The sequence below is a fragment of the Chromobacterium amazonense genome (genome assembly GCF_001855565.1).
GTDB classification, from domain to species: domain Bacteria; phylum Pseudomonadota; class Gammaproteobacteria; order Burkholderiales; family Chromobacteriaceae; genus Chromobacterium; species Chromobacterium amazonense.
Genome location: NZ_MKCR01000034.1, coordinates 1 through 54,455, shown reverse-complemented (window position 1 = coordinate 54,455; position 54,455 = coordinate 1). Strand labels below are relative to the sequence as shown.

The following is a 54,455-nucleotide window of genomic DNA, read 5'->3' as shown; positions in this document are numbered from 1 at the left end:
TGCTGTGGAAGTTGCCGGTAATCGATACCGTGGCGCTGGTTTGGGTCGAGGCGGCGGTATCGCTGAGCGTGATGCCACTGTCCACCGCCACCGTGTTGCCAGTACCGGAGCTGTAAGCGCTGCTGCCGCCGCTGGCGGTCAGCGTCGGCCCCGGAAAGTGAAAATTGATGGCGTTGATGCTGCCCACCCCCACCATGCCGGTAATAGTATGGCCCGATGCCGCCAGCACCCGGAAGGAGTCTATGCCTTGGAAGGCGCTATTGCCGGAAACGTTGAAAGTCACCAGCGTGCCGCCGCCCTGCAGCACATCGCCAACGTTCTGGCTCAGCACGGCGCCAGACACCGCCGAACCGTTCAGATAGCCGACCAACTTGACGCTGCCGCCGGTGGTGCCCGAGTCGTAGCCATTGAGCACCACGCCGATGGAGTTGAGGGTGAACAGGCTACTGTCGTTGGGCTTGACGCTCAGATAGGTGATGGGGATGGTGCCATCGGAATAGGCATCCACCGTTTCCGCGGTGCTGGGTTTCTCGACAATGATGGACTGGTTGCCGTTATTGGTCTGGCCCAGCTGCATGACGAAGTTCCAGCCATTCAGGTTGGTTGCCGTGTCCGTGCTGCCAGACGGGTTGTAGACCGCGCCATCCAGATTGTCGAAGGTGGTCGTGCCGCTGGTCGGCTGCGTCAGCAGACCGTGATAGCCCGGCAGGTCCAGCTCGGCCACGTCCAGGCGACCGGTGACGTACTCCAGCGTCCAGTCGCCGCCCAGGCTGGCGGCGCCGGTGGCGTTGGTGGAAGCGGCCGTCACCCGGCCGCTCTCCCGCGCGATGGCGTTGACCAAGGCCGCGCCGTCGCTGCCCTCGGCCACATCGCAGCCGTACAGCAGGATGTCGCCCCCCGGACGCAGTGCCTGGCCTATAACTGCCAATTCTGCCTGATGGCTGGCGACATTGGCGGTGGTCAGCTCCGTGGTGCCCAGCTGCAGATCGTTTTCCTGGCCGTGCGAGATGATGTGGATGGCGCCGTAGCCGCTGTGGGTTTGCGCCCACTGCGCGATCTGCGCCAAGCCGTCCTTGCTGCTGTCCAGAATCACCACCTGATAGCCGGACGGCAGTTGCGACACCAAGCTTTGCAGATTGGCGACATCGTTTTCGACGAACACCACCTGCGGCGCGTTGGCGGACGCGGTCCGCACGCCGCCGTCTTTTGGACCCGCAGCCGGGGCGGCATGGGATTCGGCCGCGGCGCTGGGCGCGGCCGGAGGCGGCGCGGCCTCGCCGTGTCGTTGCTGGGCGGAGGCATCCAGCACATTATGCATCTCTCCGACATGCTGAGCCGCATGGCCCAACGAAGCCGCCACCGCGCCGTCGAACATCATTCTGGGCTCCAAGGCCTGCAGCAACAGACGATTGGACGAACGCTCCGTGCCGCGAGACTGCGCTTGCGGTTTTGTCGATTTCCACCATGCCATGACCATTCTCCCGACAACACACCCGGAGCCGTTTACAAAGCCGCGCGCCACCTCATTCACGCCAGCGCCAACCGTTCAAGCACCAGTTGCGTCTGGCGGATAGGATTTGGCTGCCGAGTCTTTGTCCCGTAGCGACTCACACTGATCAGTATGTGTTCAATTATGATGAATAGACTATTTTCACTCGTTAAAAAATGTTATATGCGTAAAGGGGCTTTAGCTAAAATTACTTAGCCGACCTGAACATACCCAGCAAAAAATGCCAACTTGCAGCAGAAACACGCATCCCGTATCGTGCGCATACGTTTTCAAGGATGCCCGATGACCGCCACCCCGCTTTACTGCTCAGAACCCGTCCGCCTCGACGCCGCACGCCGCCTCGCCGCACGCTTCCAGCTGCCTTTGGTGAAAGCGCGTCCGACAGACGGCTATTGGCTGGAGCTGAACGGCGAGCGGCTGGCGTTGCTGACCACCGGCAAGCACGGCGCGGTGTATGCCGAATTCGTCGAGGGCGCGGCGCGCCATCGCCGCGAGCAGGGCGGCGGCCGCGGCCAGCCGGTAGCCAAGGCGGTGGGGCTGAAAGGAGCGAAGGATTTGCCCTATGTGGTGGATGCCACCGCCGGCCTGGGCCGCGACAGCTTCGTGCTGGCCAGCCTGGGCTGCCGGGTGACGATGGTGGAGCGCTCGCCGGTAGCGGCGGCGCTGCTGGCCGATGCGCTGGAGCGGGCCGAACGCGACGAGGCCACCCGCGACATCGCCGCGCGCATGGGCTTGGTGCACGCCAATTCGCGCGATTGGCTGAGCGGCCTGGCCGAGACCGAGCGTCCCGACGTGGTATTCGTCGATCCGATGTTCCCCGACACCGACAAGAAATCCGCCGCCGCCAAGAAGGACATGCAGGCCTTCCAGCGTGTCATTGGCGACGATATGGACAGCGCCGAGCTGTTGGCCGCCGCCATCGCCGCCGCCAAAGTGCGCGTGGTGGTCAAGCGGCCGCGGCTGGGCGCGCCGATAGCGGGCGTCAAACCGTCCGCCGTGCTGGACGGCAAATCCACCCGCTTCGACCTCTACGTGATCAAGGCCCTGGCCTCAGGCTGAATGCGCGGCGCGGCTGTCCGGCGGCGCCTGTTCGCGCGCGGTCATGCCGTAATCGCGCAGCACCGCCGCCACCCGCAGCCGGTAATCGGCGAACAGCCCTCCCCTTCCCGCCGCCTGCGCCATCCGGTGCGATTCCAGATTGCGCCAGGCGGCAAGCGCCGCCTCGTCGCGCCAGAACGACAAAGACAGCAGCGTATCTGGCCGCGCCAGGCTTTGAAAACGTTCGATGGAGAGGAAGCCATCCCTATGCTGGAGCGTTTCCGCCAGCCGCACGGCCCAATCCAGATAGCCATCCCGCCCGCCTTCGGCCAGCGTCACTTCAAAAATCACCGCGATCATCGCATCTCTCCTGCGCCGAAACGGCGTATCCGCGCATTGGGCAGATGGCGGTAGCGAATAGAACCGGCCAGAGCCGCCCAATCCGGCCGCGCCGACTCAAGCGCCGTCAGCGCGCCCTTTGCGATGGCGAGCGCCAGCCGCTCGCCGGGACAACCATGGCGGCTCCGGCCAAAATCCATCGCCTCGCCCGGCCCTGCCGGGTCCTGCGCCGCGGCGGCCAGCAACACCAGCACCACATCGCCGGGAAGCAAGCGCTGCCCTGCCAACTCGACCTCCTCGGCAACAAAGCGGCGGGTGTGATGCAGCACCGGATCAGCCCGCAGCCGACGGTTCCATTCCTTGTCATCGTTGCCATCCCACGGCGCGCCGCAGCGCCAGGCCATGCCGGCCGATATCAACCCCGCGCCGGCGTCGAAGCTCTGGAACAGCATGCCCGCCAGATTGGCGTGCAGGCTGGCCTCGCCGAGTTCGGCAAACGCCTGGCGCCACGCAGCCAGCCAGCCCGAGGCCGGCAAGCAAGCCAACTGCGCCAGCAGGTCACGGCAAGCCGCCTCGCCCCGCGCTCTCGCCTCCGCATCGGCATCCGCGGCCAGGGCGCGGGCGAGCGCCGCCACTTGCGCGGCCACCTGGCCACGCGCCGGTTCCGGCCAACCCAGCAAGGCCGCCAGCGTCGCCGCCGGCAGATAATCGGTCAGCGCATCCAAACGCTTGCCCGTCACCGCCCCCTCGGCCAAGAATGCCGCCGCCAATTGACGCGCGCAGGCCTGCACCGCGGAAAGCGGCATCGCGGCAAACGCCGCGCCGACGGCGGCGCGCAATGGCGGATGCCAAGGCGATTCGCTCATGCGCAGCCAGCGGCCTAAGGTATCGCCCATTCGCGAACCCGCCCATATGGCAGGCACCGGCTCGCCGGGCGGCCGCACCCGGCAGGCGGGACTGGCCAGCACGGCGGATGCCGCCGCGTGCGACGCGGCCAGCCATAGGCCCAGCCCTTCGTCGCGCGTCCAGCCCTGGCGCGCCAATTCGCGGTAGTAAGGATACGGATCGGCATGGCTGGCGGCGGCCAGCGCATGTTCCGGCCAGGCGCTCATGCCGCGTCTCCCAAGTATTGCCGCCGCGCCTGGTTGACGCAGCGCTCGCGCGAGCTGGCGGCCCGCTCATGCGGCGCGAACAGCGCGGCCGCCTCGTCCAGCACATCCACCGCCCGGCGCAACAAGGCCAGCTCGTCCGCCGGCAGGGCGGCGCGGGTCTGGCATACGGTCAGGCGGTCGATCAAGGCGACAGCCGCGCTCTTGGCGGCAATCTCCTCCACCCGGCCATGGCGGGTGCACACCCCATACGTGCCGGCCAGGAAATGCGCCCACTCCGCGTCCAGACAGCCATCTGCCGCATCGGCCAGCCCTTGCGCAGCCAGACGGGCCCACTCCGCCCGATAACGGCGCTCGAAACGCGCGCGTAGCGCCGCCACGTCGGCGCGCTGCGCCTCAATCAGCCATTCCGCCGTCGCCAGCGGATACCAAGCCAACTCGCCATCCAGCGCTTGCTCGCCGAAATAAGACGCCACCACGCCCGAACAGCGCAATGCATAGGATGGCAGCGGCGTTCTCCCTTCACGCTGTAACTGGGCCAATCGCTCCCGCGACAGGCCACTGCGATGCAGTAGCTGCGACTCACTCAAAAAATGGGCTTGCAAATAATTCAACAAGGCCTGCATGACGGAACTCCTTGGCTAGCGCTTTCGATGCCGCTATCGTAGCCAGCCATCCCATATGATGTTTCACGCTGGAGTGAACCATGAGCAACGGCGCCCACCTGCCCGACATCAGCCGCCTGGCCAGCCTGCTGTCCGATCCCGGCCGCGCCCGCATGCTGCTTCTATTGCTGGACGGCCGCAGCTATCCGGCCAGCGAGCTGGCCCGTCATGCCGGCCTCAGCGCGCAGAGCGCCAGCAACCATCTGGCCAAACTATTGCAAGGTGGAGCCGTGAAAGTGGAGCAGCATGGCCGCCACCGCTACTACCTGCTCGCCAATGCCGCCATCGCCCAGGCGCTGGAAGCCTTGAGCGCGGCAGCCCATGGCCATGATCTGCAGCGACCGCGCGCGGCCAGCCCGATTTCGCCGCAGCTCAGGCTGGCGCGCACCTGTTACGATCACTTGGCGGGCCGATTGGGCATCGCCATTGCCGACGCGATGCAAGCGGATGGGCTGTTGCTGCTGAATGAGGAAAGACAGTTCGAGGTCACGGCGTCGGGACGGCGCTGGTTCGCCGTTACCCTGGGGGTAACGGCGCCAAGCGGCGGCAAGCGGCCGCTGGCGCGCGCCTGCCTGGACTGGAGCGAGCGGCGGCCGCATCTGGCCGGCGCGTTTGGCGCTGCGCTGTGCCGGGAGTTTCAACAGCGCAATTGGGTGGAGCGGCGGCAGGACAGCCGCGCGCTGCGCGTCACGCCGGCCGGGCAAGCCTTTCTGCGCGAGCAGTGGGGCATCCGGCCGGAGGCGCTGACGGAATCGGACTAATAGAAAGACGTGGCGGAAAGCGTGCTCGGCTGCGGAAACACGCGGAAAGCGCGAAAAACGCAGTAGCAAACCAACAGCCGCCGTCCCTCCGCCCCAGGTAGCCGGCCTTCGTCCGTGTTTTTCGTGTATTTCGTGGCTAAATCGGTTTTTCAGGCGGTCAGTCGCTCGGCGAAGCCTTCCGGAATCGCCGGCCTGCCGCGCTCGTTGATGGCGGTGCCGATGATCAGCCCCTCCAGCGCTACCTTGCCATCGGCCTGACGAATCACTTGCTGACGGAAGCCGAAGCGGACCCGCGACACCGGCTCGAAAGCCACGGTGACGACGAAGGTGTCGCCGCTGGTCAGCGAGGCCTTGTAATCCATCTCCGATCGCACCACCACCAGATTGATCTTGTCGCGGGCCAGCGCGGCGAAGTCTATGCCCTTGGCCAGCAAAAACTCATGACGGGCATGCTCCAGGTAGTTGAAATACACGCCGTTGTTGACGATGCCCTGCATGTCGCACTCGTAATCGCGCACTTTGAATTCAACGGAAAAGACTGACATCAAGCGGTTCCCTGTTTCGAAACGGTGAAGCGTCCGCCCTCGCGGACCAGCCGCTTGGACGCCAACGATGGCAGGGAGTTTCGCAGAGCGGCGGCCGGGGAACCAGCGTAGCCATTCGGTTTCAGCGTTTGGGAAAGGCCGCCGGCGGCGCGGCTCGGCGCCATTCCACCTTGGGCGGCGCCTGCAGGGCGGTGCGGCCCAGCAACCAGGCCAGCCAATTTTCGTTGCCGGAGAAGATCATGACAGCCGCCTCCAGCCATGATGGCGCAGGCGCTGCTCCACCGCGGTGGCGGAGCGGCGGCAAGCCAGCACAGGAATGCCCAGCGCGGCCGCGCTGTCGCGATAATTGCGCATCACATTGTGGCCGAGGAAGTCGGTCAACAGGATCAGCAGATCCGGCCGGCCAGGCAGCGGCGCGCGCCGTTGATGCGCGACATTGCGTCCACAAATGTGGCGGGCGATGCGGATATCATAGCTCCGCAACACTTCCGGAATATTGCCCAGGCTATCCGCCCCTACCAGCAACGCTTCCATCTTGCCTCCTTGCCGCGCCACGCGGATTCAGGTGATGAAACGACTGTAAAACGCTTTTTAAATTTCCCCTAGCAATATTGAGTGAAAAGCTAATCACGTTTGAGCATATAGCGCCTCTCGGCGGCCCTTACGCTCGACAGCCCCGTAAAAACCGGCTACCCTGCCCGCCCCGCGCACGCGCGCCTAAGCTACTGATTTGTCTATACAAATGAATGCCGTTGTACTAGCCGTGGGCGCCATGCTCACCCTGACTCTGTTGCGTACCCACGTCGTCATCAGCCTGCTGCTGGGGGCGCTGATCGGCGGCCTGGCCGGCGGGCTGTCGCTGTCTTCCACCCTGGCCGCGTTCAATAACGGCATCACTGGCGGCGCCTCGGTGGCGCTGTCCTACGCCCTGCTGGGGGCCTTTGCCGTCGCCATCGCCAAGTCCGGCCTGCCGCATGCGATGGCTGATCTGGCCGTGAAAAAACTGGAGAACCACAGCGCGCACGGCAAGTTGAAGTGGACGCTGATCACGCTGCTCGGCTGCGTCAGCGTCGCCAGCCAGAATCTGGTGCCCATCCACATCGCCTTCATCCCGATGCTGATCCCGCCGCTGCTGTACGTGATGGCGCGGCTGCAACTGGACCGCCGGCTGGTGGCCTGCGTGCTCACCTTCGGCCTGGTGACGCCTTACATGGTGTTCCCGGTGGGCTTCGGCGACATCTATCTGAAGCAAATCCTGCTGGGCAACGCCATCAAAGCCGGCATGGACACCTCGGGCATCAACGTGATGCACGCGATGGCGATACCGGCGCTGGGCATGGTGGCCGGCCTGCTGTCGGCGGTGTTCGTCAGCTACCGCAAGCCGCGCCGCTATTCGCTGGGCAAGATCGAAAACGCCGAGCGCACCCACGCCCGCGTCAGCCGCAAATCGCTGGCCACCGCCTGCGCCGCCATCGTCGCGGCCTTCTCGGTGCAGCTGTATACCGGCTCGATGATCATGGGCGCGCTGTCCGGCTTCCTGCTTTTCCTGGCGACGGGGGTAGTCAAATGGAAAGACGCCGACGGCGTGTTCAACGAAGGCATGAAGATGATGGCGATGGTGGGCTTCACCATGATCACCGCCCAGGGTTTCGCCGAGGTGCTGCGCGCCAGCGGCGAGATCGCGCCGCTGGTCAAGGCCGGCGCCGCGCTGTTCGAGGGCCAGCGCTCGCTGGCGGCCCTGGCGATGCTGGCCATCGGCATGACGGTGACGCTGGGCATCGGCTCCTCGTTCTCCACCGTGCCCATCCTCACCGCCATCTACGTGCCGCTGTGCGCGCATCTGGGCTTCTCGCCGATGGCCACCGTGGCCATCATCGGCACCGCTGGCGCCTTGGGCGACGCCGGCTCTCCGGCCTCGGACTCCACCATGGGGCCAACCTCCGGCTTGAGCCTGGACGGCCAGCACGACCACATCCGCGACACGGTGATCCCCACCTTCCTGCATTTCAACCTGCCGCTGATGGCGGCAGGCTGGATAGCTGCCATGGTGTTGTAGAATGGCGGGCATGAACACCGAAAACGAAAACCGCGTCGAGGCGCTGGAAGTGCGCCTCGCCTTCCAGGACGAGCTCTTGGACGCGCTCAACGCCACCGTCGCCCGCCAGCAGAAGGAAATCGACCTGCTGCAGCAGCAGATCCGCCTGCTGTACCAGCAGTTCAGGAACGCGCAGCCGGACGACGCGCCCGGCGGCTCGCTGCGCGACGAAATCCCGCCGCATTACTGAGCGCGCGGCGCCGCAAGTCAACCGCGCCTGCGAGAAGGCGTGAGGAATGCATCAGCCATATGCGCCCGCACCGGCAACGGTTCGGGCGTTTTCATACCTGAAGCCTATGCAGCATCAATGCTAAGCAAATTCGATTTATTGATTAAAAACATATTATGCAATTTAATTTTATAGAATAAAAAACCACAAAAGGCTGCAGACAGATAGATCAGTAGCCTCCCGGCCATCGCTATCGCTAAGCTCAGTCCATCCACCGCCATCGGCGGCCTCCAACCCCACAGCCGGGAGACACTTCATGACGCTGGTCCGCCGTCTCTGCCGCCTCGCCCAACCCTGTTGATCTCTTCCCCCATCACAGGAGTTGCACATCATGGCGCACAACACTATCGCAGTGAACGTTCCGGCCAAACAGGAAATCGAAGCCGTCAACGGCGTGATCAAGCAGCTGAAGGAGTATCAGTCCAAGAATTGGGCCATCGGCCTGAATGGCGACAATCTGGCGCCGGATAATTTCCTGGCCTTCTTCACCGAACGCCAGCTGCCGTTCAGCTACTATGTCCGCGCCCAAGGCGTCAGCGTCGGCGAGCCGGCGGCCTATCAGATCAACATCGACACGCTGAACCACTACATCGCGCTGATCCGCAGCGCCGAGGGGCTGGCCGTGCATGGCGTGATCGAGCAGTTGAACCGCTACAAGGCCAACAACTGGGCGATTGGCTTGAACGGCACCACGCTGCAGCCGGATGATTTCCTGCCCTTCTTCGACACTCGCGCCGTGCCTTTCGCTTACTACGTGCGCAGCGGCAGCGTCGAACTGGGCGCCCCGACCGCCTACGAGGCCAACATCAAGGCGCTGCAGCAATATCTGAGCAGCCTGTAGCCTCGCCGTTACCGCCAGACCGGCAGCACGCCGGTCCGGCGGTTTTCCATTTCACTCCTCCCGCCTGCGCCGCCGCGACACCGAAGCCTCGATATTCTTGCGCCCGATCAGCGCGGCCGGCTCTGGCATCGTCGGCTTCTTTTCTTCCGCCAGCCACTTGTACATCACCAGGCAGTCCACCAAGCCTTGCGTCGCATGGCGATAGGCGCGCGGCAGCCGGCCGACGATGTCGAATCCCATTTTCTGCCACAGCGCCACCGCCGGCGCATTGCAGGCCACCACGCTATTGAACTGCAGGGCCAGAAAGCCGCGCGCCCGCGCGCGCTGCTGCGAATGCTCGCACATGGCGCGGGCCACGCCCTTGCCGCGCGCGGCCGGCGACACCATATAGCCGCAATTGCCGACATGCCCGCCCGGGCCGGCGGCATTGGGTTTCAGAAAATAGCTGCCCAGGATCTCCCCCTGCTCCTCCGCCAACCAAGTCTCCAGCGGCGTTTCGCACCACAGCCGGCGGGCGCTGGCTTGGTCCATCTCGGGATCGAAGGCATAGGTTTCGCGCGCGGCCACGATGTCGCGGAATATCGGCCAGAACGCCGCGAAATCCTGCGGCGCCATCGGTCTGATCTGCATCTTGTCTCCCGTCTTCATGTCATGCCACGTTTTGCGCGCGGGGATGCGGCGCGGGCTGCGTCATCTTGCCCGACAACAGGCTGGCGCCGGCGATCAAGGCGCCGCCGAGCCACTCCTGCAGCGTCATCGCTTCGCCGGCCAGCAGATAGGCCGATATCGCGGCGAACACCAGCTCCATCAGCATCAGCGTCATCGCCTGCGTCGCCGGCAGGATTGACACGCCGTTTTGCGAAATCACGCTGGTGCACAGCAACACCACCCCCAAAATGGCCAGCACCAGCCAGCTCTGCGGCGGGATGGTCAACATGCTGGCCAGCTCGCCGCTCTGGAACAGGCTGGCCGCGCCAAAAAACGCCACGCCGAACCAGATGGTCGCCGACTTCACCGGGATTGGAATGGTGTGCAGCCTGCGGCTGATCACGTTGCCGAAGGCGAAAGCCATGCCGCCTGACAGGGCCAGCCATTCATAGCCCTGCGTCAACGGCAAAGCGCCGGACAACAAGCCAGGCCGATAGAGGAAGACAAAGCACCCCAGCAGGGACAGCGCCACCACCAGCCAGCCGCTGCGGGTCAGCTTCTCATGCAGCAATAATCGCGAAAACAGCGCAGTCCACAGCGGCGACAGGTAAAACAACAGCAGCACGCGCATCACCTGCCCCTCGGCCACCGCCAGGGTGTAGCTGAAGTTGCACCAGCCAAATACCAGCATCAGCAACAATAGGGGCGGCTCGAAACGAAACTGCCGCCGGTACAGCTTGAAGAACAAGGTCACGCCCAGGGCAATGGTGATCAGATACGTTCCCAAGGAGGCCATAGGCACGCTGACGCCCTGTTGGCTGAGGCTGCGGAACGGGTACCACATCAGCGCCCATACCAGCGCAGTGGTGAGGATGCCGGAAGTGGCGAGAAATTTTTGTTTTACAGGTGTCATCGCTGTTCTTAAGATGGTCGATTGCCGTGCCGATTTTTTTGATGGAGAGACGCCTTGAACCCCCGCCTGGCCCAATTGCATCCGTACCCGTTCCAAAGGCTGGCCGCGCTGCTGGCTGGCGCCGAGCCGCCATCCGAGCTGCCGCACATCAGCCTGGCGATGGGCGAGCCCAAACACCCGGCGCCGCAGTTGGTGAAGGACGCGCTGTGCGCCAACTTGGCCGGCTTGTCCGGCTATCCGGCCACTCAGGGCACCCCGGCCTTGCGCCAGGCCTGCGCCGACTGGGCCGAGCGCCGCTATGGCGTGGCGCTGGACCCGGCGCGCCAGGTGCTGCCGGTCAACGGCAGCCGCGAGGCATTGTTCGCGCTGACGCAGTGTTTGATCGACGCCAGCGGCGGCGACAAACCGGTAGTGATCTCTCCCAATCCTTTTTACCAGATTTACGAGGGCGCGGCACTGCTGGCCGGCGCCGAACCGTACTACCTGAACTCCGAGGCGGCGCGTCGCTTCCAGCCTGACTGGGACAGCGTGCCGGACAACGTCTGGCGCCGCGCTCAGTTGGTGATCGTCTGCAGCCCGGGCAACCCCACCGGCGCGGTGATGGGCCTGGCGGACTGGGACAAGCTGTTCGCGCTGTCCGACCGCTACGGTTTCGTGATCGCCAGCGACGAGTGCTATTCGGAAATTTACTTCGACCAGCCGCCGCTGGGCGGCCTATCCGCCGCGCACGCGCTGGGCCGCGGCCTGGACAGGCTGGTGATGCTGACCAGCCTGTCCAAGCGCTCCAATGTGCCCGGCATGCGCTCCGGCTTCGTCGCCGGCGATGCCGCCATACTGGAGAAATTCCTGCTGTACCGCACCTACCACGGCAGCGCGATGAGCCTGACGGTGCAAGCGGCCAGCATCGCCGCCTGGAACGACGAGGCGCACGTCGAGTCCAACCGGGCGGCCTATGCCGCCAAATTCGCCGCCGTGCTGCCGCTGTTGGCGCCTGTGCTGGACGTCGCCATGCCGGATGCCGGCTTCTATCTGTGGGCCAAGGTGCCGGACGGCGACGATGTCGGCTTCGCCCGCGCGCTGTTCGAGCAACAGCACGTGACGGTGCTGCCCGGCAGCTACCTGGCCCGCGACGCCCACGGCGGCAATCCCGGCCGCGGCTATATCCGCATCGCGCTGGTGGCGGAACCGGCGGAATGCCTGGCCGCGGCGCGCAGAATGGCCGCGTTCTGCCGCAGCCGCCAGCCGGCCAGCTCGGCCTGAGCTTTCGAACCACCCCGACCAGATTGAATGATTTAGATGACGACTTCGATTCACATTGCCAAAGGACTGAACCAGATGCATCCGATCCAAAGCCTGATCGAGCAGGCATTCGAGAAACGCGCCGAAATCACCCCCGCCACCGTATCGCCGGAACTGAAGGCCGCCATCGAGCAGGTCATCGCCGAACTGGACAACGGCCATCTGCGCGTCGCGGAGAAACACGGCGACGATTGGGTGGTGAACCAGTGGGTGAAGAAAGCCGTGCTGCTGTCCTTCCGCATCCGCGACAACGCCGTGCTGGACGACGGCGTCAACCGCTACTTCGACAAGGTGGACACCAAGTTCGCCGAGTGGAGCCAGGCCCGCTTCCAGGAAGCCGGCTTCCGCGTGGTGCCGGGCGCCGTGGCGCGCAAGGGCAGCTTCATCGCCAAGAACACCGTGCTGATGCCGTCCTACGTCAATATCGGCGCTTATGTGGATGAAGGCACCATGGTGGACACCTGGGCCACCGTCGGCTCCTGCGCCCAGATCGGCAAGAACGTGCACCTGTCCGGCGGCGTCGGCATCGGCGGCGTGCTGGAGCCGCTGCAGGCCAACCCGACCATCATCGAGGACAACTGCTTCATCGGCGCGCGCTCGGAAATCGTCGAAGGCGTGATCGTCGGCGAAGGTTCGGTCATCTCGATGGGCGTCTACATCGGCCAGTCCACCAAAATCTACGACCGCGAAACCGGCGAAGTAATGTACGGCCGCGTGCCGCCGGGCTCGGTGGTGGTATCGGGCAACCTGCCTTCCAAGGACGGCAGCCACAGCCTGTACTGCGCCGTCATCGTCAAGAAAGTGGATGCGCAGACCCGCAGCAAAACCAGCATCAACGAGCTACTGCGCGGCGTGTAAACCACTGGACGGGCTGGCCCTGCCGGCCCGTCATCTCCCCTCGGCTGCGGCCGCCCGCCGGGCACGCGCCGGCCCGCGCTGTCAATCAAACCATGTCAATATGGTTGATGCTGCGTCAATTTTGCACTTGGTAACATAGCTATATTTGGCGCTAAGCCGCCAACGCTATAAAATCCGGCTATTCGCGTACGGAATAGCACGCTCCCATAAAATCGGCCCGCCCGGCGATTGCCGTGTACTTCCCTTCGCGTCGCAGCTCCGTTCCGCCACCGCGGCGCCAACGGCGGAATTTCGCCGTCCAGCCGGGGTCATACAGCGGACTCTCCTTGCAAGCTGTTTGGAAATTTCGTGTCCTCAGACTATTTCATTGAATTCAGGAACGTCAGCTTCGCCTACGGCGACCGGCCCATCCTGAAAAATCTCACTCTCGGCGTGCCGCGCGGCAAGCTGGTCGCCGTCATGGGCGGCAGCGGAAGCGGCAAGACCACGCTGCTGCGATTGATCTCCGGCCAGATCCGGCCGCAATCCGGCCAGGTGCTGATCGACGGCGCGGACATCGCGCGGATGAGCAAGGCCGAGCTGTACCAGCACCGCCGCCGCATGGGCATGCTGTTCCAGTTCGGCGCCCTGTTCACCGACCTCAACGTGGCGGAGAACGTCGCCTTCCCGCTGCGCGAGCACACCAAGCTGCCGGAAAGCATGATCCGCGACCTCGTCACCCTGAAGCTGGAGGCGGTGGGCCTGCGCGGCACCCAGCAGCTGATGCCGGCCGAGCTGTCCGGCGGCATGGCGCGCCGCGTGGCGCTGGCGCGCGCCATCGCGCTCGATCCGCAGCTGATGTTGTACGACGAGCCGTTCACCGGCCTGGACCCGATCTCGCTGGGCGTGATCGCGCTCTTGATCAAGAAACTCAACGACGCGCTCGGCACCACCGCCGTGATGGTGACGCACGACGTGCACAAATCGCTGGAAATCGTCGACCACGTGCTGTTCGTCGCCGGCGGCCAGGTCATCGCCCAGGGTTCGCCGGACGAAGTGCGCAATTCCGATTCGCCGTGGGTGCGCCAATTCGTCAACGGCGAGGCCGACGGCCCGGTGCATTACAGCTATCCGGCCGCCACCGCCCTGGCGGCCGACCTGGGCCTGCAAGGAGGCGCGCATGCTTGATTGGATGACTTCGCCGCTGCGCCGTCTCGGCCACCTCACCATCAACGGGGTGTGGCGGCTCGGCTTCATCAGCCGTTTCCTGCTGGCCATCCTGGCCAACAGCGGACAGAGCCTGCTGCGGCTGCAACTGACCATACGCGAGATCTACTTCGCCGGCGTGATGTCGCTGATCATCATCGTGGTGTCGGGTCTGTTCGTCGGCATGGTGTTGGGCCTGCAGGGCTACACCACGCTGGTCAAGTTCGGCTCCGCCGACGCGCTGGGCGCCATGGTGGCGCTGGCGCTGCTGCGCGAGCTGGGCCCGGTGCTGGCCGCGCTGTTGTTCGCCAGCCGCGCCGGCAGCGCGATGACGGCCGAAATCGGCCTGATGAAAACCACCGAGCAGCTGGACGCGATGAGCGTGATGGCGGTGGACCCGATCGCCCGCGTCGTGGCGCCGCGCTTCTGGGCCGGCGTGATCTCCATGCCCATCCTGGCCGCGCTGTTCAACGTCGTCGGCGTGTTCGGCGGCTATCTGGTGGGCGTGGTGATGATAGGCCTGGACGCCGGCACCTTCTGGTCGCAGATGCAGGGCAATGTGGACCTGCACTACGACGTGATCAACGGCCTGATCAAGAGCCTGTGCTTCGGCGTCGCCGTCACGCTGATCGCCGTGTTCGAAGGCTACGACGCCAATCCGACCGCCGCCGGGGTGTCGGCCGCCACCACCCGCACCGTGGTCACCTCGGCGCTGGTGATCCTGGCGCTGGACTTCGTGCTGACCGCCTTCATGTTCTAGGAAAAAAACGAATGAAACGCTCTACCATTGATCTATGGGTCGGCATCTTTGTCGCATTGGGCATTGCCGCCGTCACCTTCCTGTCGCTGAAAGTGGCTAATCTGACACCGCAAAGCGCCGCGCAGACCTATGTGGTGTACGCCGACTTCGACAACGTCGGCGGCCTGAAGGCGAAGGCGCCGGTCAAGGAAGCCGGCGTGGTGGTGGGCCGCGTAAGCGATATCCGGCTCGACCCCAAGACTTACCGCGCCCGCGTGGCGATGAACATCGACAAGCAGTATCTGCTCAGCGACGACGTCAGCGCCTCCATCCTGACCTCCGGCCTGCTTGGCGAGCAGTACATCGGCCTGCAGCAGGGAGGATCGGAAAACAATCTGGCGCCGGGCGGCACCATCACCATCACCTCCTCGGCCATGGTGCTGGAACAGCTGATCGGCAAATTCATGACCGGCTTTACCGGCAAGGACAACAGCAGCCAGTCGAAATAAACGTCCGGCCTTGGCCGGCCCTCACGCGGCGCCGACGCCATGATGGCTGCCGGCGCCGCAAGATTCGCGAAAATGGAATATTGAAAATGAAAAAACTGTTTACCCTGTTCTGTCTCATGCTCGGTCTGTCGTCCGCCTCCGTGCTGGCGGCTTCCGACAATCCGGTTGAAATCATCAAGGACGGCTCGCGCCAAGTGCTGGACATCCTGAAACAGGACAACGGCAAGAACACCAAGCAAGTGCGCCAGCAAGCCGAAACCGTCGCCGTGCCGCTGTTCGACTTCCCGCGCATGACCGCGCTGGCCGTCGGCCTGGGCTGGCGCCAGGCCACCCCTGAGCAGCGCGAGCAGCTGACCCAGCAGTTCCAGACCCTGCTGGTCCGCACCTACTCCTCCACCATGACCCGCTTCAAGACCGCGCAGGTCAACGTCCAGCCCAATCCGATCGTCAGCGCCAACGGCAAGGATGCCACCGTCAAGTCCAGCGTGACCCTGCCGGGCAACGCCAACCCGGTAGCCGTGGACTACGTGATGTACAAAGGCGACAAGGGCTGGAAGATCTACAACGTCAGCGTGGAAGGCGCCAGCCTGGTCACCGTGTACCGCAACAGCTTCAATGAGGAAATCCGCAAGACCGGCGTGGACGGCCTGATCAAGCTGCTGCAGGACAAGAACGCCGCGCCGGTTGCCGCCGCGCCCGCCGCCAAGAGCAAAGGCTGATGCTGAACCATACCGCACCTGGCGCGGCCAGCCTGTCCGGCCGCATCGACATGGCCAGCAGCGGCGCCGTGCTGGCGCCGCTGGCCAGCCTGGCGGCGCAAGGTCCGTTGCGGCTGGACCTATCCGGGATCGAAGCCGCCGACTCCGCCGCGCTGGCGCTGCTGCTGGAGGCGCATCGCGCCGCCGCCGCCGCCGGCCATAGGCTGACCTTGATCGGTGTGCCGGCCGGCCTATCCTCACTGGCCAGCCTGTACAATCTTGAACCGCTACTATCCTCCGGAGAGTGACATGCGTCGCGCACGCACCCTTGCCGTCGCCGCCACCTTGTTGCTGGCCGGCTGCGCCAGTAATCCCAGCGCCGCCTACGATCCCTATGAGCCGTACAACCGCGCGATGTTCACGGTCAACGACAAAGCGGACCAGTGGGTGATCAAGCCGGTGGCCCAAGGCTATCAGGCCGTAGTGCCCTCGCCGCTCCGCACTGGCGTCAGCAATTTCTTCGACAACCTGAAGGACGTCTACAGTTTCGCCTTCAACGTATTGCGCGCCGAACCGGAAAAAGCCGCCAACGACTTCATGCGCGTGGCGATCAATACCGGCTTCGGCTTGTTCGGCCTGCTCGACATCGCCACGCCAGCCGGCCTGAAGAACAACAAGACCACCTTTGGCGACACCTTGGCCGCCTGGGGCTGGAAAAACAGCAACTACTTCGTGCTGCCGTTCTTCGGCCCGTCCACCGTGCGCGACAGCGCCGGCCTGACCACCTCGCTGGCCGGCCCGGGTCCGGAAAAGCTGATCTATCACAACACCAACGAAGCCATCGCCTTCTATAGCGTGTATGGCGTCAGCACCCGCGCCAAGTATCTGGGCGTGGACAATCTGCTGGACACCGCCGCGGTGGACCGCTACAGCTACACCCGCGACGTCTACATGCAGCTGCGCGCCAAGCAGCTGGGACAGCCTGACCCGACCCAGCCGACGGACAACCTGAATCTGGACGAGCTGATGGACAGCCCAGGCGGCAAGCGCGACAGCTCCGCTCCGGCGGCTCACGCCGTCGACGCTTCGGCGCCGGCTAGTTCTGTCAAAGCGGTGGCCTCGGCCGCCCAATAAGAGTGGCTAACAAATATCAGTTTCACGGCTGAGGCAAGGCGCGCCGACGCAGGCAGTACTTGAGTACGACAAGCCGGCGCAACGCAGCATCAGGATTTTTGTTAGCAGCTCTAAGGCCCGACCGCCCCATACAAGCGCGCCGCCCCCAGGACGGCGCGCTGTTTTTTGCCGCTCATGCCCCCGCGCAAACACGCGGACCAGCAGCCCTTGCGCCAGTAAGGTTACAATACCCCGGCCGCCACGCGCCTTTCGCGCGCGGGCGGCTGTTTTTCATTCTTTATTTGTCAGGAAACACCATGAGCCAATTGCCCGCCTGTCCGCAATGCGGATCGGAATTCACTTATCAGGACAGCGCCTTGTTCGTCTGCCCGGAATGCGCCCATGAGTGGTCCGGCGAGACCGCCGCCGCCTCGGAAGAAGCCCGCGTGGTGCGCGACGCCGTCGGCAACGTGCTGCAGGATGGCGACAGCGTCACCGTGATCAAGGATTTGAAGGTCAAGGGCTCGTCGCTGGTGGTAAAGGTCGGCACCAAGGTCAAGAATATCCGCCTGGTGGACGGCGACCACGACATCGACTGCAAGATCGACGGCATCGGCGCGATGGGACTGAAGTCAGAGTTCGTCAAGAAGGCCTGAGCCGCCTCCAGGCCGGTGCGCCTGAAACGAGAAAACGCCGTGCTCCCAAAGGAGACGGCGTTTTTTCGTCTACGCAAGCGTAATGCGTTAGCTGACGCGTTCGATCAGCGCGCCGACGGCGCCCAGCTTCTTCTCGATGTACTCGTAGCCGCGGTCCAGGTGGTAGATGCGGTCGACGATGGTTTCGCCCTCGGCCACCAGGCCGGCGATCACCAGGCTGGCGGAGGCGCGCAGATCGGTAGCCATCACGGTGGCGCCGGACAGCTTTTCCACGCCCTTGACGATGGCGGTGTTGCCTTCCACTTCGATGTTGGCGCCCATGCGGTTCAGTTCCGGCACGTGCATGAAGCGGTTTTCGAAGATGGTTTCGGTCACCACGCCGGCGCCCTCGGCCACGCAATTCAGCGTCATCAGCTGCGCCTGCATGTCGGTCGGGAACGCCGGGTACGGCAAGGTGCGGAAGTTGACGGCCTTGGGGCGCTGCTTCATGTCCAGCGAAATCCAGTCGTCGCCGCACTCGATCAGCGCGCCGGTTTCGCGCAGCTTGTCCAGCACCGCTTCCATGCTCTTGGGCGCGGCGTTCTTCAGCACCACGTGGCCGCGGGTCATCGCGCCGGCCACCAGGAAGGTGCCGGCCTCGATGCGGTCCGGCATCACCGCGTATTCGGCGCCATGCAGTTTTTCCACGCCTTCGATCACCAGCTGGTCGGTGCCGATGCCGCTGATCTTGGCGCCCATCGCCACCAGGCAGTTGGCCAAGTCGGTCACTTCCGGCTCGCGCGCGGCGTTTTCCAGGATGGTGGTGCCTTCGGCCAGGGTGGCGGCCATCAGCAGGTTCTCGGTGCCGCCCACGGTCACCATGTCCATCACGATGCGGGCGCCGCGCAAACGCTTGGCGCGCGCCTTGACGTAGCCGTGCTCGATCGACACTTCGGCGCCCATCGCCACCAGGCCCTTGATGTGCTGATCGACCGGGCGGCTGCCGATGGCGCAACCGCCGGGCAGGGACACGGTGGCTTCGCCGAAGCGCGCCAGGGTCGGTCCCAGCACCAGGATGGAGGCGCGCATGGTTTTCACCAGATCGTACGGCGCCACCAGGCTGTCCAGTTGCGAGGCGGTGATTTCCACTTCGTGCACGTTGTCGGTCATCACCCGCACGCCCATGCCTTGCAGCAGCTTCTGGGTGGTGGCGATGTCGCGCAGCATGGGCACGTTGGTGAAACGCATGGTGTCGGCGGTCAACAGGCCGGCGCACAGGATGGGCAGCGCGGCGTTCTTGGCGCCGGAAACGCGGATCTCGCCGTTCAGCGGGCCGTTGCCGATGATTTTCAGTTTGTCCATTTTTCTAAAACCTCATAAACCACGCACGAGCCAGCAAACAGAAAAGATTCGGCCACGAACCCCACGAAACGGCACGAACAAAGCGAAAAACTCATCGCTTGCCCTGTACGCACTAGCGGTGATCTGACCATCTATCTTTACGGGTTCTCCGTGGATTTCGTGGCGAAATAAATCAATCAGCCCTGCAGCTTGGCCCATTCGTCCGGCGTGGCGGCCTTGACGATGGACAGCGCGTGGATTTCATTGCTGGCCAGGCGGCTGGCGATCACTTCCTTCACTAGGCGGTGGCGGTCGATCAGGCGCTTGCCCTCGAACGCGGCGGCCACCACGGTGGCGTAGAAGTGGTGGCCGTCGCCCTCCACTTTAAGATAGGTGCATTCGAGGCCAGCCTCGATGTATTGCTTGACTTGCTCTGGGGTCATTTGATGGTCCGGTGCGAATTGCGAATAGGGTTCAGTGGCGCAGCTTGTAGCCGGCCTGGATCAGGCGCAGCGCCAGCGCGGCCAGCAGCGCGAAGCAGCCCGCCACCACGCCGGCCGACAGCCAGGGGCTAACGTCGGCCTGGCCGAAGAAGCCGTAGCGGAAGCCGTCGATCATGTAGAACACCGGGTTGGCGTGCGACACGGCGTACCAGAACGGCGGCAGGCTGTGAATGGAGTAGAACACGCCGGACAGAAAGGTCAGCGGCATGATCAGGAAGTTCTGGAAGGCGGCCAGCTGGTCGAATTTTTCCGCCCAGATGCCGGCGATCACGCCCAGCGCGCCCAGCACGCCGCATCCCAGCATGGCGAACAACAACGCCCACAACGGCTGCGCCGGCAAGGGCAGGCCGAACCAGGCGGTCACCAGCAGCACGCCGGCGCCGACGGCCAGGCCGCGCACCACGGACGCCAGCAGGTAGGCGAGGAAGAATTCGGCCGCAGTCAGCGGCGGCAGCAGCAGGAACACGATGTTGCCGGTGATCTTGGACTGGATCAGGCTGGAGGAGCTGTTGGCGAAGGCGTTCTGCGCCATCGACATCATGGCCAGGCCGGGAATCAGGAAGGCGGTGTAGCTGACGCCGGGATAGGCTTCGACATGGCTGGACATCACATGGGCGAAGATCAGCTGGTACATCAGCGCGGTCAGCACCGGCGCGGCGACGGTCTGGAACGCCACTTTCCAGAAGCGCACCAGCTCCTTCTTGAACAGGGTGAGGAAGCCTATCATGCCGCGCCTCCATTCATCATCTTGACGAACACGCTTTCCAGATCGGTTTCCACCACGTTCAGCTCGCGCACCTCCACGCCGGCAAGGCGCAGCTCGGCCAGCACGCTTTCCAGCTCGGACAGATCGGCCAGTTGCAGCACCACGCGGCCCTCTTCCTCGCGCAGCTTGCGCGCGGCCAGGCTTGCCGGCAGCGCGCCGGACAGCTTGACCGCCACTTCGCGGCGCGCGCTGTGGGCCAGCAGCTTGTCCTTGTTTTCCAGCGCGATCAGCCTGCCCTTCTTCAGCATGGCGATGCGGCCGCACAAGGCCTCGGCCTCCTCCAGATAATGCGTCGTCAGCACGATGGTATGGCCGGCCTGGTTCAGCTCCTGCACGAACACCCACAGGCTCTGCCGCAGCTCGACATCGACGCCGGCGGTCGGCTCGTCCAGCACCATCACCGGCGGACGGTGCACCAGCGCCTGCGCCACCATCACCCGCCGCTTCATGCCGCCGGACAGCGCGCGCATATTGCTGTCAGCCTTGTCGGACAGACCCAGCTTGAACAGCAGCTCGTCGATCCAGTCGTCGTTGCGGGCCAGGCCGAAATAGCCGGACTGGAAGCGCAGCGTTTCGCGCACCGACAGGAAGGGATCGAACACCAGCTCCTGCGGCACCACGCCCAGCGCGCGTCGCGCCTGCTTGAAGTCGCGCGCCACATCGTGGCCCATCACGCGGATGCTGCCGCTGTCCGGGCGCGCCAAGCCCGCCAACGCCGAGATCAGCGTGGTCTTGCCGGCGCCGTTGGGGCCGAGCAGCGCGAAGAACTCTCCGGGCTGGACGGTGAAGCTCACCTTATCCAGCGCCTGCAGCTGGCCGTAGCGCTTGCTGACGGCCTCGATTTCGATAGCGTGGGGCATGAAAACCATGACGCCACCAAGGCGACGGCCAAGGAGCCGGGTCCGCGCTAGTGGCTTGAGAAAAAAGCGCAATTATAGCGCCGGCGCGCGCTCAAGTGGTAAGTTGTTCCATCACTTCGGGCTTGAAAATGCCGCGGTACAAATATTGCAACAAACGGCTGGCCGCCACCGTGGCGTCCGGCCCCGGTTGCTCGATCACCAGGCGGTTCATCAGGCCGTCGTGCAGCGACTGCAGCACCGTAGCCGCTTCTTCCGGCTCGACGCAGCCATAGGTCTGCCCCTGCGCCTTCGCCGCCTGCACCACTTGGCGCAGCAAACCCCTGGCCTCATGCATATGGGCCACGCATTCTTCGTGGATGGGCTCCAGTTCGCCCACATGCTCGCTGCGCAGAAACAGGATCAGCAGGATGCGCCGCACCTGCGGATTCTGTTCGATCACGGCCAATAGCCGGTGGCTGTGCTCCCACAGCGCCCGCGCCGGATCGCTGCCGGCGCTGAGCAGCAACTGCTCGCGCATATCGTCGAACGACGGGGTCACCCGGGCCAGCATGGCCCGATACAGATCCAGTTTGTTCTGAAAATGCCAATACACCGCGCCGCGCGTCAGCCCGGCGGCTGCGGCGATATCCGCCAGCGTGGTGCGCGATACGCCGCGCTCGCTGAACAACCGCTCCGCGGCGTCCAGCAGCTGCTGCCGCGTTTGCTCCGCCTCTTCGCGTGTCTTTCGTGCCATATCTGGATACTTTGCTAGAACTAGTACTATTTAATGAATTTTAACGCTCGATGCCTGTCGATATCGCGAGTCTTTACATACCGGGACACTTCTTCATTTTACATACAGACTCGCATGTATGTAAAATGGCCGATCTTGGGACAGGCTTCCCCGTTCCCGGGTCCCAATACAATGTATTAATGTAACTACTATCCGCTTCTGGATTTCTGAAGGATTCGAAACCATGCAAGGAATGACGCTTCTTCCGCGCGCAGCGCAAGGCCTGCTGCTGGGCGTGCTGGCTGCCAGCCTGGCGGCCTGCGGCCAAAAACCGGAGGCCAATGGCCCCGGCGCCATGCCTCCGGTGCCGGTGGCCGTGATCAAGGTGCAACCGGCCAATGTGCCGGTTTCGTATGAGTTTGTCGGCCAGGCCGCCGGCTCACGCGAAGTGGAAGTGCGCGCCCGCGTCGGCGGCATCCTGCAGAAGCGTTCCTACACCGAGGGCAAGCCGGTGAAAGCGGGCGACTTGCTGTTCCAGATCGATCCGGAACCGTTCAAGGCGGCGCTGGACCAGGCCAAGGGCAATCTGCAAGTGCAACAGGCCCAGTTGCTGCGCGCCAAGCAGGACTACGAGCGCATTCTGCCGCTGTTCAAGGAAAACGCCGTCAGCCAGAAAGACCGCGACGACGCCGTGGCCGCCTACAACGCCGCCAAGGCTTCGGTCGCCGCCGCGCAGGCGCAGGTGGAACAGGCGCAGATCAATCTGGGCTACACCCGCGTCACCGCCCCGATTTCCGGCATCACCAGCCAGGAAGCGCGCTCCGAGGGCAGCCTGGTGGCCACCACGGCCGACGCCAGCCTGCTGACCAAGGTATCGCAGCTGGACCCGATCTACGTCAACTTCAGCATGTCGGACAGCGACATGCTGAACCTGCGCAAGATGCAGCACGCCGGCAAGCTGAAGCTGGCCAACGGCGGCGGCTTCGAAGTGTTGCTGAAGCTGGCCGACGGCAGCATGTACGGCAAGACCGGGCATCTGAACTTCACCGACAGCCTGGTCGACACCAATACCGGCACCATCCGTTCGCGCGCCACCTTCGCCAACCCGCAGGGCAGCATCCTGCCGGGCCAGTTCGTGCGCGTGCAGCTGAACGGCGCGGTGCGCACCCAGGCCATCACCGTGCCGCAGCGCGCGGTGCTGACCACCCAGCAGGGCAAGATGGTGTGGGTCGTAGGCGACGACGGCAAGGTCGCGCCCCGTCCCATCGTGACTTCGCAGGAAGTGGGCCTGAACGTGCTGGTTGAGCAGGGCCTGAAGTCCGGCGATCAAGTCGTGGTGGACAACATCATCAAGCTGCGCCCCGGCGCCGCCGTCAAGCCGCATCCGTACCAGGCCGACGCCAGCGCGCCCGCCGCCGCGGCCAAGCAGTAATCGCAAGGAGAACCTGACTCATGTTTTCCGCTTTTTTCATCCGGCGACCGATCTTCGCCAGCGTGATCTCCATCGTGATCATGCTGGCGGGCCTGGCCGCCATCAAGGCGCTGCCGATCGAGCAGTACCCTGAAATCGTGCCGCCGGTGGTCAGCGTGACCGCCAGCTATCCGGGCGCCTCCGCCGAAGTGATCGCCAACACCGTGGCCGCGCCGCTGGAGCAGGCGATCAACGGCGTGGACGACATGCTGTACGTGCAGTCCAGCAGCGCCAGCAACGGTTCGCTGACGCTGTCGGTGTCGTTCAAGATCGGCACCAATCCGGACCAGGCGACCATCAACGTCAACAACCGCGTGCAATCGGTGCTGTCGCAGCTGCCGGAGGAAGTGCGGCGCCAGGGCGTCAACGTGCGCAAGAAGTCCACCGCCATTCTGCAGGTGATTTCGCTGTTCTCGCCGAACAATAGCCGCGACACGCTGTTCATCAGCAACTACGCGCTGTTGAACATCATCGACGAGCTCAAGCGCATCCCCGGCGTGGGCGACGTGGTCAACTTCGCCGGCCAGGACTACTCGATGCGGATCTGGCTGAAGCCGGACAAGCTGGCGCAGTTGAAGCTGACGCCTAGCGACATCGCGTCCACCATCCGCGAGCAGAACTCGCAGTTCGCCGCCGGCAAGCTGGGCGCCGAGCCGACGCCGCAGAAGCTGGACTTCACCTATACCGTGACCACCAAGGGCCGCCTGTCCGAGCCGGAAGAGTTCGAGAACATCATCGTGCGCGCCAATCCGGACGGCTCGTCGGTGAAGCTGAAAGACGTGGCCCGCGTGGAGCTGGGCGCGCTGTCCTATGACTTCCACGGCAAGCACAACGGCAAGGCCACCATCCCGATCGGCATCTTCCTGGCACCGGGCGCCAACCAGCTGGCCACCGCGCAAGCCGTGGAAACCGAGATGAAGCGCCTGTCGGCCAACTTCCCGGACGGCATGTCCTACGGCATCCCGTACGACACCACCAAGTTCGTGGAAGTGTCGATCAAGGAGGTGTACAACACGCTGGCCGAGGCCATGGTGCTGGTCTTCCTGGTGGTGTTCCTGTTCCTGCAGAACTGGCGCGCCACGCTGATTCCCTGCCTGGCCGTGCCGGTATCCATCATCGGCACCTTCGCCGGCATGTATCTGTTCGGCTTCACCATCAACACGCTGACGCTGTTCGGCCTGGTGCTGGCCATCGGCATCGTGGTGGACGACGCCATCGTGGTGCTGGAAAACGTCGAGCGCCTGATGACGCAGGAAGGCCTGTCGCCGCGCGAAGCCAGCTTCAAGGCGATGCAGGAAGTGTCCGGCGCGCTGGTGGCCATCGTGCTGGTGCTGTGCTCGGTATTCATCCCAGTGGCCTTCCTCGGCGGCATCGCCGGCCAGATGTACAAGCAGTTCGCCATGACCATCGCGGTGTCGGTGGTGATTTCCGGCATCGTGGCGCTGACGCTGACTCCGGCCCTGTGCGCGCTGATCCTGAAGTCCGAACACCAGCACACCAACCGTTTCTTCGAATGGTTCAACCGCTGGTTCGACAGCCTGACCAGCCGCTACGCCGGCGGCGTGGCCTTCATCAACAAGCGCGCGGTGCTGGCCATCCTGGTGTTCGGCGGCCTGATCGCGCTGTCCGCCGGCCTGTTCCGCATCATTCCGTCCAGCCTGGCGCCGGACGAGGACCAAGGCTATGTGCTGGCCGCCGCCTTCCTGCCGGACGGCGCGTCCCTGCAGCGCACGGCCGCCACCATGGACAAGCTGGACGCCATGATGGAAAGCAATCCGGCGGTGAAGGACCGCATGAGCTTCGCCGGCTTCGACATCTTGTCCGGCTCCAACAAGACCAACTCCGGCGTGTCCTTCATCACGCTCAAGCCGTGGGATGAGCGCAAGTCGCCGCAACTGTCGTCGATGGCGGTGGTGAAAGACATCTTCGGCAAGGGCATGATAGGCGTCACCGACGGCATGGTGCTGGCATTCAATCCGCCGCCGATCTCCGGCATGTCCAACACCGGCGGCTTTGAAGCCTATGTGCAGGACCGCGCCGGCGGCAACTCGGTGGAACTGGGCGAAATCACCAAGAAACTGGTGGCCGCCGCCGCCAAGCGGCCGGAGCTGAAGGGCGTGCAAACCACCTTCTCCGCCAACGTGCCGCAGGTCTTCGTCCAGCTGGACCGCAACAAGGCCAAAGCGCTGGGCGTGCCGATCAACAGCGTATTCGACACCATGCAGAGCACCTTCGGCGCGCTGTATGTGAACGACTTCAACAAGTTCGGCCGCACCTTCCGCGTGCAGCTGCAGTCGGAAGCGCCGTTCCGCACCAAGGTGGACGACCTGCGCAATGTCTACGTGCGCTCGCAGACTGGCCAGATGATCCCGCTGACCGCGCTGGTGAACATCCGGCAGACCACCGGCCCGGAAATCCTGGAACGCTTCAACGTGTTCCCGGCCTCCAAGGTGGTGGGCGGCCCGGCCCCAGGCTATAGCTCGGGCCAGGCGCTGGCGGCGCTGGAAGACGTCGCCAAGGAAACGCTGCCGGAGGGCTACACCCTGGCCTGGACCGGCTCGGCCTTCCAGGAGAAGTCCACCAGCGGCTCATCCGCCCTGGTGTTCGGCTTCGGCATGATCATGGTGTTCCTGATCCTGGCGGCGCAGTATGAACGCTGGAGCCTGCCGATCTCGGTGCTGATGGCCGTGCCGTTCGCCGTGTTCGGCGCGCTGATGGCCAACTGGCTGCGCGGCCTGGCCAACGATGTGTACTTCCAGGTGGCGCTGGTGACGCTGATCGGCTTGTCGGCCAAGAACGCGATCCTGATCGTCGAGTTCGCGGTGCAGAAGATGGAAGAAGGCTTAAGCGCGATGGACGCGGCGCTGGAGGCAGCCCGCCTGCGCTTCCGCCCCATCGTGATGACTTCGCTGGCCTTCGTGCTGGGTTGCGTGCCGCTGGCGATTTCCAGCGGCGCCGGCTCCGCCAGCCGCCACTCCATCGGCACCGGCGTGATCGGCGGCATGCTGTCCGCCACCTTCATCGCCACCTTCTTCATACCGCTGTTCTTCATCCTGATCATGAAGCTCGGCAAGCAGAAAACGCCTCAGGCCAAGGCCGAGGCAGGAGGAAACGCAGATGCTTAAGCGCGCCCTGATTCCCGTCGCCGTCGCGCTGGCGCTGTCGGCCTGCGCGGTCGGCCCCGACTACAGCCGGCCCAAGATCGACCTGCCGGCCACGCAAACCGGCGCCGACGCCCCGGCGGTCAGCACCGACTGGTGGAAACAATTCGACGACCCGGTGCTGAACCAGCTGATCGACGAAGCGGTGAAGAGCAACGCCGACCTGCAACTGGCTGCCGCCCGCGCCGAGCAGGCGGCAGCCCAGGCCGGGATCGCCCGCGCGGCGATGCTGCCCTCGCTGAGCGCCAACGCCGGCTACCAGAGCGGCCGCAGCTCCACCGAAACCGCCACGCGCGGCGCGCCGCTGGTCAACGACGTCCGCAACGCCAACCTGACGGCGGCGTGGGAAATCGACCTGTGGGGCAAGCTGCGACGAAGCAATGAAGCGGCCCGCGCCAGCTACGCGGCCAGCCGCTACGACCGCGACGCCGCCCAGCTGGCGCTGACCGCCCAAGTAGCCCAAACCTACTTCCAGCTGCGGGCGCTGGACGCCCAGCTGGACATCGCCAAGCGCACGCTGCAAAGCCGCGAGGAATCGCTGCGCCTGCAGACCAAGCGCTTCCAGGGCGGCCTGATCTCCGAGCTGGAACAGCGCCAGGCCGAAGCCGAAGCCGCCTCGGCCCGCGCCTCGGTGCCGCAAATCGCCCGTTCGCTGGAACAGACGGAAACCGCGCTGGGCGTGCTGCTGGGCCACAGCCCGAAACAACTGGTGGCCGGCAATGTGTCGCGCGGCAAGGACATCAACAGCCTGGCCAGCCCGCCGGACGTGCCGGCCAATCTGCCGTCCAGCCTGCTGGAGCGCCGACCGGACGTGGCCTCCAGCGAGCAGCAGCTGATCGCCGCGAACGCCCGCATCGGCGTGGCCAAGGCCGCTTACTTTCCCAGCATCAGCCTGACCGGCGCGCTGGGTTCGCAAAGCCTGTCGCTGGACAGCCTGTTCACCAGCGCCACCCGCACCTGGAGCTTCGCCGGCAACGCCGCCGCGCCCATCTTCAACTTCGGCGCCACCGGCTACAACGTGGACGCCGCCACCGCCGGCCAGAAGCAAGCCCTGGCGCAATACCAGAAGGCCGTGCAATCGGCATTCAAGGACGCGCTGGACGCCCTGGCCGCCAACAGCAGCGCCCGCGAAGTGCTGCAGGCGCAAACCACCCAACTCAGCGCGCTGAACCGCACGCTGAAACTGGCCGGCCTGCGCTACGACAACGGCTACGCCAGCTATCTGGACGTGCTGGACGCGCAGCGCAACAGCTTCCAGTCCGAGCTGAACCTGGTCAACGCCAAGCTGGACAAGCTGAACACCACCATAGCCGTGTATAAGGCGCTGGGTGGGGGGTGGGAGGCCGTCAAACAATAAGTCTTTCCTGCCCATAAAAAAGGCCTGCCCACCATCGGGCAGGCCTTTTTGCATTTTAACTCCGCACCAGTATCAAGCTTCAGTAAGAAATTGGTGCCTGGTGCACGTACCCTAGATGGTTACCAGACAAGGCAGCCGGCATAGCCACCTGGAAGACTGAATTATCCTCAGCATAAATATGTGCGATCGAATAACCACCACCATAATTGATAAGAGCGGCACAGTGCACCCAACCATCGGCAGGCATGACAATCGGATTATTTGCCGGGCCACCATTTTTATGGCTTACACTACTAAGGGTAATAGACCCTTTCATACAGCGTAGCCACAACATAAAGGTGATGTTCCCCTCCGTTTGCGCACTATACGCTGCTGCCGCACATCTTCTCACACCATTCATTGTGTTTGGGCTGTAAACTAGCGGTCCGCAACCAAGCTCCGCGATATAAAACTCCGCGCCATAACGATAATTCGTGCGCGTTGGGAAAGCCGCCAATAAATCTTTTACTTGCGCACTTAGCTCACCAGCATTACCACCATTATTTGTATTATCATGAATAAATTTCCCTACATTGGCAATCGTGACTTTCTGTGCATATGATGGGCTAGTCAACGGCAATATTGCAGATTGATTGCTGAAAGCTACCGTAATCGGATTATCGTAAACTGCATCTACCGGAATGAAGCGCCCACTGTCCCGTAAAAAATTTTTCCTAGGCATGCTGTCCACCGTAATGCCATCTGCAATGCCATAGCCAGCCAACGTAGTAGCCTTGTCCGCTTTACCATCTGGATTGAAATTACCGCTATGCCATATATTTTTCCAATCGGTCCAACTCCGACTATCGGTCTGATTACGCCAGCGTAAATTCCCCGCATAAAAAGCTTCCAGCTGGAAAGGCCCGACTGATCCCCCAGCACCCATAGTCATAACCAAGCTAGAATATCCAGGATGCATCACACTCCGAAAGCCAGGTTGAGTAGCCGCATCAATCTGAGATTGATCAACATCACCTCTCGCCACCATGCTCTGTGCGATCGGTGCCGCATCGGTAATTCCATACCCTGCCAACGTACTAGCCTTATCGGCCTTACCAGACAACAGCTTAGTCATTGATGCAGCGTAGTTAGCATCATTGCCCAAAGCTGTAGCCAATTCCTGCAAGGTATTCAACGCCCCCGGCGCGCCGGCCACTACGCCATCAATGGCAGTTTTCAGATCTGTCTTGCTTGCACCATCGGTAATGCCGTATCCCGCCAGCGTTGTCGCTTTATCCGCCTTGCCATCTGGGTTGAAATTGCCGCTATGCCAGTGGCGGTTAAAACTGCTCCATGCGCCATTCTCCAACCTGGCCTCATAGATTTCTCCGCCCCACTGCCGGTAAGTCAGCGATCCCCATTTGTCGCTCAGGAAATTGACATTGAACACCCCATTAGCGCCATTGCCAGGCGCGCCAGTCACGCCTTTGCCGCCATCCGCTTGAGCGTGATAGAAGCCATTGGGGCGTAAGTCGGTAAGCGCGCCAGCATTGATGTTCCTCGCCTGCCCGCCTATGCCGGCATTTGCCAAGTCCGTTTTGTCGGCCTTGCCGGCCAGCTTGCCATCCACCGTCGCCGAGTACTTGGGATCGTTATTGATCGATGCCGCCAGTTCCTGCAGCGTATTTAGGTTGGCCGGCGCATTGCTTACCAGCCCGTTGACCGCGCTCTGCAGATCGCTCTTGCTGGCGCCATCGGCAATGCCATACCCCGCCAGCGTGGTCGGCTTGCCGGACGCGATCTTGCTCCAGTCCAGCGCCGGCACGTCATCCGGGACGATAGCGCGGGCAGCGGTGACGCGGCCTTTGGCGTCCACCGTCATCTGGCCGTAGCTGCCGGCCGTCACCCCGCTATTGCTCAGGGTCATCGCCGCGCTGGCATTGCCGCTGGCGTCGAAAGTCACGTTCCAGCTGCCGTCTCCGGTCATGGCGATGTTGCGCGGGGTTTTCAGGCGATCGGCGTACTCGGCCGTCAGCGCGCCGGAAACCAGATCATCGACCTGCTTTTTCAGGAACACGGTGCGGTTGGCCAGCTGCTTGGCTTGCAGATTGTCGATGCCGTCCGGCCCGCCCAGCACCGGATCGGAAGTTTCCAGTTGGTAGATGCCCGCCTCCCAGGCGGGTTTTTCTTGCAGATTGGCCATTAGGCGCTCCCTCGGTTGAATTGACAATTACGGCGGATGGAGCCGTTGTGGCGGTTAGCCACGGCTTGGTATTCCAGGCTGGCCAGCACGCTGCGGGCCGGCGCGTACAGCGCCAGCATGCGGCGCAGCTGGGCGGCCTGGTCGTTGGTGATGGGCTTGCCGAGCAGGACCCGATACTGGTTCCAGGTGCGGGGATCGCCGTGCACGTAGTAGCCGTTGCGGCGGATGGCGCCATTGCGGCGCTGGCCGGCCAGGCCTTCGATCAACACGGCTTCGCCCAGGCCCAGGCGGCGGATCACTTCGCGGATGGCCCAGGGCGTGCCCTTGTGGCGGTGCAGCTCATTGGCGCTGTGCAACAGCGCGCGCTTGGCGTCGTCGGACTCAGCCAGCTGCCAACCCTCTTCGCCGCCGATGTGGAATTGATCGGCCAGCAAGGGCAACAAATCCGGCTGCACGGTATCGATCAGATTGACCAGGAAGGGCGTCAGATCGATGTCGGTCAGCCGTTCGGTCAGCTCGGCCAGCGGGCCGAAGCGCGCGTCCCGCGCCAGGATGGAGGGAACGGCGTCAGTCATCGCTCGCGCCCCCTGGCTGGGGATATCCGCCCGCCGACGACCGGCGCGGGCGAAGGCCGGGTTGCAGATGCATGGAGACCTCCTTGTGTTTGAACGGGGATGAGAGGTGGGACGGAGCGCCTGCGCGGTCCGCGAATGGGAAGGGAGGAATGGTGGCGGAACGGCTGCCGAATAGAAGTCAGCGGGCGTGCATAGCCACGCGCAGCACGGCCAGCGAACGGAAGCGAAAGCTCAGGCTGGTGGGTTCGGGTTGGACGGGTACTTGGGAATGAAATTGATGCTGGAATTGGGAGGACGGGGAAGACAGGGACTGGCCGAGCGCGTCAGGCGCAGAAGCATGGGAGGGAGACATGGAGGAACCACTCCAAGAGAGAATTCAGAAAAGCTACGTAAGAGGAAGAGAGTAGGAAAATGCGTGAGAAAAACCAGATAGGAATAATAAAATGAAGTATGCAACCTTCTGACTCATTGCTAAGAGCATGAAGGCCAAGACGAGTTTGGAGGGGAAAACAGGTGAAAATAAAACTGGAGGGATTTTAGATGTAGATTGCCTAGGAACCAGAATAACACCTAGGCAATCCAGGTTGTAGAAGTCTACTTACTAGGGAATTGGCTCAGCAATTCTGCCACAGCTGCATCCAAGGCCTCTAATGCTGCCTGATGGTTCGTCGCCTGTCGAATAACAGCTTTGCAAGAGTGCCTGATCGAACGAATAGTCTGTAATGCTGCATCGCACTGTGCAGCTCTCTCCAATATTTCATTAGCGGCAGACTCCCCATCCAAGCCAGTTGCACTAGCCCAGCAAAGCACAGTAGGTGGAACATCCCCCTGATAATTAACCGCTCTATATTCTAACGCCTCTTTCTCTGCCAACTGATATTCAGCCAACTTTAATGGATCATCAATATAACGCGCACGTGCCTGATTCGCAGCCTTATCAATCATTTCACAAGCTGTCTGAATCGCTGCTATCAATGGCAGTTCTAAAAAATCGTAATTTATATATTGAATGCCATTATACATAGAATTTACACTGTTCATATCATCTCCAATTACAGAATTTCTACATTAGTCAGGATTCTGATCTGCTCAACTGACTTACTTCCCGCAGCGATATTATAAACATATCGCCCTTGAAGTTTCCCCTCTACCTCTGCGGAAGAAATTGTAAAAGAAACCACTCCAGGACCACCTAACAGCCATCCTTTGAAGCTATCAGGAATGGTGAATTTACAATCAGCAAAGGAAACTGCAAGAATAGGAGAGGAAGACCAACCAGATGTCTTGATGAAGCTTGTATAATGAGTATTAGTCTTACCAGAATCTTCTTTTTCGCCAGACGGCAAAACAATCTCTACCCCTTCCAAAATCATTTGACTACCATAATCTAGAAAAAAACCAGACAAGTATCTTTTTGGCTGATCAGCAAGAACAGCATCATAATAAGAAACTTTTATCTTTTTCTTCCTAGGCATCCCATAAATTTGAATACACTTGCCAGTTATAACTACCAGATCCGCTAGATCACAATCGCTCTTCAGAAATATTACTGCCACTCCACCTACAGGTGTTGCATCAACAGCCTTCTTAATATTCGCAAATGGAAGTTTTTCTGTTCCTGGATTACTATCCGATCCATTCACCTGATCCACATACCACCTTTTCCTCAGTTCAGGCACAGCCACTACAGCTGCGGATACCGCCTTATCAATTTCGTTCTTCTTCCCACTGAATACAGAAATCAATCCATTAGCTGCCGTCACCAACTCGGCAATCTTTCCTTCCAAACTCATAGTCATCCCCTGAGGTTAGGTACATCAAAACGGTGCTTTATCCTGGCGATGCCGGCGAAACTCCATCCATATTCGGCTCGCCATTTTTATGTATTGGTATTCAGCCTGCCTGCAGCGCCAGCTTGCGCTGCAAGATGGCCTGGGTCTGCTCCTGGCTGCGCAGCCAGTCGTCACGGGCCACTCCGCGCCTGGATTCGTCGATCTGCGCGGCGGCGACAGCCGCCATCCATTCCTGCCACTCCAGGCGCGCGGCCTGTTGCTGGGCCTCCATCCGGGACAGCTGCTGTTGCAGCAGATCCAACTGGCGGTTGAACACTTGCTGTTGCCGGTCCTGCGCTTGCAGCTGATCGTCCCGCGCCACGCCGCGGCCGGCTTCGTCGATCTGCGCGCTGGCCAAGGCCGCCAGCTCGCCCGCCAAGCTCAGATTCAGACCCGCCCCGGTGGACTGCACGGTCACGCAGTCGGCCGGCACGCCGGACAGCGCCAGGTCGTAGGCCAGCAGCAGCTGCATGCCGGCCTGCTTGTAAGCCAGGGCCTGGGTGCGATGGGACCAGATGGCCAGCGGCTGGCCGCCTTCCAGAATGAAGGCCACCTCGCGTATCCAGAACTCCTTGTCGTCGTCGGCCAGCGCGGTCAGGTGCAGCTGGCGCGGGCCTTCGCTCCTGCCGTCGGCGATCGGGTAGCGGGCGCGCTCGCGCTTGAGCATGGTCTGGCCGGCGCTGGGCGCGTAGCCGGCGTCGCCAAGGGCGACGTGGGTGATCCGCAGCTGGACGCCGTCCTGGCTGGCCAGTTGGATGGCCTTTAGGCCGCTATCCAGAATGATGGGGATCAGCGGGGTGCTGCTCATCGGTTTACCTCCATATTGGCGCGCACCACGGCCAGCGGCTGGATGGCCCCGGCCAGGCGCAGCGTTGCGAAAAGCGGTTTAGCCGGCGGCGGCTCGCAGGCGGCTTCCACCCGCCGCAGCGCCCGGCCCTGCAAAGCGCTGGCCAGTCGCAACGGTTGGTCGAACGCGGCGCCCAGACGGAAGCGGTAAGCGCTGCGCGCCGGCTTCGTCAGATCCACCATGCGCCGCAGGCGGCGGTACAGCTCGGCGTTCAGCACCGGTTCGCCCGGCATCAGGTTGTCGTTGACCCAGGCAGTGAGGTCGAAGGTGTGGGCCTGGGCGGTGGGCTTCTTCTGCCACCACTCGGTCAGTTCCACCTGCACTCCCAGCACCCGGAATACTTCACTCATCGCCCAGCGCGTGCCCTTGTAACGGTGCAGCTCAATGGCGCGCTTGATCAGCTCGCGGCGCTGCCGCGGGTTGCGGGCCAGCAGCCACCCTTCGTCGTTGCCAAGGTGAAACTGCTGCGCCAGCTGCGGCAACAGCTCCTCTTTGACGCTGTCCACCAGGTACACCAGCAGCTCGGCGGCGTCGAAGCGGCCCTGCATGGCCGGATCGGCGTCGGCGCGCGGCATGCCCAGACGACGGGTCAGCTCGGCCAGCGCGGCAAAGCGCGCGTCGCCGGCCAGCACGTTGGAGACCAGGGCGGCGTCAGCCATTGGCCTGCTCCTTCTGATCCACGCTGATGCCGTCCGCGCCGTTGACGCAGTGCGCCCAGCCGTGAGCCGGCACCTGCTGGATGGCCGTCGGCTGCCGCAGGTCCACCTGGTAAACGCCCGGCACCGACAGCACGGCGATCAGCTGCGACGGCACGATGTCCTGCCCCAGCTGGGCCTGTTGTTGCTTTTGATACGCCAGCAGCGCGTCCTTGGCCCGTTGCTTGGTCTGCTGCGCGTCCACGCCCGGATACAGCTTGAGCATGGCCACCACCTGGTAGGAGAACTCCACCGGCTTCAACACGCTTACCTTGTCGGTCAAGGGGCGCACGCGGTCCGCGCTGCAGGTATCGTTCACCGCCTTCAAGATGGCGTCGCTGGGCAGGCCATCCGCCACCAGCGGATACAGCCGCACCTCGCCCGGCGGCACCTGATCGGCCGGCGGCACGCCAGCCGATTGCGAGCTGGCGCTGACCACCGCGACATCGACGATGCTTTGATTGGCGCGCAGGGCGTGGTGGCGATAGGCGGCGGCGCTGCCGGCCACGCTGAACGATTCCGGCGCCAGCCGGATGCGCTGCCGCAGCCGCTCGTCGTCCTCGGCGTCGGCGCCGCCGGCGCTGACGTCCACATTGGCCACCGTCACTTTCACGCCCAGGTCATCCACCAGCTGGCTGATCTCACCCGGCTGATAGCCGTTGCCGGCCTGGCCCGGCAGCTGCGCCACCACGTCCAGCACCACGCTGGACGCCTCCGGCGCCACCACCTGCTGCGCCACGGTCTGGAAGCGGAAGTCGCTACGGCCCGCCACCTGCGTTTGCGCCGGAATGATCACCTGCTGTTTGCGATCCGGCATGAAGCTGAACTGCACTTTGCAGCGCGCCGGCTGCGCCGGCAGCCGGGCCACCCCCACCAGCTCGCCCAGATAATCCAGCATCGGCGCGCGAGCGAAGGCCACCAGGTTTTGCCGGCCGGCATCGTTGAAAGCGGCGCGGGTCACGCTCTCGCGGTAGGCGATCAGGTCGATCAGCAGCCGTTCCACCTGGCCCGGATACACGGTCTTGCCGGACTTGTTCTGGTAGGCGGTGATCAGTTCGCTGACGATCTGCTGCGGATCGTCGTCGATAAACTTGGGAAGATCGGTCGTGCTCTGGGTCATGGTTGTTATCCTTGGTAGGGGCCGGCCGTCACAGCCGCAGTTCGGTCTCGCGGATCACGCCGTCGGCCAGCTTCCACTGCGCGGTCAGATGGGCGCTGCCGTCGGTATCGATGCTGAACAGCACCCGCTGCAGCTGGATGCGCGGCTCGCCGTACAGCGGATGGCTGATCGCCGCCACCGCCTCGCGCACCACATGCGGCCGGGCGCGGTCGGCCGGGTAGTCCAGGTAGCGGAACAGGTCGCTGCCAAACTCCGGCCGCAGCGGATCGCTGCCCTTGGGCGTGCCCAGGATGATGCGCAGCGCCTGATGGATGTCGTCCAGGTTCTCCACAATGTCCGGCGCGTCGGCGGCGAGCGTCTGGCCGCGGGGCTGAAGCGCCGGCTGCCAGTGCAGGGATGAGATGTCGGTTAGCTGTGTCATGGCGTCATGGTGCCAAACCGCCGCGGCGGAGGCTTTTAAAGGGCGTTAGAAAAGGAATTGAAGCCGCGCGGCTGCACGGTGACGGTTTCGCGGCATAGCTGGCCGGCGGCCCAGCGCAAGGGGATCTGGCCACTCAGCGCGGTCTGGCGAAATGGATAGACCGTCGCCCGTTCCATCGCCCCCGCCGCCGTCGCCGGATGGCAGGCACTCCGCTGGCTCAGCTGCCGCTCGCGGTAGGGATAGACCGTGGCCAGCTCGCCGCCCGCGGCGGTGGAGGCCAGCACCGGCAGCGGCTCGTGGCGGGAGAAGCGCAGGCTCAGGCCCTCCAGCTGCGAGCGGGCGTTGCCGTACTGCCCCAGCATGCGCCGCAGCGCGTGGTAGGTCGGCTCGGCCAACCCGTTGGCAGACAGATCGAGGTCGATGCGGAAGCGGTATGGCTCGCCCTGGTACTCGAACCATTCGCTGATCCTGCCGTTCACGCCCAGCGTGGCCAGCACCTGGCGCAAGGCCCAGCGCGTGCCCTTGCTGCGATGCAAGGCGATGGCCTGCTTGATCAGCTCGCGCCGTTGCGACTCGGTTCGCACCAGCAACCAGCCCTCGTCGCCGGCCACGTGCAGCTGCTCAGCCAGCGCCGGCAGCCACTCGGCCTGCACGCTGTCTATCAGGTAAACCAGAAACGGCGGCAGCGCGATCTGCTGGAAGCGCCGGCTCAGCTCGGCCAGCGGCGACAGCCGGCCGTCGCCCGCCAGGATGTTGGGGGTGGTGTCGGTCATGGGAGGACTCTGCAAGCGCCGGCCTGGCCATAAAGCGGCGGCTCACGCCGGCGAGGGAGGAAAGGCGCGATGCGCGCCCTGTGGATCAGCGAGAGAACAGCTTCAGCGGTGAGCGCCACAGGCTGGTTTTGGCCGCAGCTTCAGCGGGGATGGCGCCAGCAGGAGCGCCCGCCGCCAGCGCCTGCAAAGCGGCCAGCGCGCTGTCTGCCGCGGTCTGGACTGCATCCAGACTCGTCGCGTTGCGCACCGCCTCCTTGGCTTTCAGCCGGATGGCGCGGATGGCCGCCAGAGCCTGTTCCGCCGCCATGGCCTTGGCCAGGATGCCATCGGCCGCGTCCTTGCCGCTTAAGCCCTTAGCGTCGGCCCAGGCCTGCACACTGGCCGGCACGTTGCCCTTGTAGCCGGCGTCCTGGTACGCCTGGGCCTCCGCGGCGGCGCGTTGGTACTCCAGGGCGCGCAGCTCGTTGCCGGCGTAAGTCTGGCTGGCGGCGTCGGCGGAGGCGTCCAGGCTGAACAGCAGCCGCTGCTGCAATTCGTCCAAGCTTTCTTTGGGCTGCGGCGCGTTGCCCTGGGCCAGCCAGGCTTCGTACTCATCCCAGAAGCGGTGCCCGCGCGGAATGTGCGCGCCGTCGGCGATGCGGACAATCACGTCCGCTTGATCGGTCAATCGATACATGGTCGTGTTCTCCGTTTACAGTTCGGCGTCGGCGGTCCAGCGTGCTTGCAAAATGGCATCATCAGCCTGTGGAGGTACGTACGCAATGTTTCCCCAAGTAAAACCATCGGTCCAATTATCCCCAGGCGCATAGTTGTAGGCACAACCAACCGTCAAGCCGGGCCCAGAGGCTATATTGGGCCAGAGAGATGCGTTGTAGGTTTGTGCTTCTCCAGCCTTGCTTGTGAAAGGGTTGAAGAATGTGATGGCCGGTTTTGCCCTTTTGGTCTGATGGAAAGTCACCCACCCCATATTGTCATTTACTCCGACATACCGAGCCACCGCACTTCCAGTCTCGAAATAACGTTGACACAGTGCCAGCTCCTCTCCCGGCGAGCGGCGCTCATACTGCGTCGCGACCGGCCCTTCCTCCAACTGCACCTGGGCGATGTCGAACACGCCGGTTTGCGCGGTGGCAATGGCATTCAACTCAGGAAGCGCATCGCTATACGAAAGACCGATAAACACGCTCAGGCAATCATCGCCTTGGCTACCGATGGCACGCCCCTGCAAACTGGGCGAGGTGAATGTGAAACTGAAACGTTGCCAGGCACTGCTCAGATTTGCCGCGGCGCTATTCAACGCCCGGTTTTTGAGCGCCTCGACATAAGGCGCGCTGAACCACTGCTCGACATAAGCCAGGATGGAGCAAGGCTTATCGGCCCTAGCCCAGAAGCTCAGCGTCAGCTGCTTGCCGGAAAAGCGACGCAAATTCTCTACGCGCTGGTTGATCTGGCAGTACTCCCGGACCTTGGATGAGGGGGCCTTGGTCAAGGCTAAACGCAGGAAAGAAGTCGCTCCGCCAAGCGCCTCGGTATCCGCTACGCTGGCATCCATCTTTGCCATCGTCACCCCAGACAAGCCACTACCCAGATCCATCAGCCAGCGATCTGCGGAACCGTATCCGGTTGTCGTCTGGCTCACCCCGCGCTGCCAAACGTCAAACCCACCGTTGATCAACACATTGCGCCGATACGCCTGCACCGGAAAAGTCTGCGCCGGGTCGAAGGCCACCAGTTGCGAGCCGCCCAGCACCTCGCCGCGCGGCCCCACCGTTACCCGGTTGTAGCTGCCGGCCGACACGCCGGTGCGGCCGGACACTCGCTCGAACGCCAGCGCCGTCGCTCCCAATACCACCGGCGCGCCGGCGTCCAACAGCTGCCAAATCGCCCCGCCGTTGACCGTCCCCTGCTCCACCGCGACGAACAAGCCCGGCGTCACTTCCAGGCTGATGTTGGCGTCGGCGGCGCGCGCCCAGCTGCCCGCGCCGGCCAGGTAGATGCCGTTGTCGGCGCCGGCGGCCTGGTTCTTGACCAGCACCCGGTCGCCCAGCTGCAGCGCCACGCCGTCCACGGTTTGCAGGCCGGCCAGCGCGATGGCGGCCGTGGTGGCGGCGCGCACGGATGGCTTGCCGTCCAGCTTGGCCAGTTCCTCGGCGATGCGCTGGTCTACCGTGGCGCGGGTGGCGAGGACCACGCTGGGGTCCACCTGCAGCGTCACCGCCGCGGCGTTGGATACCTCCATGATCAGCCGCACGTACAGCTGCTTGTTGGCGCCGTCGGCCAGCACCGGCTTGTAGCTTTCCGGAAATTTGCCGACGGCGATCAGCGCGCCGGCGGCGTCGAACACGCCCACTTCGCGGATGGTGAAGCCGCCCACCTCGTCCGGGATCACCAGCTCGGCGATGATCCAGTTGGGATTCTGCGCATCGGTGGACAGATTGTTCAGCGGCGCGCGCCACACTTCATGCTTCAACGCGGCTTGCGCTTCGCTGGGGGTGTAGTAGCCGCCGTTGTCGCCGTCGCCCACCGCCATATGGGTAAGCTTGAGCGGCGCGCCGCCGGTGGAGGCTGCCGCCAGCTTGTTCTTGCCGACGGCGGTGAGGAGAGTGAAAAAGTCGTTGCTCATAGGGTTTCCATTGAGAAGGAAAGGAATCAATGCCGCTCCGGCTTACAGCGGCGGGCTGGTCGGGCCGTGCGCGCCCATGTGGTTGTGACCCACCAGGCTCTTGCCGCTGGCGATCACATCGCCGCTGACGCTGACGCTGCCGCTCACCGTGGCCCCGCCGCCGCCGGACACCGCCATGCCGCCCTGGCCGGTGATCGCGCCCTTCACGGTCAGCGTGCCGCTGATCTCGGTGGCCGGCGCGTTGATGCTGACCTTGCCGCCGGCCTGCAGCGTGATGGTGTTGCCGCCCTTGATCAGCACGGCGTCGCCAGCGTCGCCGGTCAGCGTGTTCTGGGTCTTCAGCGTGATGTCGGCCTGGGTTTGCACCAGCACATGCTTCACCGCCCCGCTGACCGTCAGCTGGCTGTCCTTGCGGTCATACTCCAGCACCGCGCCGTCGCTGAAGCGGCGCTGCCATTTGTCGGCGCTTTTCACCGGCACCGCGTCCTGCTCGGAATAGATGGCCCCCAGCACCACGCCGTCCTCGCCGCGCGCGTCCAGCAGCACCGCCACCTGCTCGCCGATATCCGGCAGCCAGTAGTCCTTGTCTTTCAGGCTCTTGCGGCTCAACACCGGCAGCCAGACGGTCAGCAGCTGGCCCAGTTCCGGCAGCCGCACCCGCACCCGATGAGTGTCCGGGTCTTGCTCCGCCACGCTGCCGAACTTCAATGTCGCCAGCGCGTCGGGCAACGATACGTCGTTCATGCCGCCCCCTTGTCAGCGGGTGCCGCCCGCTTCAGTTCCAGTTCACACAAATAGCCCTCCTGCCGCGACAGCCGGTGACGAGCTTGCTCGATCAAATAGCGGCCGGACAGCTTGCCGAAGCCAGCCAGGTCCACATTGCGGCCGGCGGCCAGCTGCGGCGCGCCGTCCACGGTGATGAACATGGAGGTGCGCGCCAGCTGGCGCTTCTCCATCTCCGCCTTGGCCTGCAGCTCGGCCTGCAGCTTGCCGCCGGACTTGCGCGTCAGCTTCACCACATCGGCGCTGCTGGCCTTGCCTCCGGGCGCGGGCGCGTCCGCCGCGGCCCGCGCCGTCTGCAGCGCGCGCTTGTTCGGATCGTGGTAGCTCACCTCCACCGCGCTGGGCACTTGCGACAACTGATCGCGCGCGCGCCAGCTGATCAGGTCGGCCGGGGTGAAGCGCTTCACGCTGGCGGAATCGATCAGGTCGCCGCGCTTCCAGAACACCAGCTTGCGGTTGTTGTCGATCACCTTGCAGATGTAACCGTAGTGGCTGGCCATCCGCTGCAGGAAAGCCAGATCGGTTTCGTGGTATTGGGTGAGCTGGTCGATGTCCACGCCGTCGATCTTGCCCTGCAGCGTCATGCCGTTGCGGCGGGCGATGCGCTGCGCCAGGTCCTGCAGCGTGAGCTTGTCGTAGGCCTGGCCCTGGCGAGTGCGCAGCGGATGCTGCACCCCGGTGGCCAGCGCGCGGATGCGGACCACGGACGGCGGCGCGCTGTATTCCACCTCGTCGATGTCGAAACTGCCCAGCGCCGCCAGCGCCGCGCCGCGGTAGCCCAGCTTGAAATCCAGCGTGGCCCCCTTGTCCGGATACCAGCCGTTCAGCCAGCGGCCATCGCTGTCTTCCAGCTCCACTTCCAGCTCGTCCGATTCGCCGCTCAGGTGGTCGATGTAGCTGATGTTCAGCGCGTAGCGGGCGATGTCGGCGGTGATGGACTGGCCGTTGTAAGCCAGCTCGAATACCGGCGTCGCTACGTCCTGTATGCGGCTGTCCATCATGGCCGCCTCCAGGGCGGCAGCTGGTCGACGGCGGCGCTGTCTTGCGCCTCCAGCAGCGGGATGGCCAGTTGCAGGCCGGCCGGCAGCGTCTCGCTGATCGGCGCCTGCGGGTTGGCGGCGATCAGCATCACCATCTGCCCCACGTCGCCGTAGTACTGCCAGGCGATGTGGTCCCAGCGATCGCCTTCCTTGCAGGTATGCTTGAGAAACATGATTCACTCCAGAATGCTGCGCACCGCCGCCCGCGCGGCCAGCTTCGCCAGCGCCAGATCGCGGTCCGGCCAGTTGTTGTCGATGTCGCGTATGGTGTCGGCCGCCTGTCCCAACTTGTCGGCGACGTTGTCCAAGGTGCAGCCCTCCAGCGAGCGCGCCATGGCGGCGACTTGCTGGCCCATCTTTTGAAATTGCGGAACCAGCGGCTTGATGGTGTCAGCCAGATGGGAAAACGGCTGGATGAAGGTTTTCAGTCGGCCCACGCCCTGCGACAAGCCGGGCAGCGCCGTCTGCACGTCGCTCAGCACGCCGGGCACCCGTCCCAACGCGGACAAAGGATCGCGCCGCGCCAGGTCTTTCAGTTCGCGCACGTCGTTCACCACGGTCCGCACCTGGCCGGCCACGGTCTTGACCTGCGACACCGCCTGCGCCAACCCTTGCAGATTGGGCTTGAAACCGGCGCTGGCCAGCGTCTGCGACAGCTTGGCCTGGGGCAAGCCGCTGACCGTGCCCAGCAGGCCGGGCCGCGGCGCCGGGGCCAGCTGGCCGCCGAATTCGCGCAAGGACAGCTGCGCCTCCACCGCCAACAGATTGCCCTGGCTGTCGCTCTGCCGGCCGCTGCTGCTCAGGTCGGTGATCACGAACAGGCCCTTGTGGTCTCCGTTGCCCAGCACCAGCGCCAGCGCCTGATGCTGCTGCCGCGCCGCATGCAGCCGCTGCAGCTCGGCATCCGGCTGGCAGTAGGCGGCGTGCAGCACCAGATCGATGCGGATCTCGTCCAGCCGGTCGCCGACGAACTGCAGCACCGGCTTGCCGCCGATGCGGCCGTGTTCGGCGTAGTCGCTGCCGGCGCGTTGCTCCAGGCCGTCGAAATAGCTGATCAGGTCGAACTCGATGTCACCCAGTACTGCGTACATCGTTTGCTCCTTTGTTCATGGCTAGGCTCCTCAGCCGCGCGCGGCGTAGCTGCGGCGCTGGCGGTCGGACTCGTAGCGGCGCATCAGCCGCTCGAACTCGGCAAACGACAGCTGCATCGCCTGCTGCACCTGTTGCTTGACGCCCTGCGCGCCGCCGCTGATGGTGATCTGCGGCGAGAAGGTGATATGAAAGATGGCCGCCGCCGGCGCCTGTCTGGCCGGTTTCGACGGGCTGGCCGCCGCCTGCTGGATGCGCTGCAGCTGCTGGGCCTGCCTGTCCTGCGCGCGGGCGCGGTCCCGGACGGGCATGGGCGGCGCGGCCGGCTTCGTCGCAACCGGTTTGAGGGCAGCCGCCGGCTTGAGCGAGGCGGGCTTGGCCGGGACGATGGACTGGGGCCGCGCGACAGGCTTGGGCGCCGCCACCGGCTTGGTCGACAGCGCATGCTTGGCGAACAGCGCGCCGGCCTTTTCGCCCAGCCACTCGCCGCCCTTCCGCCCCAGCCAGCTGCCGGCCTGCTGGCCGATGAACGCCCCGACCGGGCCCAGCACGCTGCCTATCGCCGCGCCCGCCGCGCCGCCGGCCACCGAACCCGCCGCGCCCCCCAGCGCCTTGCCATAGGCTGCCGACTTGGCCTGCGGACTCAGCCGGGACTGGCGGATTTCCGCCAGGTTCGCGCCCAGGCTGGCGATATCGCCCAGCGCCCCCATCCGTTTCAGCGCGCCTTTGGCCAGCCCGCGCGCACCGCCCATGGACTTGAGCGCGCCGTCGCCGGACTGGAGCAACTTGCCTCCGGACAACAGCGCTTTGCTCTTGCCGATCCCCTCGCTGACGCGGGCCTCCTTCAGCGCCGCCCCGCGTTGGGCAAGCGGCTTCGCCGCAGTTTTGGCTGCCGGCTTGGCCGCTGCCTTGCCGCCGCGCTCAGCCGGCTTCGACGCGGCCGGCGGTTTACCGCCGCTCGTCCTGCGGGCGGACTGCTTGCTGGGCTTGGCATCGTCCTCATCTGCCAGGTCGTTTTTCAGGAAGCTGACGCCAGCCGCCAACAGCCGCTTGGGCAGGCTGCCCTTGGTCTGGCGGAAACGCTTCAGGGCCGAGCCGGTGCGGCCCAGGTATTCCGCTGCCGTCGAGCTGTAGCCTTGCGCCTTGTCCAGCCAGGCCAGGGCGCGAGCGGTATCCGGCAGGCGGTTGCCCAGCAAGGGATTGAGCTTGGCGCGCGCCTGCTCATACCGCTGGCGGCCAGCCTCGGTGCGCAAGACCTTGGCCGCGCCGCCAGTCAGTTTCTCGCTCAGCTCGCTGCCGCGTTTCAGGGTGCCGGCGGCGTGAATGGCCTTGTCCAACAGAGAGGCGGTCGCAGCCGACTTCCTCCTGGCCTTTGCAAGCGCCTCGCCCGGCTGAGTCTTGACAGATTCTGAGCCCGCCTTCCGCTTAGCCTCGGCTACCGCCGCGCCGCGTTTGGCTTTGCCGGCCGCTGAACTGCGCTTCTTGTCCGCCTTCTTGCCTCCGGCCGCGTCCGCCTCGTCGCCCTTCAGGAAGGCCGCGCCGGCGGCCAATAGCCGCTTGGCCGTGCTGCCCTGGGTATCGCGATACGCTTTCAGCGCATCGCCGGTGCGGCCCAGGTAGTCCGCCGCCTTTCCGCTGTAGCCCTCGGCCTTGTCCAGCAGAGACAAGACGCGCTTGGCGTCGGGCAAACGCTTGCCCAGCAGTGGATTGAGTTTGGCCCGCGCCGCTTCGTAGACTTTGCGGCCCATGTCCGCGCGCAGGGCCTTGGCCGCGCCGCCGGTCAGCTTTTTGCTGATCTCGCTGACTTGCTTCAGCTTCTCGGTCGCGCCTATGGCCTTGTCCAGCCAGCCGTCGGCTTCGCTTTCCTGCCGCTTCAGCTCGGCCACAACCTGGCCGGGACGGCTCTTGCCGTCGGGCTTGGCGGACGATGTTTTCTTGGCTTTGTCGCTGTCGCGCTTGGCGGCGGCTTTGCCTTGTACCTTGGTGTCAGATTTCTTGTCTCCGGCTACCGCGTCCGCTTCGTCGCCCTTCAAGAAGGCCGCGCCGGCGGCCAGCAGCCGCTTGGCCGTGCTGCCCTGAGTGTCGCGATACGCCTTCAGCGCATCGCCGGTGCGGCCCAGGTGGTTCGCCGCCTTGCCGCTGTAGTCCTCGGCTTTGTCCAGCAGCGACAAGACGCGCTTGGCGTCGGGCAAACGCTTGCCCAGCAGTGGATTGAGTTTGGCCCGCGCCGCTTCGTAGACTTTGCGGCCCATGTCGCTGCGCAGGGCCTTGGCCGCGCCGCCGGTCAGCTTTTCGCTGATCTCGCTGACTTGCTTCAGCTTCTCGGTCGCGCCTATGGCCTTGTCCAGCCAGCCGTCGGCTTCGCTTTCCTGCCGCTTCAGCTCGGCCACCGCCTGGCCGGGACGGCTCTTGCCGCTGGGCTTGGCGGACGATTTTTTCTGCTTCGCGGTGGCGTTGGCCGCGCCTGGTTTGGCGGACGCGGCGATGCCGTCGTCCATGCCGCGCAGCAGCTTGCCGGCCCATTCGCCGCCCTTGGCGATGCCTTTGGCGACGGACTCGGTGGTTTTCAGGCCATTCAGAATCGATTCGACGCTAGGCAGCTTGCCGCCCAACTTGGCATTGAGCTTGCCGTGCAGCTTGTCAAAGATTTTGCGGCCCAGGCCATCAGATAGCAGGGCGTGTGCTTTGCCGCTGACGTCGGCCGCGACGGTGCCTGCTTTCTGCACGAAATCGGCGGCGCGGATGAATTCCTGCCGGGTAGGCAGACGCAGTTTGTCGAGAGGGGAAGAGAAGGCGGGGGACGAGCGGGAGGGGGAACGCGGCGCTTCGCCGGCGGCATCGCTGTCGCCGCCTTTGCGCTCGCCGCCCTTGCCGCCGCGCTGTGCCGGCCGCTGCCAGTCGGCCGACGGCATGTCGCGGCGGGTCTTGTCCTGGTCGCGCCGCTGCCGTTCCACCTTCTCTTCCACCAGGCGGATGACGGCGCTAAGCCGGACCGAGGCCAAAAGCTCGATCCGGCGGGTCTGCTGCAGACTCAGGACGGATTGCAGCGCCTGTCCGCGCCGCAAGCTGGCTTGCCACGCCTCGTGCTGGCGGGTCAGCCACCCCAAGGTGGACGCCAACTGGCGATGCTGGCTCTCCAGCCTGGCCAGATCCAGCCCGGCATAGGCCTGGCGGGTCCGTTCGACATTGCCGGCCAGATCCTTCTGCGCATCGTTGAGGCGCAGGCTGCACTTGCGCAGCTCGTCCAGCGCAGCGCGGGCGGAGCGGAAAGCGTTGTCGAAGACCCCGGACAGCGTCGCGCCCACCTTAAGACCGATGAAAAACTCGCTTACCATGGTGTGTGCCTGTGATGGGGAAAGAAAGGGGCGGCCGGCCCCGGTCCGGCTTGCGGACGGCGACCGACCAGAAAGATGGGGGAATCAGATAGCGTCCAATAGTTGCTGCTGACGCTCGCCGCGGCGCTGGACTTCGCGTTCGGCCACTTCGCACCAGAACCAGTAATCGTCCATGGCCAAGGCGTCGATTTCCGACGGCGGCAGCCCCAGCACCGTCAACAAGGCCTCGTCAAACGCCCTGAGCGTGCTCGGCTCCGCCCACCATGTCGCGAAAGCTGTCCGCCAGGGCGCGGCTGTCGGCGATGTCCAGTTGGTCGATGTCTTCCAGCGTCAGGCCGGTCATGCGGGCGAACAGGAAGTCTTCTTGGTCGGCATCATCCTGGCTGTGCTGGCTGGCGGCCTTCAGGTCGGCGCGCTTCAGGCGGCGGATGTCCAGCGCTTCGATGCGTTGGCCGGCGGCATTGGTGAACGGGTATTGCAGCTTGATTTGCATGATGGTTCCTTGAAGCGGGTTGGGAATGCCGTCATTGTCCGGCTTCCGGAATGCGGGGTATGCGAAAGCGATTTAGGAAGCGGCTTTAAAACCTCCCGCAGGGCAAACCCGCGGGAGGCGCCAGCCAGCCTTAGCCGCCGATGTTCTGACGGTACAGTTCCAGCATGTCGTTGCCGGCCACGCGGAAGATGTTGGCCATGTAGTCCAGCTCCAGGATGTCCTCGCCGCCTATCACCTGCTTGATATAGGTGGCGGTGAAGGCGGAGCTGAAATCGGCGTTTTCATGCTGCTTGAAGGTGCCCATCGGGTTCTTCTTGAACATCACCGTCAGATAGGTCACCAGGCTGACCTGCTGCAGCCGGCCCTGCGAGCCGTAGGTCTCGATATTGGAACGCGCCTGCAGCTGCACGGCCTGGAACGGATTGGCGACGGTCTTGGCCACGTCCTTGTACAGCGAGTTCCACTTGATCTCGCCCTCCAGCTTGTCGAAGCCGGCCGGCAGCTCGATCTTGCCGACCATGCCCAGCGCCTTGTGCTCCTGCATGATGGCGGCCACATCCGGCAGCTTGATCTCCTCGGCGCGGCCAAGCAGCGAGTTGCCGTTGATGTAGATGTTGGCGTTGGTGATGCGGTTGATTTCAATCTTGCCGGCCATGATTAGTTGCCTCCTTTCAGGCTGAGCAGGTATTCCGAGGTGATCTCGGTTTCAAAGGTCAGGCGTTCCAGCGGCGGGGCCACGGTGTACTTGTAGCTGATCAGCAAGTGGCCGGAAGACAGCTCGGTGGCCGGGTTGCGCGCCGGATCGAACCAGGCCTTGAAGCCCAGCAGGGCGCCATCGCCGATCAGCTTGCGGCCGTAGCCGTTCACCGACTCCACCAAGGAATCGATGGTGGCCTGGTCCAGCGGCATATCGATGTACTGCTGGCTGAAGTAGCGGATGGACTCGTTGATCACGTCGCCGGTGCGGCGCACGTTCTCGAAGTTGCGCATGCTGGACACAGTGGGCCAGGCGGCGGTGCGGTTGCCCCACAGGCGGAAGCCGGTGCCGACGCTGTTGAACACGGTGGTGATGCCGGCCGCGTTCAGCTGGTTCACTTCGCAGTTCGGATCGTCGATCATCGCCGACAACGGACGCTCGACGCCGACCACGCCGGCCAGTTCCTGGTTGGAGCTGGACCACCAGAAGCCCTTGTCCTTGTCCACTTTGGCGCGCAGGCCGGCGGCGCGGGCCGACAGCGCATCCAGGCGCAGGCCGCCGTTGCCGTCGGCCACCATCACATACGGGTAGCACAGGCGCACGCGGTCGCTGGAGGTGTTGAAGTTGATGGTACCGTTCGGGCCGCGGCCGGCCAGCGCGTCGGCGAAGGCGGTGCCGATCGGCGCATCGACATAGGCGATGGCGTCCAGCCGGTCCGCCGCCGCCGCCAGTTCCGCCGCCACGGTGTTCTGGGTGCAGAAGCCCGGAGCGATCAGGATCTTGGCGAAGAAGCCGAACAGGTTGTAGGTGTCCTGCAGCACCTTGATGCCGATGCGCTTGCCGGCCGCGTTGACGCCGCCGATGATGTCGGCTGCGGTCACCTTGGTCGGGTCAGCGTAGTCGTAGCTCACCTTCAGGCTGGCGCCGACAGCCATCGCGCCGGTCTTCACGCGGGTCAGCTTGCCGTAGGTCGCGTCCAGCTGGTAGTCGGCGCCCGCCGCATAGGTGATGCTGCCGTCCGCGCTCTTCACCACCACATTGGCCACCGCCTGCTTTTGCAGCGCGGCCACGCCGCTGATCGCATCCAGCGTCACCGCCTCGGCGGCGATGCTGGTCTTGTGCACAGACGGGTCCAGCACGTTGATCACGATCACCGAGCCGGCGCCGTGGTCATAGATGGCGCTCAGCGCCTGCGGGATGGTGAAGCCCGGCAGTTGCGGGCCAAAGGCCGCCGCGTCCTTTTCGGACAGGCTCAGCACCGGGGCGTTGATGCCGCCCGCCGGGGCTTGCGGCGCGGTGCCGATCAGGCCGATCACGGCCGACTTGACGGTGCGCACCGGGCGCGGGCCGCGCTCCACTTCGATGGTTTCTACGCCATGCAGATAGTTTGCCGCCATGCTTACGCTCCTTGTTCAGCGGTATGGAAAGACGTTGCGACGCCGGCAACGGAAACCGGTTGCGGGTTCAGATAACCCAGCGCCACCAGCGTGCGGGTGTAGTTGTGGTCCTCCGGCATTTCCACTTCCTTGCCGGGAAACAGCATGATTTCCTGGCCGTCGGCCAGGGTGACGCCGCTGATCGGGCCGGAATACAGATACTTCATGGTTGCTCCTCGAGTGAGACTGCGGTTAGCACAGGCAGGGATTCCGGGGCCGCCGCCGTCACCTGCAGAGTGTCGGTGGCCAGCGCGATGGCGTAGCGCGCCACCCCATCGCGGTAACCCAGGAAGGTTTCGGACAGCAGCCACGCCGGCTGGCAATCCGGCGGCGCGAAGCCCAGGCAGCTTTGCCGGACAGCGTCCAGCACATCGCCATCCGCCTCTCCGGCGCGGCTCTGGCCGAGCAGAACCGTGATCGTCAGCTGCAGGGTGCGCAGCTGGCCGTAGCCGTCGCGCAGCGGACCGAACTGGCTGCCGCGCAGGCACAGCAGGGCCGCGCCTTGCGGGTGCGTCAGCGGATAGTCATCCTCGGCGCCGGCGAAGTACTCGACGGTCAACTGCGGCACGCCGGCACGCAAACGCGCCAATAGCGCGTCGACAATTTGGGAAGTGCTTGCCACAACGGAACTCCAGGACAGGGAAAGGGATGCGCGCAAACGCGCTCGGATCGCCGGCCAGCGAGGCAGCTTGCCGAACGAGGCAGAGAATGCCGGATGGGAGGTGGGATATCTTGTAGCCGGCTTTAGGAAGTGCGGCACTGACACGGCGCTGACACCGGTCAAAAGGCGTGACGAGAGCGGAAATGGAAAAATGGCCGCATTGGATGACATCGCCAGCGGGAGCGCACATGCAAGCACAATTTCGCAGCAAGGGACCGGAACTGCTGACCGACCTGACCGACCACATCGCCCTGGCCTTGCGGCAGCTGGCCAACACCGAGAGCCGCCAGGCGGAAAAGATCGCCCAGGAAATCACCCGCCGCATGGCGCAGCACTGGGGCGGCCAGAACATCTACTTCCCGCTGGGCAAGAGCAGCAAGTCTGCCGAGCGCGACCGCCTGATCCTGCAGGAATTCAATGGCGGCAACCATGCCGAACTGGCGCTGAAGCACGGCATTTCCGTGCAATGGGTGTACAAGATTCTGAAGAATGCCCGCAAGGCGCAATAAGACTGGCCGCGCCGGCCGCAACCATGCAAAACGCCCGATGGTTTCCCATCGGGCGTTCTAGATTGAAAGTAACAAGCGGTCAGCGCGCCGGCTCGATCGATACAGCGGCCGATTCGGTAATCACCGCCACCACTTGGTCTTTCACCGCGATCTCATCCAGCAGTTGCGGATTGCGCACCTCCACATCCATCCGTCCGCCATGCGGGCCTTCCAGCGTCACGACGCCATTGGCCCGATCCAGGGCCACGACATTGCTGACCACCGTGCGCCTACGGCTCTCAGTCACACCGGGCTTGCCGCCTTCCGGCGTTTGCGTCTGCACACTGCCTTCAATGTCCTTGCGTATGTTGTCGCCGCCCTTCTTCAAGGCCAGCGCCAGTGCGCTGCGGTAGCGGATCCTAACCCGGTCCCCTACCTTCAGCTGTTCCAGATTGCGCACCTCAGGCGAAACGGGAAACTCCAGCACCCAACCCTGGTCACCCTTAAGCATGACCACGCGCTGAGCAAGATCGATGGCTGCCACTTCGCCCCCCGTCTCACGCTGCTGCACAGCGACATCTGCCGCGACCAGCTGCGCGGGCGACGCATCGGCATGCGCCCAAGTTGCCGTGACAAACATGCCGCTGAACAGCACTGCATAAACTCCGGCTTTGAATCGCATCGCGAGACCTCTGATTAAGAATGGGATCCCATCATACCGCGTCCAAACGCAAAAAACCCCGGCTCATGAAGCTGGGGTGTCTGGTTCGCGTGCGGATCTTGGATTCGCTCGCAATCCAGCTTGGGCCGCGCAGGCTTCAAGTAGGCTATCAGGAAATCAAGCACGTATCGCAGAGACTGTGCGGCGATAGGCAGGATTTCCTCTCCCTCGCCGCTGTCGAAACAGCGGGGATTTTTTACGCCCGCCACCGAGGACAAAAAATGAAATACAACCATATCGGCATACCGACCCGCAGTCGCTTCGACAATGAAATCGATCTGCCGCACCTGAAAATGACGGTCAGCGACCATCAGGACAACGCCTTCGGCATCCAGTGGCAGCGCTACTGGGATGACGCGCCCTATCCGGAACTGGTCAAACAAGTCCCGCATGTCGCATTTGAAGTCGATGATCTGGAACAAGCGCTGGCGGGTCACAAAATCTTGATCGCCCCCAACAGCCCCAGTCCGGGCCTCACCGTCGCCTTCATCGAGGTCAACGGCGCTCCGGTCGAACTGATGCAGTACGATAAAAATAACTAAGCCCCGACAGTGTCTGTCGGGGCGGGTGTCGCGCATTCGGCGCGCGCAAAGCGCAAAGCCCAGCTCGAAGAGCTGGGCTTTGTCGTATCGGGCGTCTGGCGGTGTCCTACTTTCACATGGCGAATGCCACACTATCATCGGCGCTAAGGCGTTTCACGATCCTGTTCGGGATGGGAAGGCGTGGGACCACCTCGCTAAGGCCACCAGACATAAACTGTACAAACTGCAAGAAGCCTGAACCAGAGTCGCTCTCTGATTCTGAATATTCGGTATTTGATGTTCTTCGCACATCCACTCTCGTCACTTAGCCTCGCTAAGCCACTCAAATGATAGGATCAAGCCTCACGAGCAATTAGTATCGGTTAGCTTCACGCCTCACAGCGCTTCCACACCCGACCTATCAACGTCCTGGTCTCGAACGACTCTTCAGGGAGGTCAAGCCTCCAGGGAAGTCTCATCTTCAGGCAAGTTTCCCGCTTAGATGCTTTCAGCGGTTATCTCTTCCGCACTTAGCTACCCGGCGATGCGACTGGCGTCACAACCGGTACACCAGAGGTGCGTCCACTCCGGTCCTCTCGTACTAGGAGCAGCCCCCGTCAAACTTCCAACGCCCACTGCAGATAGGGACCAAACTGTCTCACGACGTTTTGAACCCAGCTCACGTACCACTTTAAATGGCGAACAGCCATACCCTTGGGACCGGCTACAGCCCCAGGATGTGATGAGCCGACATCGAGGTGCCAAACACCGCCGTCGATGTGAACTCTTGGGCGGTATCAGCCTGTTATCCCCGGAGTACCTTTTATCCGTTGAGCGATGGCCCTTCCATTCAGAACCACCGGATCACTATGTCCTGCTTTCGCACCTGCTCGACTTGTCGGTCTCGCAGTTAAGCTACCTTTTGCCATTGCACTATCAGCACGATTTCCGACCGTACCTAGGTAACCTTCGAACTCCTCCGTTACACTTTGGGAGGAGACCGCCCCAGTCAAACTGCCTACCATGCACTGTCCCCAATCCGGATCACGGACCAAGGTTAGAACCTCAAAGGGGTCAGGGTGGTATTTCAAGGTCGGCTCCACCAGAACTAGCGTCCTGGCTTCTTAGCCTCCCACCTATCCTACACAAACCACTTCAAAGTCCAATGCAAAGCTACAGTAAAGGTTCACGGGGTCTTTCCGTCTAGCAGCGGGGAGATTGCATCTTCACAAACACTTCAACTTCGCTGAGTCTCAGGAGGAGACAGTGTGGCCATCGTTACGCCATTCGTGCGGGTCGGAACTTACCCGACAAGGAATTTCGCTACCTTAGGACCGTTATAGTTACGGCCGCCGTTTACCGGGGCTTCGATCAAGAGCTTGCACCCCATCACTTAACCTTCCGGCACCGGGCAGGCGTCACACCGTATACGTCCACTTTCGTGTTGGCACAGTGCTGTGTTTTTGTTAAACAGTCGCAGCCACCGATTCTCTGCGACCTCTCAAAGCTTCGAACGCGAAGTCCTACACTCTAAGAGGCATACCTTCTCCCGAAGTTACGGTATCAATTTGCCGAGTTCCTTCTCCTGAGTTCTCTCAAGCGCCTTAGAATTCTCATCCTGCCCACCTGTGTCGGTTTGCGGTACGGTTCTTGTGTAGCTGAAGCTTAGTGGCTTTTCCTGGAAGCGTGGTATCAGTCACTTCAGGTCCGTAGACCCTCGTCATCACGTCTCGGCCTTAAGGGGCGGCGGATTTGCCTACCACCCCAGCCTACCGGCTTAAACAGACTATTCCAACAGTCTGATGACCTAACCTTCTCCGTCCCCACATCGCACTACACAAAAGTATGGGAATTTTAACCCGTTTCCCATCGACTACGCTTTTCAGCCTCGCCTTAGGGGCCGACTCACCCTACGCCGATGAACGTTGCGTAGGAAACCTTGGGCTTTCGGCGAGCGGGCTTTTCACCCGCTTTATCGCTACTCATGTCAGCATTCGCACTTCTGATATCTCCAGCATCCCTTACGAGACACCTTCACAGACCTACAGAACGCTCCCCTACCACGCATCGGCTTCCCTTAGCCTGCTTGTTTCCCTCATGGCCTGGCGACCATTGGGGTGGGCTTTGTCATCGCTTCGCGATGACAAGCTTGCAACAAGCTAAGGTGAAGCCGACGCATCCGCAGCTTCGGTTATCAGTTTGAGCCCCGTTACATCTTCCGCGCAGGACGACTCGACCAGTGAGCTATTACGCTTTCTTTAAATGATGGCTGCTTCTAAGCCAACATCCTGGCTGTCTAGGCCTTCCCACTTCGTTTACCACTTAACTGATCATTTGGGACCTTAGCTGGCGGTCTGGGTTGTTTCCCTCTTGACGATGGACGTTAGCACCCACCGTCTGTCTCCCATGCTCGCACTTTCCGGTATTCAGAGTTTGCCATGGTTTGGTAAATCGCAATGACCCCCTAGCCATAACAGTGCTTTACCCCCGGAAGTGATACATGAGGCACTACCTAAATAGTTTTCGGGGAGAACCAGCTATCTCCGAGTTTGTTTAGCCTTTCACCCCTATCCACAGCTCATCCCCTAGTTTTGCAACACTAGTGGGTTCGGACCTCCAGTGCGTGTTACCGCACCTTCATCCTGGCCATGGATAGATCACTCGGTTTCGGGTCTACGCCCAGCAACTAAAGCGCCCTATTCGGACTCGGTTTCCCTACGCCTCCCCTATTCGGTTAAGCTCGCTACTGAACGTAAGTCGCTGACCCATTATACAAAAGGTACGCAGTCACGGAACACGTCCGCTCCCACTGTTTGTATGCATCCGGTTTCAGGTTCTATTTCACTCCCCTCCCGGGGTTCTTTTCGCCTTTCCCTCACGGTACTGGTTCACTATCGGTCGATCACGAGTATTTAGCCTTGGAGGATGGTCCCCCATCTTCAGACAGGATTTCGCGTGTCCCGCCCTACTTCTCGTATGCTTAGTACCAAGAATGCGTTTTCGTGTACGGGGCTATCACCCACTATGGCGGTCCTTTCCATAACCTTCCACTAACGCAATCTCTATCACATACAGGCTGTTCCGCGTTCGCTCGCCACTACTTACGGAATCTCGGTTGATTTCTTTTCCTTCAGCTACTTAGATGTTTCAGTTCGCTGAGTTCGCCTCCTCAGACCTATGTATTCAGTCTGGGATGACCCCTAAGGGCCGGGTTTCCCCATTCGGATATCGCGGGATCAAAGCTCTATTGCCAGCTCCCCCGCGCTTTTCGCAGGCTTACACGTCCTTCATCGCCTGTGATCGCCAAGGCATCCACCAGATGCACTTAGTCGCTTGACCCTATCATTTCAGTAACCTAGATCACTAAAACAACAAGTGTGTTTGTGCGACGACTGCACCGCCCCTTTTGAGTTGGCGACGCAGCCTTAGATACAATCAAATACCCAAGATGACGATTTGTCCGCGTAAAGAGTTAACTCTACGCTTTCATTTCGCCGTCTTATATATTCGGCTTCTTCAGTTTGTTAAAGATCGGGCGTTTTACAACGCAAACAGAATCAAACTTCTCAATTCGATTTTGTTTGCGGTGTGGTGGAGGATGACGGGATCGAACCGACGACCCCTGCTTGCAAAGCAGGTGCTCTCCCAACTGAGCTAATCCCCTCTTTTGGGTGATGCTGCGTTGCTCAGTCGCTCATGTGCATAAGCACATGTCGCTCCCTCGCGCCTTGCCTGACCCAAAAAATACTGGTGGGTCTGGTAGGACTCGAACCTACGACCCTGCGTTATCAACACAGTGCTCTAACCAGCTGAGCTACAAACCCAGTAGTCGCTTCATACCACATCCTTTTCGATCAAAATCAAGCAGATCCAGGCGAAAGCTGACGACGTGTACATCCAGTACACGAGGAGGCTTTCAACGCAGAGCTGCGCAGATTTTCATCGAAAATGCCCTTAACTTGAATAACCGATAGGCTGTAAGTACTTGACGATCGCCTTCTCTAGAAAGGAGGTGATCCAGCCGCAGGTTCCCTACGGCTACTTGTTACGACTTCACCCCAGTCATGAATCCACCGTGGTAAGCGGCCTCCTTGCGGTTAGCCTACCCACTTCTGGTGAAACTCACTCCCATGGTGTGACGGGCGGTGTGTACAAGACCCGGGAACGTATTCACCGCAGCATGCTGATCTGCGATTACTAGCGATTCCGACTTCACGCACTCG

The 54,455-nt window shown here is 63.1% G+C and carries 55 protein-coding genes, 1 tRNA gene and 3 rRNA genes; 19 read left to right on the top strand and 40 right to left on the bottom strand.

What is annotated here, in order from left to right:
* Window positions 1–1,471: DUF4347 domain-containing protein (locus BI343_RS18565; protein ID WP_139165788.1), on the bottom strand; the 1,471-nt coding region annotated here is incomplete at its 3' end.
* Window positions 1,472–1,792: 321 nt separating this feature from the next.
* Between BI343_RS18565 and BI343_RS18560 the strand changes: the two genes are divergently transcribed.
* A complete protein-coding gene (locus BI343_RS18560) occupies window positions 1,793–2,569 on the top strand; it encodes a class I SAM-dependent methyltransferase (protein WP_071110847.1) in 777 nt (258 codons plus the stop codon).
* Here BI343_RS18560 and BI343_RS18555 read toward each other — a convergent pair.
* The 3 genes from BI343_RS18555 to BI343_RS18545 are packed head-to-tail and all read right to left on the bottom strand — an operon-like array spanning window position 2,561 to window position 4,622.
* Window positions 2,561–2,908 (bottom strand): antibiotic biosynthesis monooxygenase family protein, encoded by a 348-nt coding sequence (locus tag BI343_RS18555; RefSeq protein ID WP_071110846.1) that lies wholly within the window; start codon window positions 2,906–2,908, stop codon window positions 2,561–2,563. The genes BI343_RS18560 and BI343_RS18555 overlap by 9 nt on opposite strands.
* On the bottom strand, window positions 2,905–3,999 hold the full coding sequence (locus BI343_RS18550; protein WP_071110845.1) for a cytochrome P450 family protein: 1,095 nt from the start codon (window positions 3,997–3,999) through the stop codon (window positions 2,905–2,907). Before BI343_RS18550 ends, BI343_RS18555 begins: the two co-directional genes overlap by 4 nt.
* On the bottom strand, window positions 3,996–4,622 hold the full coding sequence (locus tag BI343_RS18545) for a DUF6058 family natural product biosynthesis protein (protein WP_071110844.1): 627 nt from the start codon (window positions 4,620–4,622) through the stop codon (window positions 3,996–3,998). The genes BI343_RS18550 and BI343_RS18545 overlap by 4 nt, the downstream gene beginning before the upstream one ends.
* 80 nt (window positions 4,623–4,702) lie before the next feature.
* Between BI343_RS18545 and BI343_RS18540 the strand changes: the two genes are divergently transcribed.
* The gene (locus BI343_RS18540; protein WP_071110843.1) at window positions 4,703–5,422 is read left to right on the top strand and encodes an ArsR/SmtB family transcription factor; all 720 of its coding nucleotides are present in this window, start codon (window positions 4,703–4,705) and stop codon (window positions 5,420–5,422) included.
* A gap of 149 nt (window positions 5,423–5,571) precedes the next feature.
* Here the strand turns inward: BI343_RS18540 and BI343_RS18535 are convergent, their stop codons facing one another.
* On the bottom strand, window positions 5,572–5,967 hold the full coding sequence (locus BI343_RS18535; protein ID WP_071110842.1) for an acyl-CoA thioesterase: 396 nt from the start codon (window positions 5,965–5,967) through the stop codon (window positions 5,572–5,574).
* A gap of 237 nt (window positions 5,968–6,204) precedes the next feature.
* The gene (locus BI343_RS18530; RefSeq protein WP_043626803.1) at window positions 6,205–6,501 is read right to left on the bottom strand and encodes a DUF2325 domain-containing protein; all 297 of its coding nucleotides are present in this window, start codon (window positions 6,499–6,501) and stop codon (window positions 6,205–6,207) included.
* Window positions 6,502–6,709: 208 nt separating this feature from the next.
* On the opposite strand from BI343_RS18530, the gene BI343_RS18525 reads away from it, so the two are divergent.
* The 3 genes from BI343_RS18525 to BI343_RS18515 all read left to right on the top strand — a co-directional run bounded on the left by BI343_RS18525 (window position 6,710) and on the right by BI343_RS18515 (window position 9,132).
* Entirely contained in the window at window positions 6,710–8,023 is a 1,314-nt protein-coding gene (locus BI343_RS18525) for a Na+/H+ antiporter family protein (RefSeq protein WP_043626806.1), read from the top strand.
* Between the two features lies 1 nt (window position 8,024).
* Complete coding sequence (locus BI343_RS18520) at window positions 8,025–8,252, top strand: SlyX family protein (protein WP_083341072.1); 228 nt, start codon at window positions 8,025–8,027, stop codon at window positions 8,250–8,252.
* A gap of 370 nt (window positions 8,253–8,622) precedes the next feature.
* Complete coding sequence (locus tag BI343_RS18515) at window positions 8,623–9,132, top strand: hypothetical protein (RefSeq protein WP_071110841.1); 510 nt, start codon at window positions 8,623–8,625, stop codon at window positions 9,130–9,132.
* 51 nt (window positions 9,133–9,183) lie between these two features.
* On the opposite strand, the gene BI343_RS18510 is transcribed toward BI343_RS18515, so the two are convergent.
* Both BI343_RS18510 and BI343_RS18505 read right to left on the bottom strand, forming a co-directional pair.
* Window positions 9,184–9,762 (bottom strand): GNAT family N-acetyltransferase, encoded by a 579-nt coding sequence (locus BI343_RS18510; protein ID WP_071110852.1) that lies wholly within the window; start codon window positions 9,760–9,762, stop codon window positions 9,184–9,186.
* Between the two features lie 19 nt (window positions 9,763–9,781).
* Window positions 9,782–10,693: a DMT family transporter gene (locus BI343_RS18505; RefSeq protein ID WP_071110840.1), complete on the bottom strand. Its 912-nt coding sequence runs from the start codon at window positions 10,691–10,693 to the stop codon at window positions 9,782–9,784.
* A 54-nt stretch (window positions 10,694–10,747) separates the two neighbouring features.
* On the opposite strand from BI343_RS18505, the gene dapC reads away from it, so the two are divergent.
* The 9 genes from dapC (at window position 10,748) to BI343_RS18460 (ending at window position 17,750) form a co-directional block, all read left to right on the top strand.
* The gene (gene dapC / locus BI343_RS18500; RefSeq protein ID WP_071110839.1) at window positions 10,748–11,953 is read left to right on the top strand and encodes a succinyldiaminopimelate transaminase; all 1,206 of its coding nucleotides are present in this window, start codon (window positions 10,748–10,750) and stop codon (window positions 11,951–11,953) included.
* A gap of 75 nt (window positions 11,954–12,028) precedes the next feature.
* Window positions 12,029–12,850: a 2,3,4,5-tetrahydropyridine-2,6-dicarboxylate N-succinyltransferase gene (gene dapD, locus BI343_RS18495; RefSeq protein ID WP_071110851.1), complete on the top strand. Its 822-nt coding sequence runs from the start codon at window positions 12,029–12,031 to the stop codon at window positions 12,848–12,850.
* Between the two features lie 348 nt (window positions 12,851–13,198).
* Complete coding sequence (locus BI343_RS18490) at window positions 13,199–14,017, top strand: ABC transporter ATP-binding protein (RefSeq protein WP_071110838.1); 819 nt, start codon at window positions 13,199–13,201, stop codon at window positions 14,015–14,017.
* Entirely contained in the window at window positions 14,010–14,795 is a 786-nt protein-coding gene (gene mlaE / locus BI343_RS18485) for a lipid asymmetry maintenance ABC transporter permease subunit MlaE (protein ID WP_071110837.1), read from the top strand. The genes BI343_RS18490 and mlaE overlap by 8 nt, the downstream gene beginning before the upstream one ends.
* An 11-nt stretch (window positions 14,796–14,806) precedes the next feature.
* On the top strand, window positions 14,807–15,283 hold the full coding sequence (gene mlaD / locus BI343_RS18480) for an outer membrane lipid asymmetry maintenance protein MlaD (RefSeq protein ID WP_043626823.1): 477 nt from the start codon (window positions 14,807–14,809) through the stop codon (window positions 15,281–15,283).
* Window positions 15,284–15,369: 86 nt separating this feature from the next.
* Entirely contained in the window at window positions 15,370–16,002 is a 633-nt protein-coding gene (locus tag BI343_RS18475; protein ID WP_043626826.1) for an MlaC/ttg2D family ABC transporter substrate-binding protein, read from the top strand.
* Complete coding sequence (locus tag BI343_RS18470) at window positions 16,002–16,289, top strand: STAS domain-containing protein (RefSeq protein ID WP_071110836.1); 288 nt, start codon at window positions 16,002–16,004, stop codon at window positions 16,287–16,289. The genes BI343_RS18475 and BI343_RS18470 overlap by 1 nt, the downstream gene beginning before the upstream one ends.
* Before the next feature lies 1 nt (window position 16,290).
* Window positions 16,291–17,115 carry an MlaA family lipoprotein gene (locus BI343_RS18465; RefSeq protein ID WP_071110835.1) on the top strand — a complete coding sequence of 275 codons (825 nt, stop codon included), beginning with the start codon at window positions 16,291–16,293 and terminating at the stop codon, window positions 17,113–17,115.
* Window positions 17,116–17,411: 296 nt separating this feature from the next.
* Window positions 17,412–17,750, top strand: coding sequence for a zinc ribbon domain-containing protein YjdM (locus BI343_RS18460; protein ID WP_071110834.1), 339 nt, complete (start codon window positions 17,412–17,414; stop codon window positions 17,748–17,750).
* Window positions 17,751–17,837: 87 nt separating this feature from the next.
* Here the strand turns inward: BI343_RS18460 and murA are convergent, their stop codons facing one another.
* The 5 genes from murA to BI343_RS18435 all read right to left on the bottom strand — a co-directional run bounded on the left by murA (window position 17,838) and on the right by BI343_RS18435 (window position 21,932).
* Entirely contained in the window at window positions 17,838–19,091 is a 1,254-nt protein-coding gene (murA, locus tag BI343_RS18455; RefSeq protein WP_071110833.1) for a UDP-N-acetylglucosamine 1-carboxyvinyltransferase, read from the bottom strand.
* A 176-nt stretch (window positions 19,092–19,267) separates the two neighbouring features.
* Complete coding sequence (locus tag BI343_RS18450; protein WP_043626834.1) at window positions 19,268–19,513, bottom strand: BolA family protein; 246 nt, start codon at window positions 19,511–19,513, stop codon at window positions 19,268–19,270.
* A 31-nt stretch (window positions 19,514–19,544) separates the two neighbouring features.
* Complete coding sequence (locus tag BI343_RS18445; protein WP_043626836.1) at window positions 19,545–20,300, bottom strand: ABC transporter permease; 756 nt, start codon at window positions 20,298–20,300, stop codon at window positions 19,545–19,547.
* Window positions 20,297–21,199 (bottom strand): ABC transporter ATP-binding protein, encoded by a 903-nt coding sequence (locus tag BI343_RS18440; protein ID WP_071110850.1) that lies wholly within the window; start codon window positions 21,197–21,199, stop codon window positions 20,297–20,299. Before BI343_RS18440 ends, BI343_RS18445 begins: the two co-directional genes overlap by 4 nt.
* A 91-nt stretch (window positions 21,200–21,290) precedes the next feature.
* Entirely contained in the window at window positions 21,291–21,932 is a 642-nt protein-coding gene (locus BI343_RS18435; RefSeq protein ID WP_043626838.1) for a TetR family transcriptional regulator, read from the bottom strand.
* Between the two features lie 232 nt (window positions 21,933–22,164).
* Between BI343_RS18435 and BI343_RS18430 the strand changes: the two genes are divergently transcribed.
* From BI343_RS18430 to BI343_RS18420, 3 genes are read left to right on the top strand one after another with little or no spacing between them, the layout of a single operon-like run.
* Window positions 22,165–23,343, top strand: a complete 1,179-nt coding sequence (locus BI343_RS18430; RefSeq protein ID WP_071110832.1) for an efflux RND transporter periplasmic adaptor subunit — start codon at window positions 22,165–22,167, stop codon at window positions 23,341–23,343.
* Window positions 23,344–23,363: 20 nt separating this feature from the next.
* Window positions 23,364–26,507, top strand: a complete 3,144-nt coding sequence (locus BI343_RS18425; protein ID WP_071110831.1) for an efflux RND transporter permease subunit — start codon at window positions 23,364–23,366, stop codon at window positions 26,505–26,507.
* Entirely contained in the window at window positions 26,500–27,900 is a 1,401-nt protein-coding gene (locus BI343_RS18420; RefSeq protein WP_071110830.1) for an efflux transporter outer membrane subunit, read from the top strand. The genes BI343_RS18425 and BI343_RS18420 overlap by 8 nt, the downstream gene beginning before the upstream one ends.
* 79 nt (window positions 27,901–27,979) lie before the next feature.
* Here the strand turns inward: BI343_RS18420 and BI343_RS19885 are convergent, their stop codons facing one another.
* The 22 genes from BI343_RS19885 to BI343_RS18325 all read right to left on the bottom strand — a co-directional run bounded on the left by BI343_RS19885 (window position 27,980) and on the right by BI343_RS18325 (window position 48,463).
* Window positions 27,980–30,082, bottom strand: a complete 2,103-nt coding sequence (locus BI343_RS19885) for a hypothetical protein (protein WP_071110829.1) — start codon at window positions 30,080–30,082, stop codon at window positions 27,980–27,982.
* Window positions 30,082–30,657, bottom strand: a complete 576-nt coding sequence (locus BI343_RS18410; protein ID WP_071110828.1) for a phage tail protein — start codon at window positions 30,655–30,657, stop codon at window positions 30,082–30,084. The genes BI343_RS19885 and BI343_RS18410 overlap by 1 nt, the downstream gene beginning before the upstream one ends.
* A gap of 594 nt (window positions 30,658–31,251) precedes the next feature.
* Window positions 31,252–31,698: a hypothetical protein gene (locus BI343_RS19880; RefSeq protein WP_139165787.1), complete on the bottom strand. Its 447-nt coding sequence runs from the start codon at window positions 31,696–31,698 to the stop codon at window positions 31,252–31,254.
* Window positions 31,699–31,709: 11 nt separating this feature from the next.
* Window positions 31,710–32,450, bottom strand: coding sequence for a hypothetical protein (locus BI343_RS19875; RefSeq protein ID WP_139165786.1), 741 nt, complete (start codon window positions 32,448–32,450; stop codon window positions 31,710–31,712).
* 100 nt (window positions 32,451–32,550) lie between these two features.
* Window positions 32,551–33,297 (bottom strand): phage tail-collar fiber domain-containing protein, encoded by a 747-nt coding sequence (locus tag BI343_RS18405; RefSeq protein ID WP_139165785.1) that lies wholly within the window; start codon window positions 33,295–33,297, stop codon window positions 32,551–32,553.
* The gene (locus BI343_RS18400) at window positions 33,294–33,995 is read right to left on the bottom strand and encodes a phage tail protein I (protein ID WP_071110827.1); all 702 of its coding nucleotides are present in this window, start codon (window positions 33,993–33,995) and stop codon (window positions 33,294–33,296) included. The genes BI343_RS18405 and BI343_RS18400 overlap by 4 nt, the downstream gene beginning before the upstream one ends.
* Window positions 33,988–35,151 carry a baseplate assembly protein gene (locus tag BI343_RS18395; protein ID WP_071110826.1) on the bottom strand — a complete coding sequence of 388 codons (1,164 nt, stop codon included), beginning with the start codon at window positions 35,149–35,151 and terminating at the stop codon, window positions 33,988–33,990. Before BI343_RS18395 ends, BI343_RS18400 begins: the two co-directional genes overlap by 8 nt.
* Before the next feature lie 28 nt (window positions 35,152–35,179).
* The gene (locus BI343_RS18390) at window positions 35,180–35,572 is read right to left on the bottom strand and encodes a GPW/gp25 family protein (RefSeq protein WP_071110825.1); all 393 of its coding nucleotides are present in this window, start codon (window positions 35,570–35,572) and stop codon (window positions 35,180–35,182) included.
* Window positions 35,573–35,607: 35 nt separating this feature from the next.
* Complete coding sequence (locus BI343_RS18385) at window positions 35,608–36,345, bottom strand: phage tail protein I (RefSeq protein WP_071110824.1); 738 nt, start codon at window positions 36,343–36,345, stop codon at window positions 35,608–35,610.
* An 85-nt stretch (window positions 36,346–36,430) separates the two neighbouring features.
* Entirely contained in the window at window positions 36,431–37,021 is a 591-nt protein-coding gene (locus BI343_RS18380) for a hypothetical protein (RefSeq protein WP_071110823.1), read from the bottom strand.
* Between the two features lie 15 nt (window positions 37,022–37,036).
* Entirely contained in the window at window positions 37,037–38,968 is a 1,932-nt protein-coding gene (locus BI343_RS18375; protein WP_071110822.1) for a phage tail protein, read from the bottom strand.
* A gap of 42 nt (window positions 38,969–39,010) precedes the next feature.
* Window positions 39,011–39,712: a phage baseplate assembly protein V gene (locus BI343_RS18370; protein ID WP_071110821.1), complete on the bottom strand. Its 702-nt coding sequence runs from the start codon at window positions 39,710–39,712 to the stop codon at window positions 39,011–39,013.
* Window positions 39,709–40,752 carry a phage late control D family protein gene (locus BI343_RS18365; protein WP_244886693.1) on the bottom strand — a complete coding sequence of 348 codons (1,044 nt, stop codon included), beginning with the start codon at window positions 40,750–40,752 and terminating at the stop codon, window positions 39,709–39,711. Before BI343_RS18365 ends, BI343_RS18370 begins: the two co-directional genes overlap by 4 nt.
* Complete coding sequence (locus BI343_RS18360; protein ID WP_083341074.1) at window positions 40,749–40,964, bottom strand: tail protein X; 216 nt, start codon at window positions 40,962–40,964, stop codon at window positions 40,749–40,751. Before BI343_RS18360 ends, BI343_RS18365 begins: the two co-directional genes overlap by 4 nt.
* 3 nt (window positions 40,965–40,967) lie before the next feature.
* Complete coding sequence (locus BI343_RS18355) at window positions 40,968–41,882, bottom strand: phage tail protein (protein ID WP_071110820.1); 915 nt, start codon at window positions 41,880–41,882, stop codon at window positions 40,968–40,970.
* A 30-nt stretch (window positions 41,883–41,912) separates the two neighbouring features.
* Window positions 41,913–45,215 carry a hypothetical protein gene (locus tag BI343_RS18350; protein ID WP_071110819.1) on the bottom strand — a complete coding sequence of 1,101 codons (3,303 nt, stop codon included), beginning with the start codon at window positions 45,213–45,215 and terminating at the stop codon, window positions 41,913–41,915.
* An 84-nt stretch (window positions 45,216–45,299) separates the two neighbouring features.
* Window positions 45,300–45,434 (bottom strand): hypothetical protein, encoded by a 135-nt coding sequence (locus BI343_RS20650; RefSeq protein ID WP_262983064.1) that lies wholly within the window; start codon window positions 45,432–45,434, stop codon window positions 45,300–45,302.
* 10 nt (window positions 45,435–45,444) lie between these two features.
* Window positions 45,445–45,708, bottom strand: coding sequence for a phage tail assembly protein (locus BI343_RS18345; protein WP_071110818.1), 264 nt, complete (start codon window positions 45,706–45,708; stop codon window positions 45,445–45,447).
* 130 nt (window positions 45,709–45,838) lie between these two features.
* The gene (locus BI343_RS18340) at window positions 45,839–46,363 is read right to left on the bottom strand and encodes a phage major tail tube protein (protein ID WP_043623302.1); all 525 of its coding nucleotides are present in this window, start codon (window positions 46,361–46,363) and stop codon (window positions 45,839–45,841) included.
* Window positions 46,364–46,365: 2 nt separating this feature from the next.
* Window positions 46,366–47,802: a phage tail sheath subtilisin-like domain-containing protein gene (locus BI343_RS18335; RefSeq protein ID WP_071110817.1), complete on the bottom strand. Its 1,437-nt coding sequence runs from the start codon at window positions 47,800–47,802 to the stop codon at window positions 46,366–46,368.
* 2 nt (window positions 47,803–47,804) lie between these two features.
* Window positions 47,805–48,008 (bottom strand): hypothetical protein, encoded by a 204-nt coding sequence (locus BI343_RS18330; RefSeq protein WP_043623291.1) that lies wholly within the window; start codon window positions 48,006–48,008, stop codon window positions 47,805–47,807.
* A complete protein-coding gene (locus BI343_RS18325; RefSeq protein WP_043623288.1) occupies window positions 48,005–48,463 on the bottom strand; it encodes a Gp37 family protein in 459 nt (152 codons plus the stop codon). Before BI343_RS18325 ends, BI343_RS18330 begins: the two co-directional genes overlap by 4 nt.
* Before the next feature lie 227 nt (window positions 48,464–48,690).
* Between BI343_RS18325 and BI343_RS18320 the strand changes: the two genes are divergently transcribed.
* Window positions 48,691–49,011: a Mor transcription activator family protein gene (locus BI343_RS18320; RefSeq protein WP_071110816.1), complete on the top strand. Its 321-nt coding sequence runs from the start codon at window positions 48,691–48,693 to the stop codon at window positions 49,009–49,011.
* Between the two features lie 79 nt (window positions 49,012–49,090).
* Here the strand turns inward: BI343_RS18320 and BI343_RS18315 are convergent, their stop codons facing one another.
* Window positions 49,091–49,672, bottom strand: coding sequence for a hypothetical protein (locus BI343_RS18315; protein ID WP_071110815.1), 582 nt, complete (start codon window positions 49,670–49,672; stop codon window positions 49,091–49,093).
* A gap of 65 nt (window positions 49,673–49,737) precedes the next feature.
* On the opposite strand from BI343_RS18315, the gene BI343_RS20500 reads away from it, so the two are divergent.
* Window positions 49,738–50,253 carry a VOC family protein gene (locus tag BI343_RS20500; RefSeq protein WP_244886692.1) on the top strand — a complete coding sequence of 172 codons (516 nt, stop codon included), beginning with the start codon at window positions 49,738–49,740 and terminating at the stop codon, window positions 50,251–50,253.
* A gap of 93 nt (window positions 50,254–50,346) precedes the next feature.
* On the opposite strand, the gene rrf is transcribed toward BI343_RS20500, so the two are convergent.
* The 4 genes from rrf to BI343_RS18285 form a co-directional block, all read right to left on the bottom strand.
* Window positions 50,347–50,461 (bottom strand): 5S ribosomal RNA (rrf, locus tag BI343_RS18305).
* Window positions 50,462–50,584: 123 nt separating this feature from the next.
* Window positions 50,585–53,571 (bottom strand): 23S ribosomal RNA (locus BI343_RS18300).
* 409 nt (window positions 53,572–53,980) lie between these two features.
* Window positions 53,981–54,056: transfer RNA gene (locus BI343_RS18290), tRNA-Ile, on the bottom strand.
* Window positions 54,057–54,237: 181 nt separating this feature from the next.
* Window positions 54,238–54,455, bottom strand: a 16S ribosomal RNA gene (locus tag BI343_RS18285); the annotation flags it as partial.

Excerpts from the sequence above, each read along its gene's own strand:
- BI343_RS18355 (WP_071110820.1), bottom strand. The coding sequence starts at position 41,882 with ATGTACGCAGTACTGGGTGACATCGAGTTCGACCTGATCAGCTATTTC.
- BI343_RS18400 (WP_071110827.1), bottom strand. The coding sequence starts at position 33,995 with ATGGCTGACGCCGCCCTGGTCTCCAACGTGCTGGCCGGCGACGCGCGC.
- BI343_RS18405 (WP_139165785.1), bottom strand. The coding sequence starts at position 33,297 with ATGAGCAGCACCCCGCTGATCCCCATCATTCTGGATAGCGGCCTAAAG.
- murA (WP_071110833.1), bottom strand. The coding sequence starts at position 19,091 with ATGGACAAACTGAAAATCATCGGCAACGGCCCGCTGAACGGCGAGATC.
- BI343_RS18350 (WP_071110819.1), bottom strand. The coding sequence starts at position 45,215 with ATGGTAAGCGAGTTTTTCATCGGTCTTAAGGTGGGCGCGACGCTGTCC.
- BI343_RS18370 (WP_071110821.1), bottom strand. The coding sequence starts at position 39,712 with ATGAACGACGTATCGTTGCCCGACGCGCTGGCGACATTGAAGTTCGGC.
- dapD (WP_071110851.1), top strand. The coding sequence starts at position 12,029 with ATGCATCCGATCCAAAGCCTGATCGAGCAGGCATTCGAGAAACGCGCC.
- BI343_RS18410 (WP_071110828.1), bottom strand. The coding sequence starts at position 30,657 with ATGACTGACGCCGTTCCCTCCATCCTGGCGCGGGACGCGCGCTTCGGC.
- BI343_RS18555 (WP_071110846.1), bottom strand. The coding sequence starts at position 2,908 with ATGATCGCGGTGATTTTTGAAGTGACGCTGGCCGAAGGCGGGCGGGAT.
- BI343_RS18460 (WP_071110834.1), top strand. The coding sequence starts at position 17,412 with ATGAGCCAATTGCCCGCCTGTCCGCAATGCGGATCGGAATTCACTTAT.
- BI343_RS18335 (WP_071110817.1), bottom strand. The coding sequence starts at position 47,802 with ATGGCGGCAAACTATCTGCATGGCGTAGAAACCATCGAAGTGGAGCGC.
- BI343_RS18330 (WP_043623291.1), bottom strand. The coding sequence starts at position 48,008 with ATGAAGTATCTGTATTCCGGCCCGATCAGCGGCGTCACCCTGGCCGAC.
- BI343_RS18345 (WP_071110818.1), bottom strand. The coding sequence starts at position 45,708 with ATGCAAATCAAGCTGCAATACCCGTTCACCAATGCCGCCGGCCAACGC.
- mlaD (WP_043626823.1), top strand. The coding sequence starts at position 14,807 with ATGAAACGCTCTACCATTGATCTATGGGTCGGCATCTTTGTCGCATTG.
- BI343_RS18450 (WP_043626834.1), bottom strand. The coding sequence starts at position 19,513 with ATGACCCCAGAGCAAGTCAAGCAATACATCGAGGCTGGCCTCGAATGC.
- BI343_RS18475 (WP_043626826.1), top strand. The coding sequence starts at position 15,370 with ATGAAAAAACTGTTTACCCTGTTCTGTCTCATGCTCGGTCTGTCGTCC.
- BI343_RS18540 (WP_071110843.1), top strand. The coding sequence starts at position 4,703 with ATGAGCAACGGCGCCCACCTGCCCGACATCAGCCGCCTGGCCAGCCTG.
- BI343_RS18560 (WP_071110847.1), top strand. The coding sequence starts at position 1,793 with ATGACCGCCACCCCGCTTTACTGCTCAGAACCCGTCCGCCTCGACGCC.
- BI343_RS18365 (WP_244886693.1), bottom strand. The coding sequence starts at position 40,752 with ATGATGGACAGCCGCATACAGGACGTAGCGACGCCGGTATTCGAGCTG.
- BI343_RS18530 (WP_043626803.1), bottom strand. The coding sequence starts at position 6,501 with ATGGAAGCGTTGCTGGTAGGGGCGGATAGCCTGGGCAATATTCCGGAA.
- BI343_RS18510 (WP_071110852.1), bottom strand. The coding sequence starts at position 9,762 with ATGCAGATCAGACCGATGGCGCCGCAGGATTTCGCGGCGTTCTGGCCG.
- BI343_RS18470 (WP_071110836.1), top strand. The coding sequence starts at position 16,002 with ATGCTGAACCATACCGCACCTGGCGCGGCCAGCCTGTCCGGCCGCATC.
- BI343_RS18385 (WP_071110824.1), bottom strand. The coding sequence starts at position 36,345 with ATGACCGACACCACCCCCAACATCCTGGCGGGCGACGGCCGGCTGTCG.
- BI343_RS18425 (WP_071110831.1), top strand. The coding sequence starts at position 23,364 with ATGTTTTCCGCTTTTTTCATCCGGCGACCGATCTTCGCCAGCGTGATC.
- BI343_RS18520 (WP_083341072.1), top strand. The coding sequence starts at position 8,025 with ATGGCGGGCATGAACACCGAAAACGAAAACCGCGTCGAGGCGCTGGAA.
- BI343_RS18320 (WP_071110816.1), top strand. The coding sequence starts at position 48,691 with ATGCAAGCACAATTTCGCAGCAAGGGACCGGAACTGCTGACCGACCTG.
- BI343_RS20500 (WP_244886692.1), top strand. The coding sequence starts at position 49,738 with ATGAAGCTGGGGTGTCTGGTTCGCGTGCGGATCTTGGATTCGCTCGCA.
- BI343_RS18430 (WP_071110832.1), top strand. The coding sequence starts at position 22,165 with ATGACGCTTCTTCCGCGCGCAGCGCAAGGCCTGCTGCTGGGCGTGCTG.
- BI343_RS18535 (WP_071110842.1), bottom strand. The coding sequence starts at position 5,967 with ATGTCAGTCTTTTCCGTTGAATTCAAAGTGCGCGATTACGAGTGCGAC.
- mlaE (WP_071110837.1), top strand. The coding sequence starts at position 14,010 with ATGCTTGATTGGATGACTTCGCCGCTGCGCCGTCTCGGCCACCTCACC.
- BI343_RS18515 (WP_071110841.1), top strand. The coding sequence starts at position 8,623 with ATGGCGCACAACACTATCGCAGTGAACGTTCCGGCCAAACAGGAAATC.
- BI343_RS19880 (WP_139165787.1), bottom strand. The coding sequence starts at position 31,698 with ATGAACAGTGTAAATTCTATGTATAATGGCATTCAATATATAAATTAC.
- BI343_RS18550 (WP_071110845.1), bottom strand. The coding sequence starts at position 3,999 with ATGAGCGCCTGGCCGGAACATGCGCTGGCCGCCGCCAGCCATGCCGAT.
- BI343_RS18505 (WP_071110840.1), bottom strand. The coding sequence starts at position 10,693 with ATGACACCTGTAAAACAAAAATTTCTCGCCACTTCCGGCATCCTCACC.
- BI343_RS18440 (WP_071110850.1), bottom strand. The coding sequence starts at position 21,199 with ATGCCCCACGCTATCGAAATCGAGGCCGTCAGCAAGCGCTACGGCCAG.
- BI343_RS18395 (WP_071110826.1), bottom strand. The coding sequence starts at position 35,151 with ATGACCCAGAGCACGACCGATCTTCCCAAGTTTATCGACGACGATCCG.
- BI343_RS18545 (WP_071110844.1), bottom strand. The coding sequence starts at position 4,622 with ATGCAGGCCTTGTTGAATTATTTGCAAGCCCATTTTTTGAGTGAGTCG.
- BI343_RS18445 (WP_043626836.1), bottom strand. The coding sequence starts at position 20,300 with ATGATAGGCTTCCTCACCCTGTTCAAGAAGGAGCTGGTGCGCTTCTGG.
- BI343_RS18390 (WP_071110825.1), bottom strand. The coding sequence starts at position 35,572 with ATGACACAGCTAACCGACATCTCATCCCTGCACTGGCAGCCGGCGCTT.
- BI343_RS18525 (WP_043626806.1), top strand. The coding sequence starts at position 6,710 with ATGAATGCCGTTGTACTAGCCGTGGGCGCCATGCTCACCCTGACTCTG.
- BI343_RS18435 (WP_043626838.1), bottom strand. The coding sequence starts at position 21,932 with ATGGCACGAAAGACACGCGAAGAGGCGGAGCAAACGCGGCAGCAGCTG.
- BI343_RS19875 (WP_139165786.1), bottom strand. The coding sequence starts at position 32,450 with ATGAGTTTGGAAGGAAAGATTGCCGAGTTGGTGACGGCAGCTAATGGA.
- BI343_RS18375 (WP_071110822.1), bottom strand. The coding sequence starts at position 38,968 with ATGAGCAACGACTTTTTCACTCTCCTCACCGCCGTCGGCAAGAACAAG.
- BI343_RS19885 (WP_071110829.1), bottom strand. The coding sequence starts at position 30,082 with ATGGCCAATCTGCAAGAAAAACCCGCCTGGGAGGCGGGCATCTACCAA.
- BI343_RS18315 (WP_071110815.1), bottom strand. The coding sequence starts at position 49,672 with ATGCGATTCAAAGCCGGAGTTTATGCAGTGCTGTTCAGCGGCATGTTT.
- BI343_RS18380 (WP_071110823.1), bottom strand. The coding sequence starts at position 37,021 with ATGTATCGATTGACCGATCAAGCGGACGTGATTGTCCGCATCGCCGAC.
- BI343_RS18340 (WP_043623302.1), bottom strand. The coding sequence starts at position 46,363 with ATGGCCGGCAAGATTGAAATCAACCGCATCACCAACGCCAACATCTAC.
- BI343_RS18420 (WP_071110830.1), top strand. The coding sequence starts at position 26,500 with ATGCTTAAGCGCGCCCTGATTCCCGTCGCCGTCGCGCTGGCGCTGTCG.
- BI343_RS18360 (WP_083341074.1), bottom strand. The coding sequence starts at position 40,964 with ATGTTTCTCAAGCATACCTGCAAGGAAGGCGATCGCTGGGACCACATC.
- BI343_RS18465 (WP_071110835.1), top strand. The coding sequence starts at position 16,291 with ATGCGTCGCGCACGCACCCTTGCCGTCGCCGCCACCTTGTTGCTGGCC.